This window comes from Luteibacter sp., from assembly GCF_051958795.1.
In the GTDB taxonomy this organism is placed as follows: domain Bacteria; phylum Pseudomonadota; class Gammaproteobacteria; order Xanthomonadales; family Rhodanobacteraceae; genus Luteibacter.
On the sequence record NZ_JBQCFT010000360.1, the window covers coordinates 1 to 48,098 of the forward strand.

A 48,098-nucleotide genomic window follows, 5' to 3' on the forward strand; every position below is an offset into this window, starting at 1 on the left:
TACAGCGAGCGGACCTGCTCCAGCACATGCAGCGGCCGTCCACCGTCCACCATGAAGTTCTCGGAGATCACTTCGACGAAATCGAGCGGCTGGCGCGTCTCCAGCACGTCCTGGTAGTGCGGCACGCGCAGGCCCAGGCCGAAACCGGCGAACGGGGGAAGTGTGGCTGTGCTCATCGTGCTCTCCCGGATGCCCGGCCGCGGTGCGGCCGGGCGATGTCATCAGGCGGCGGGCGCGGTGGTGCTGCCACCCTGGGCCTTGCACTCCTGCACCGAGACGGCCTTGAAGCCCTGGCCCTTGCAGTCGTTCTGGCCCTTGCACTGGTGGTTGCCCGACTTACAGTCCGACGTGCCCTTGCAGGTGTTGATGCCGTAACAGTGGACGGTCTTGCCCGCGGCCTGGTCGGCGGCCTGCGCCGGCGCCACGATGGCGGCGGTCGAGACGGCGAACAGGGCGGCTGCGGCGGCGATGCTGTGCGTGGCGTTTTGCATGGCGTGACTCCAGTAGAGGTGGGATGCCGAAGTGGCAAGAATCAGTTCGGCGCGAAACGTGGATCGGTTACAGCGCGATGCCGATGGATGTCAGCGGATCCGGAGCACGTGATCGAGCGACCAACGGCCGCCGCCACGGGCGATGAGGTAGAGCAGGATCGCGGCCCACGACAGGTGGGTCGGCCACGCGTCGGGGTATACGAAGATCTCGATGATCGTGGTCATGCCGAGGAGCACCGTGGCCGAGAGCCGCGTGCACAGGCCGAGCACGAGCAGCATCGGCACGAAGGTCTCCACGTAAGCGGAGAGATGCGCGGCGATCTCCGGCGGCACCAGCGGTAGCTTGTATTCTGTGCGGAAGAGCTCGTACGTGCCCTCGGTGATCGTCAGGAAGCCCTCGACCTTGGTGCGGCCCGACTGGAAAAAGATGGCCGCGATGGATACGCGGCTCACCAGGGCGAGGAAGCTATGCCCAAGCAACGTCTCCATGCGGGTGGCGACGTGGTTCCAGGCTTCTTTCGGCGAACGCGGCCTGGTTGTGACGGTGGTGGGAAGCGATGACATGAGGGCTCCTTCAGGCGACAACGAGTGCGCCTGCCATGAGTAGTTGTGCGAATACGTGATCGGCACGTGCCGCGGGGTGAAGGGATGCGACATGCTCGATGCACGCGACGAGTGATCCACCCTCGCGGCACGCTTCGAGAAACGTAAGCACAGCGAGGTCTGTCGATTCGAGCTGCACTGTGTGCGCGGGGCGCGTCACCAGGATGGCCTGCGGCTGCCATGCGAGGTCATCGCTGACGGCTTCGCCAGCGCGGCTCGCTTGCCAGATCGACAGCGCGGGTAGCCGTGACTCGAGTGTCCGCGTCGCCGGGTGAGGGCGGACGGCCATGCCAGCGAGCGCATCCGGCGCAAGGGAGCGAACAGTCATGGCGCTCAACGGCTCGCATTCACCCGCGAAATAACTCTCCGTCCACAACCGATCGAGGCGGGCGACGTCAGCGAGGTACGGCAGTTCGCATGCGCTCGGCATATCGTCAAGGAAGCGCGGGAAACACGACCCGTACACCGCAAGCCTGGCATCACGCGCCGGATAGGCGTGGGCGTAAGCCGCCGCCGCGGAACGAAACCACGCCGCGCCGGTCAGGCAGGCCACGGCGGGAAAGTTCGCCTCGAGCGCATCGATCGCGGCCCGCAGCATCGTATGGCGGTGGATCGAAAAGCCTGCGTGCCGGGCAACGCGCACGGCAGGCTCTTCGGCCAGCAGGCCAGCCTGGAACTCGCGCTGGAGCTCGGCGAGGGACGATGCGGGCCGCATGGCGATGCTCAGCCGACCTTGGTCAGCGAGCCATGGCCGTTCGGCGTCTGGATCGCGGTGCAGGTGCCGGCCGGGACGTTCTTCCACGCATTCTTCTGGTAGTCGGCCTTGGCGGTGCCGGCGCAGGTGGTACCCGGGCCCGCGGCGCAATCGTTCTGGCCGGCCTTGGCGACACCCCAGCACTTCTCGACGGCCGGCTTGGCGGCGGCCTTCTGCTCATCGGCATGTGCGGCACCGGCAACAAGGGCGGCGACGGAGAAGGCGAGCGATGCGACGTAACGTGGGGACATGGGTGGCTCCAGGGTTGCCTGGCCAACAGGGCCGGCTTCACAAGGAGGTTCGTGGGCGTTCGGCCGCCGGTTACAGCGTTCGCGGAAAAAACTCGTCGCGTCGTCGTGTAACCGTATCGCTCCCGCCAACGAACTACGCGACATGGATGCCGTGACTTTCCCTTCGCTTGCCTATCCCCGTTCGCGGGGGCGCGCCCGCTGGTCTACACTCCCGGGCGCCCTGGCCCGAGCGGAGCCGAAAGCCCTGGAGAGCATGGCCATCACCGAAGACGTGACGCGCAGGCAGGTGGTCGATGCCCAGGCGGCGGTCGAGCGCGAGCTCAGGCGCCAGTTCGTCCTTGGGCTGGGTGGCGATGCGGGCGAGTACCGCGCCTTCCTCGACGAGCTGGCCTCGCATCTCCGCGCTTATCTGCGCCGCAGACTGCCGCGGGCGCTCGAGGATGTGGAAGACATCCTCCAGGAAACCCTGCTCGCCGTGCACAACGCGCGGCATACGTACCGCGCGGGTGAACCGCTCACCGCATGGGTGCACGCCATCACGCGCTACAAGCTCATGGATTTTTTCCGTTCGCATGCGCGGCGCGAGGCGTTGCACGACCCGATCGGCGACGACGACCTGTTCGTCGCGTCGGATGCGGAGCCCGCGGACGCACGGCGCGACGTGGGACAATTACTGGAGACGCTACCGGACCGACACCGCTTGCCTATCCAGCTGGTCAAATTGCAGGGCCTGTCCATCGCCGAGGCGGCCGCATGCTGCGGCTTGTCCGAGTCTGCCGTGAAGGTCGGCATCCACCGGGGTCTCAAGGCGCTGGCCGCGCGTATCCGGGGTGGCGCATGAAGACCGACGACTTCATCGATTTCCTCGCTCGCGAGCCTTCGCCGCCGCCCGGGCGGCAGATCGCGCGTCGACGCTTCTCGCTCGGGATCCTGGCCGGCATGGGCACGTCGTCGCTGCTGATGGCGGCGCTGCTCGGCTTGCGGCCCGACCTCGCGCAGGTGATCCATGACCCGATGTTCTGGGTGCGCATGGCTTTCCCGATCGCGATCGGTGTCGCGGCGCTGGTGGTGACCGTGCGCCTGTCGCGTCCCGGTGTTCGCGTGGGCGCCGGCGGCTGGGCGAGTGTCGCCTTGCCGGTCATCGTGGCGTGGGCACTGGCGGCCATCGTGCTTGCCGGCGCGCCGGAGGGCCAGCGCGGTGCGCTCATGCTGGGGCATACGTGGAAGGTGTGCTCGACGCTGATTGCGCTGCTTTCGTTGCCTTCGATCGTGGCCGTCTTCTGGGCGGTGCGCGGCATGGCGCCCGTGCGGCTGCGGCTTGCAGGCGCCGCGGCGGGTTTGCTGGCTGGCGCCATGGCGGCGACGAGCTATTGCCTGCACTGCCCGGAGATGGCACCGCCGTTCTGGGCGCTGTGGTACCTGCTCGGCATGGTGGTCGCTGGCGCGCTGGGTGCGCTGGCGGGACCGCGCTGGCTGCGGTGGTAGCGCGCGGCTAGCCCACCAACGCAAGCACCTCGTCCACGAACGCGCGCGGAGACGGGTCAGTCGGCGGGGGCGTGATGCAGCATGCCCCCGCCGGTTAGTGCGGCGAGGTCAGGCGGCGACCGCCTTGGCCGCCAGTGCCGGATGCAGGTGGCGCACCGGGCTCATGCTTTCGAGCAAAGCGCCCAGGTGCAGCACGGTGGACTCGGCCAGCCACGGCGCGACGAGCTGGACACCGATCGGCAGGCCCTCGGCGCTGGTACCGAAGCGCAGCGTGAGGCCAGGCAGACCGGTCACGCTCAGTGGCGCGGTGGCATCCATCACGTGCAGCGACGATACCGTCTGGCCGTTGATGACGAACTCTGTGGCGTCGTGGCCATGGCCGGCCACGGGCGTCACAGGGCAGAGTAGGGCGTCGTAGCGCTGGAAGTACTGGGCGAAGCCATCACGCATCTGTTCGATCTGCTGCTCGGCGATGATGAAATCCTCGATTGACGTGTCCCGCGTGTCGAACACCGCTCGGACGTGCTTGAAAATGAGGTCTTCGTGGCCCGCAGTTGCCTTGCGGAAAGCTGGCTTCGTTTCCATTGCCTGGATCTTCCATAGCACCTCGAGCGCGTTGATCTCCTCTAGCACAGGGATCCGCACGGGCTCCACGGTGATACCGGCTGTTCGCAGCGCGTCGGCCGCGGCGTGCACAGTCTTCGCGACATCATCGGCCACGAGGCCAAAGCCGGGTTCGACCAGCCAGCCGACGCGCAAGGGGCGCCCAAGCATGGCGCCGACGCCGCTATCAACCGCGAGCGGGCTGGTGGAATACCCGTCGGCACCATCCGGACCGGCTAGCAGCGAATAGGCGAGGGCCACGTCGCGCACCGAGCGAGCGATGGGGCCGGCGTGCCAGAAGCGACGCGGTACCCGCGGCCAGATGCCGGTCATGGGGATACGGCCGTGCGTAGCCTTGAAGCCCACGACGCCGGTGAGCGCGGCGGGGCCTCGGACTGAGATGGCGACGTCGGTGGCGAGGCCCAGCGGCGACATGCCCGCGGCGATAGCCGCCGATTCACCGCCACTGGAGCCGCCCGGCGAACGATCGGGGTTCCAGGGGTTCAGGGTGCGGCCAGAGAGCAGGTTTTCACTCTCGATCCAGAACGAGAACTCGGGGAGATTCGTCTTGGCGAGCAGGATGCCGCCAGCCTTCTTCAGGCGAGCGACGCCGGTGGCATCGGTGTCCGGGATGCGGCCCTTGAAGATCGGTGAGCCCAGCTGTGTCAGCACGCCCGCCGTGTCGTACGAATCCTTGGCGGTAAAAGGTACGCCGTGCAGCGGTGCCAGTTCGTGGCCCGCCATGACGACGGCTTCGGCGCGCTTAGCTGCCTTCAGGGCGTCGTCGGAGACCGCGACGATGGCGTTGATGCCAGGGTTGGTCGCCTCGATGCGGTCGAGATGCGCCTGCATCACCTCGACGGGTGATACCTCTTTGGTGCGGATCAGCTCGGCCAGCCTGGTGGCGTCCTGGAAATAGAGTTCGGTAGCCATGAGTCTCTCGTGGGTAGGGTTGGGGTTGCGACAAAAGCGAGGCAGTGCGCACCTACCTAACGTTTGTTAGGTCGGACGATACGCGCCATAATGCACGCCCGTCAACGACTTCTTTGACGGCATTTGCGAGAATGTGGTTCGCCGCACCCACCGGTACCGTTGCAAGCGAGGTAAGGTTTTCGTGGAAACCCCAGCAGGAAAGAACTCCAGGGACACGATCCTTGAGGCCGCCACACGCATGGCCCAGGCGCACGGGTACGGCGGCCTCAACCTGCGAACACTCGCCGACGAGGTCGGCATCAAGGCGGCGAGCCTCTACCATCACTTCCCGAGCAAGGCTGACCTCGCCACCGCGGTCGCCCGCCGCTACTGGGAAGATGCCGCTGCCGGCCTCGAAGCGATCGCAGCGAAGGCAAGCGACCCGGCGGAGCGCCTGCGTAAGTTTCCCGGCACGTTCCGGCTGGCACTCGAGAACGACAACCGCATGTGCATGTGCAGTTACATGACGGCCGAATCGGACGACCTACCTGATATCGTCAAGGTGGAGATCGAGCGCTTCAACGAAGTAAACATTGCCTGGTTGGCGAAGACGCTGGCCGAGACGGGCGTGCCCACCCGCGACGCACGCAAGCGAGCGCATGCCATCTTCGCTGCCGTAGCCGGTGCTCAGCTGATGGCGCGCGGCCGCGGCGATGTGAAGGTGTACGACGCGCTCATCCGCGCCTATCAGGCCTCGGCTCTGCTTCCCTCGTAAGATCCGCGACCGTTTCCCGGCTCCACCAACGCAAGCACCTCGTCCAAGAACGCGCGTAGCCGTGGCAGGTGACGAAGGTCGCGGTGGTAACCAAGCCATACATCGCGGCCTGGCGCTGGCTCACCAAGATCCATTCGTTCAATGCCCGCTGTTGCATCCCCTAAGGGGCACGGCAGCACGGCGATCCCCATGCCCAGCGCGCACGCGCGCGCCTGGGCTTCGCGGCTATTGCTGCGGAAGGCGATCGTTGCATCCGGCAGGCGTTCCCTCAGCCATGCGACGTCAGGCATCCCACCGAATGCCGTATCCATCGTGACCACACGGCCCAGGCTGTCGGTACCGACGGCGCGGTAAGCGGCATACGGCATCGCCATCAATTTCCGCTGTGCGATATCAGGCTCTTCGAACGGCGTGATGCGAAATACGAGGTCAGCTTCGCGCCGCGCAAGGCTGAGTAGCCGCGCATCGGTGATGAGTTCAACGACGACGGCGGGGTGTCGCGCACCCAGTGCGGCAATGGCGCGCGTGAGCACATGCGCTCCGAACCAGTCGGACGATGACACGCGCAACACGCCTTCGAGTTCGCCTGCCTGGCCGCTCGCCGCGCGTGCGATGCCCAGAGCCTCGGCTTCCATGCGCTCCGCGTGGGCCAGTACCGCCGCACCTTCGTCGGTCAGGACGAAGCCATCGCTGGTCCGCTGGAACAAGGCCGTCCCGAGCGCCTCCTCGAGGGCACGGATCCGCCGACCCATCGTAGGCTGGGTCTGGCCGAGGTCACGCGCCGCGGCACCGAGCGTGCCCCCACGGGCTACGGCGAGGAAAATCTTCAGGTCGCTCCATTCCATGGCTGCATCATGCATTTATGCATGGGCGTCGTGCAATTCCGGGTGTTCTCATGCAACAGGGCATGGCCTACCATATTCCCATCGGCGACGCCGTCGCCCCCGGAGCACTGCCATGACCACCGCTTCCACCATGAAAGCCCTGCGCCTCGACACCGCCGGCCAGCCGCTGACCCTGGCCACCGTCGACCGTCCCGTTGCCGGCCCGGGCCAGGTGCTCGTCCGCATCGCGGCGGCCGGGCTCAATCCGCTCGACGCCAAGATCCGTGCCGGGCAGGGCGGTCACGCCCGCCAGCCGGCGCCGGCGGTCCTCGGTATCGACATGGCCGGGCATGTGGAGGCGGTCGGTACGGGCGTCGAGGACTTCATGGTCGGCGATGCGGTCTACGGGATGACCGGCGGCGTGGCCGGGGTGCAGGGCTCGCTCGCCCAGTTCGCCGCGGTCGATGCCCGCCTTCTCGCCCATGCGCCGGCGTCCATGCCGCTGAGCGAAGCCGCGGCGTTGCCTCTCGTGTTCATCACGGCATGGGAAGGCCTGGTGGACCGCGCGAAGGTCCAAGCCGGCCAGTCTGTGCTCGTCATCGCTGGCGCGGGTGGCGTTGGGAGCATGGCGGTGCAGCTCGCCGTTTCCCGTGGCGCCCGCGTCTTCGCGACGGGCAGCGTTGGGCAGAAGACCATCATCGAAGAGCTCGGCGCCACCTGGATCGATCGTGACACCGATATCCAGGCGGCTGTCGATACCCACGCCGGCGGCGAAGGCTTCGACATCGTCTACGACACACTTGGCGGAGCGACCCTCGACGCCGCATTCGTCGCCGCGCGTCGCTACAGCGGCCATGTCGTCAGCAGCCTAGGCTGGGGCACGCATGCCCTCGCGCCGCTATCGTTCCGTGCCGCCACGTACTCCGGTGTCTTCACCCTGATGCCACTCCTGACCGGCAAGGGCCGCGAGCACCACGGCGAGATCATGGCCGAGGCCACGTGGCTTGCCGATGCCGGCAAGCTGCGGCCGGTGCTGTCGACGCAGCGGTTCGTGTTGGCCGACGGGAATGCCGCGCTCGACCTGGTCGAAAGCGGGCGTGCGGGTGGCAAGGTCGTGGTCGAGATTCCCGCGGGCTAAGGCGGCAAATCATCCTGGCCTCCCCGGTTGTTTCGGTCGACGGCTGCCCTCAGGTGAATCAGGTAACCCAACCCATGCCCCCTCAATCGCAGGAGTTCCACGGCAATGAATGATTCCCAGAAGGTTGCACTTGTAACGGGCGCGACCCGCGGCATCGGCTTTGAAACGGTCAAGCAGCTCGCCGAAACCGGCATCCGCACCCTGCTCGCCGGCCGCGATGAAGCGCGAACGAAGGAAGCCGCGAAGAAGCTGAGCGACGCCGGCCTTCCGGTCGATCCGATCGTCCTCGATGTGACCGACCCCGGCTCGATCGTTGCCGCCGTCAAGCATGTCACCGACAAGTACGGCCGCCTCGATATCCTGGTGAACAACGCCGGCATCCTGCTCGATGCGCTGGACAAGAAGCCCTCCGAGCAGTCGCTCCAGGTGTGGCGCGATACCTTCGACACGAACGTGTTCGCCGTCGTTGAAGTGACCAAGGCGTTCCTGCCGCTGATCAAGGCCTCGCCGGCCGGCCGCATCGTCAACGTCTCCAGCCAGCTGGGTTCGTTCGGCCTGCACATCGATCCGAACTCGTCGATCTACGGCTTCAAGATCCCCGCGTACAACGTGTCGAAGAGCGCCGTGAACGGCTGGACCGTGCACCTCGCGTACGAACTGAAGGACACGCCGGTGAAGGTCAACGCCATCCACCCGGGTTACGTGCAGACCGATATGAACGGTGGTCATGGCGAAATCGATGTGCCGACCGGCGCGAAGTCCAGCGTGCAGATGGCGACGCTCGATGCCAATGGCCCGACCGGTAGGTTCACGTACCTCGGCAAGGAACTGCCCTGGTAAGTCATCACGCGCCGGGAACATGATTCCGACGCGCTTTTGAACCGATGCGCGAACGCGGCAAGCTGCGCTCGCGCATCGGCTTTTGATCCCCGCCCACCTCTAACATCGAACGGCAGCGCCATCCCCCTCTCCCCCCAGTGAGGCGCCAAGATGAAAGAGGACGACCCCTCCCGGCCGCGTCGCGATTTCCTGCGACAGAGCCTTGCCGCCGCCGGTGGCATTGGCCTGGCCAGCACCAGCGGCCTTTCCTGGCTCCTTGGCGACACGGCGCATGCGGCGGATGTCCCGCCCGCGACCAGCGTGATCACCCGTGCGCGCCGCGAACTCATCATGTTCCATGGCCAGTCGAACGCCGTGGGCACGGGCGGGCAACCGGCGCTGACGTTGCAGGAGATCTACGCCAACGTGACCTTCAACGGCGGCGTTCGCCCCGGCGTGAAACCCGCCGCCATGGCCAGCCTGGCACCGCTCGTGGAATACAACGGCGGCAGCGGCACCGGTGGCGAGGTCGGCACCAACGCCTGCGCCGATGGCCTCGTCGAATACACGCAGGCGCTCGCGGGCATTCCGTTCGCCGCACAGTTCAGCCGCTACAGCGCCTTCACCAGCGCCGAGGGTGGCCGGCCGATCGGCTACTTCGCCAGCTTCCTGCAGGACACCAACCTCAGTGGCTACCAGGGCTGGAAGAACAGCCAGGTGCGTTTGCAGTCGATGATCGCGCTGATGCGCGCCGAGGCCACCGCCAGTGCGAGCAACTTCAGCTGGCTCGCGACCACCTGGCAGCAGGGCGAAGCGGATTCCACCGGGCTCACCGAAACGCGTGCTTCCTACAAATCCAAGCTCACCGCCCTCGAGCGTGCACACTGGCTGAAGCTATGCCAGGTGCTGATCCCGGAGCAGGCATGGCGCCCGCTCTGGCTCGTGGCGCAGGTGTGCAGCCACAACAGCTATGGCGCCACAAACATCGCCTTCTGTAATCCGTTCATCGCGCTGGCGCAGCGGGATGCCTGCCTCGCCAGCCCGTACATGCGCATGGTGAACCCGCAGTACATGTTCGATTACTTCGACGAATCGGCGCAGGGCCATCCCACCCTGCACCTCAACAACGAGAGCCACCGCTGGCAGGGCCGCTACTTCGCTCGCGCGATCTACCAGCTGATCCAGGATCGACAGGCCGGCCTGCCGATGCGCAACCCCGCACTCGACATGCTCTCCGCGACCGTCATCGGGACACGCACGATCTACGTGCGCTTCAACGTGCCTTCCGGCTTCCTGATGCTCGATACATCGTGGGTGGCGGCGACAAGGAATTACGGCTTCGACATCCGCGACGCGAAGAACGCCCTCGTGCCGGCCAGCCTTACCGACAACAACCTCATCATCGATGTGGCGGTGATCACCGCGGATACCGTGCGGATCACGCTCAAGGTGGGCCTCCCCGCGACGGCGGCGAAGGTCAGCCTTGGCTGGGGCGACCCCGCTGAGCCGCCTTCGATCGCGGGGCGCATCGGCGGCCCACGCAGCAACGTCCGCGACACGGCAGGTGACTTTGACCTGTACACGGCAAGCGACGGCACGCTACGCCCGATGCACAACTACGCCCTCGTGGGGGACGTACCCCTGACGATCGCCTGACTCAGCCCGTCAGTTCGAACTCGTCACAGGCTCGCTCCATGGCCGGCTCGTGCATGCAGTCGCGTGGCTTCTCGTGGGCACGGCCCGGCGGGGCCATGACGCGCGCGCTCGTGATATCCGCGCCGGTCATGAGCGACCTGCCTACCGGGCAACGATCGGCGATCTCCATGAGACGGGTGACCTGTTCGGCGGTCAGGTCGCCTTCCATATAGATCTGCCGGTCGAAATGGTCGCGTCCCGTCGAGGCGTCGCGGCTATGCCCCACCGCGATCTGCACCTTCGTCAAAGGCAACGACTTGCGGCGGGCATACATCTGCATGGTCATCGCCGTGCACGCGCCCAGCGCGCCGCCCAGCAGTTCATACGGAGTCGGCCCCGTGGCCTGCCCACCCAGCTCGACCGGTTCGTCGGCATAGAAGGTGGGGCCCTGCGCGGAGATGGCCACCTGGTACCCGACGGTGCCTGTGGTTTCAACGATGACCGGCTTTGAATCACCCATGGCATGCATTCCCGGACGAGCGTCAGACGCAATTCGCATAGTGTCTTGCGGCCGCGCCGCACGATCAAGCGAACTTAGGAACAAAACGCCACGACTTGAAACGAATGACCCCGGCCATCGGGGCGGCTATAAACCCCCGATGTTCGACCTTGCTTTAGCGTCCAAATAGCAGCAGGCCGGTTCTATTCGGGGTGGTCCCCTCGGCCGACACTCGGCGCGAGCCATTCGCTCGCCCGATCCGGTTGGGGACACCGCCATGCACGTCGTTCGACGCCCTTCTTCCGCGCTCGTCGTGGTCTTGTTGCCACTCGTATTCGCCCTCGCCGCGTGCGGAAAACACGCCGGGGACGCCACGGCCCCGCCGGCCGAAGTCGATGTCGCCCAGGTGGTAAGCAAGCCGGTGACCGAGTGGCAGACCTATTCCGGCCGGCTGCAGGCGATCGAGCGCGTGGATGTGCGCGCACAGGTCCCCGGCACCATCGTCAAGGTGTATTTCAAGGACGGGCAGATGGTGAAGAAGGGCGACCCGCTCTTCCTCATCGACCCGCGCCCCTACGAGGCCGCGGTGAATCGTGCCAACGCCCAGGTCGCAGCGGCAAAGGCACGGGCCGCATTCACCACGGCGGACTACGCGCGGGCGCAGAAGCTGCAGGCGGGCAACGCCATCTCCAAACGCGATTTCGACGATCGCTTCAACGCATCGCTGACTGCGACCGCCGACGTCAAGGCCGCGGAAGCCGCGCTGGTGGAAGCGAAGGTGAACCTCGATTACACCGCGATCAACGCACCGGTCGACGGCAAGGTGTCGCGCGCGGAGCGCACCGTTGGCAATATCGTGGCGGCGGGTTACAGCTCGCCCTCGCTGACCACGCTGGTCTCCATCTCCCCGATCTACGCCGACTTCGATGTCGACGAGCAGACCTACCTGCAGTACCTGAGCCAGGTTGGCCAGCGCGATGTGCCGGTACACCTCGGCCTTGCGACGGATACCGGTACGCCACGCACAGGCAAGGTCGCCTCCGTGGATAACCAGCTCAACAACAATACGGGCACGATCCGCGTCCGCGCGAGCTTCGACAATCCCGATGGGGCAATGGTCCCGGGGCTCTTCGCACGCGTTTCGGTGGGGGCGGGCTCGCCGCACCAGGCCATCCTTATCGACGACCGCGCCATCTCCACGGACCAGGCGAAGAAGTTCGTGCTGGTGGTCGATGAGCAAAGCAAGGCCCAGTACCGCGCGATCACCCTCGGCAACCTGATCGATGGCTTGCGTATCGTTGACGGCGGGCTGAAGCCTGGCGAAAAGATCATCGTCAACGGCTTCCAGCGTGTGCACCCCGGCGACACCATCAAATCGAAGAGCGTGCCCATGACGGGCGAGAACGACGCGATGGCGACGCGCTGACATGAATATCTCCCGCTTCTTCATCGACCGGCCGATCTTCGCGTGGGTCCTCTCCACGCTGATCCTGCTTGCGGGCGTCATCGCCCTCTTCGCGCTGCCGATCTCGGAGTATCCCGAGGTCGTACCGCCGTCCGTGGTCGTCAACGCCTCTTATCCGGGCGCGAATCCCAAGGTGCTGGCCGATACCGTCGCCGCGCCGCTCGAAGAGCAGATCAACGGCGTGGAAGGCATGCTCTACATGCAGTCCCAGGCGAGCGCGGACGGCAACATGGCGCTTACCGTCACCTTCCGCCTCGGCACCGACCCGGACAAGGCCCAGCAGCTCGTGCAGAACCGCGTGGCGCAGGCCCTGCCGCGCCTGCCGCCCGATGTGCAGTTGCTCGGCGTGACGACGATCAAGTCATCGCCGACACTAACGCTCGTCGTCCACCTCATATCGCCTGACAGCCGCTATGACCAGACCTATCTGCGCAACTACGCGCTGATCAACGTCAAGGAGCGCCTGGAGCGGATCAACGGTATCGGCCAGGTCGTGATCAAGGGCTCGGGCGACTACGCGATGCGCGTCTGGCTGGACCCCCAGAAGCTCGCGGAACGCAATCTGACAGCGAGTGACGTGGTCGCGGCGATCCGCGAGCAGAACGTGCAGGTCGCGGCAGGCCTGATCGGTGGATCGCCGATGAACGGGCAGGTGCCCCTGCAGCTCAGCATCAACGCGAAGGGCCGCCTGCAGACCGAAGACGAATTCCGCGACATCGTGCTGAAAGCCGAGGGCAGGGCGCTGATCCACCTGCGCGACGTAGCCCGCGTGGAACTGGGCGCCGCTGAGTTCGGATCGCGCGCACTGCTCGATAACAAGGAAGCGGCGGCGCTGTGGATCTTCCAGCTGCCGGGTGCGAACTCGCTCCAGGTCTCGCACGACGTGCGCGAGGCGATGAAGGAGCTCAAGCCGGACATGCCGCCGGGCGTGGAGTACAGCATCGTGTATGACCCGACGACGTTCGTGCGGGCGAGCATCGAGGCGGTAATCCACACGCTGATCGAGGCGGTGGTCCTCGTCGTCCTCGTGGTCATCCTGTTCCTGCAGACATGGCGCGCGTCGCTTATTCCGCTGCTCGCCGTACCGGTCTCCATCGTCGGCACCTTCTCGTTACTGCTGCTCCTTGGCTATTCCATCAACGTGCTTTCGTTGTTCGGCATGGTGCTCGCGATCGGCATTGTCGTCGACGATGCGATCGTGGTGGTCGAGAATGTCGAGCGAAACATCGAGTCGGGGCTGTCCGCACGCGATGCGACCTACCAGGCGATGCAGGAGGTCAGCGGACCCATCGTCGCCATTGCCCTGACCCTGGTCGCGGTGTTCGTCCCACTGGCCTTCATGTCGGGCCTCACGGGCCAGTTCTACAAGCAGTTCGCGATGACCATTGCGATCTCCACGGTCATCTCGGCCTTCAACTCGCTGACGTTCTCGCCAGCGATGGCCGCGCTGCTGCTGAAAAGCCGGGATGAGCCTAAGGACTGGCTGACGCGCGGCATGGATCGGGTGTTCGGCCGCTTCTTCGCCGCTTTCAACCGGGTGTTCCAGCGCGGCTCGGATCACTACGGCCGCGGTGTCGCCGGGGTGATCCGCCACAAGGGCATCATGATCGTCGTCTACCTGATCCTGCTTGGTGGGGCCGCCTACATGGGGCACGTGGTGCCCGGTGGCTTCGTGCCGGCGCAGGACAAGGAATACATCATCGCGATCGCGCAGCTCCCCAACGGCGCCTCGCTCGATCGCGCGGACGCCATCACCCGCGAGATGGGCCGCATCGGCCTGGCACAGCCTGGTGTCGAGCACGCCGTGCAACACCCTGGTCTCTCGATCAACGGCTTCGTGAATTCATCGAGCGCGGCCATCACCTTCCTCAAGCTCACGCCCGCGGCGGACCGCCACGGCGCGGATGAGTCCGCCGGCGCCATCGCGATGGCACTGAACAAGAAGTACGCCGCGATCAAGGGCGCCTTCATCGCCGTGTTCCCGCCACCACCGGTGCTCGGCCTGGGTACGCTGGGTGGCTTCAAGTTCCAGATCGAGGATCGCGGCGCGCAGGGTTACACGGCGTTGAACGAGGTGACCAAGGCGTTCCTGGCGAAAGCCGCGAAGACCCCGGAACTCGGGCCCGCTTTCAGCAACTACCAGATCGACGTGCCGCAGTTGAAGGTCGACCTCGACCGCGACAACGCCAAGCAGCTCGGCGTCGCGGTGACCGACGTATTCAACACCATGCAGGTGTTCCTGGGCTCGCAGTACGTCAACGACTTCAACCGCTTCGGTCGTGTGTTCCAGGTGCGCGTGCAGGCCGACGCGCCGTTCCGCGCGCATCCCGAGGATATCGGGCAGCTGAAGACGCGCAACACTGCGGGCGAGATGATCCCGCTCTCGTCGCTGGTGAAGGTCTCCACCACGTTCGGCCCCGAGTCGGTCGTGCGCTACAACGGCTACCTCGCGGCGGATATCAACGGTGGCCCGGCGCCAGGCTATTCCTCCGGCGAAGCACAGGCTGCGGTGGAACGCGTCGCCGCGGAAACGCTGCCGCGTGGCTTCAAGCTTGAGTGGACCGACCTGACCTACCAGCAGATCATCGCAGGCAACACGGCGGTGATCGTCTTCCCTGTGAGCATCCTGCTGGTGTTCCTCACGCTCGCAGCGCTGTACGAAAGCCTGACGCTGCCGCTCGCGGTGATCCTTATCGTGCCGATGAGCCTGCTCTGCGCGCTGACTGGTGTGTGGCTGGATAACGGCGACAACAACATCTTCACCCAGGTGGGCCTGATGGTGCTGGTCGGCCTGGCCTCGAAGAACGCGATCCTGATCGTGGAGTTCGCGCGTGAACTGGAAATACAGGGCCGCAGCATCGTCGATGCGGCGATCGAAGCCAGCCGCCTGCGTCTGCGCCCGATCCTGATGACCTCGATCGCCTTCATCATGGGCGTCGTGCCGCTCGTGCTCTCGCATGGCGCGGGTTCGGAGACGCGGCATGCCATGGGTATCGCGGTGTTCTTCGGCATGCTTGGCGTCACCCTGTTCGGCCTGCTGCTGACACCGGTGTTCTACGTGCTCATGCGCCTGCTGGCCGGCGCGCATCGGCTGGAGGACAAGCACGGCCGCAACGGCAGGGTCATCGGCATCGAGGACGCCATTCCGGAGAGGGCAGGCTGATGCGCACCACGGCACGGATCCTCACCACGGCCATGGCCTGCGGGCTGTCCGCCTGTTCGCTGGCGCCGAAGTACCAGGCGCCGGATGTGAAGCCGCCAGCGTCGTACAAGGAGTCCCTGGGCGCCGAGGCACAGGGCACCTGGCAACCGGCGTTGCCTGCCGAGGACGCCGCGCGCGGCGCATGGTGGAAGGTGTTCGGCGAGCCGCAGCTGGATGACCTGGAAGAGCAGGCGGTGGCGTCGAACCCGAGCCTGGCCGCCGCCGCCGCCCGCGTGCAGCAAGCGCGCGGTGCCGAGCGTGCGACGGGTGCGGAGCGCTTCCCGGATATCACCGCGGGCTTCGGCCCGACCCGCCAGCAGAATGCGCCGCAGTCACTGGGCGTGCCGGATACCGGCGTGCGCCCGGATGCGCAGACCGTCTGGCGGGCGCAGGCCAATATCTCCTATGAGCTTGACCTCTTCGGCCGCGTCGCCTCGAACGTGGCTGCCGCGAAGGCGGATAGCCAGGAGGCGCAGGCGCTGTATCGGTCGGTGCAGCTCATGCTGCAGGCCGACGTGGCGCAGACGTACTTCCGGCTACGCGAACTCGATGCCGAACTCGTCGTCTACGACCGTGCGATAGTGCTGCGCCAGGAGACGCTCACCTTCGTGTCCAACCGCCTGGAAGCCGGCGAAGTCACCGACCTCGACAAGGCGCAGGCGGAAGCCGAGCTGGCCTCCGCGCGCTCCGACGCCATGTCGGCCCGCCGTGCGCGCGCCGCCTCAGAGCATGCGCTTGCCGTCTTGCTCGGCAAGGCGCCGGCGGATTTCACCTTCGCGGCGGCGCCCCTGTCGCCGGTCGAACTGAACATCCCCGCCGGCCTGCCTTCCACCCTGCTGGAACGCCGGCCCGATATCGCCGCGGCCGAACGCGCGATGGCCGCCACCAATGCCCGGGTGGGCGTCGCGAAGGCGGCGTACTTCCCGTCGATCATCCTGACCGGTACGGGCGGGTATGAAGCAAAGAGCCTGGGTGACGTCTTCAAGTGGTCCAGCCGCACGTTCCTGCTCGGTCCGCTCGTCGGCACCGTGGCGAGCCTTCCGCTGTTCGATGGCGGGATCCGCAAGGGCAACCTCGAACAGGCGCGGGCGCGCTACGAGGAGAGCGTGGCGCAGTACCGCGGCCAGGTGCTCGTCGGTTTCCGCGAGGTCGAGGACAGCCTTTCCACCCTGCGCATCCTGCGCGAACAGACGGCCGTGCAGGGCGTGGCGGTGAGCGCATCGACGCGTGCCTTCGGCCTGTCGAAAGCGCAATATGAGGACGGATCGGTGGCCTACCTCAACATCCTCGACGCGGAGCGCGTGGTGCTCTCCGCCAGGCTCAACGAGGTACGCCTGCGTGGCGAGCAAGCGGGCGCCACGGTGGACCTGATCCGGGCGCTGGGTGGCGGCTGGGCGCAGGAACCTGCGGCCGGTGCGGCGACGCCCCTGGCCATGGACAACACCAACCCGCCTCCACGCTGATCGAGGGCCCGACCATGCCGGCTTCCACCCTGGGTGCGATGCTTCGCATCACCGAAAACTGCGTCAAGGCCGATTGCCTGAAGGATCTCGAGCGCAACGCCAGTAGCAACGGCCCATGCGGCGAACGCGACCTGCGCCAGGTGCAGGAGTTCTTCGATGCGGCGAAAACCGAGTTCACCAGCCGGATCCTCGCGGGCGCCGAGATCCGCCCCGTGCAGCTCGGGGCGGGCAAGCACAACACGGTCGCGCTGATCCTGCAGACCTTCCGCTGGACCCCCGACTACGACATCCGCAATCCTACGCATCCGTACAACGCGGCCTGGAAGGTCTTCGCGACGTGGTGCGAGGAGAACGACCTGGCGCCGGTGTTGCGCAAGTACCACGACGCGAAGGGCAAGGAACACTGGTACGAGTTGAGCGTCCGCTCGGCGTTGCCGGCCAGCCCGGACGAGTGACCGCCACTGTCCGCGCGGCGTTGTCCGCGGACACGCGGGCCCGTCGCTCGCCGCGCCGACAAACGATGCAGAAACATGGGGATAGCGGGTGAGATGCCCCGTGGCATGGGAGTTGCTCAACGCCGGTTAGCCTCCGTGCGTTCAGGGAAACCCTCCATGCGTAAGAACACCCTCTCGGCCTGCCTGGCCGGTCTGCTGGCCGCCACCGGTTACCTGCCCACCGCGGCCGGGGCCGAGGACCTGATGGACATCTACCGCGAGGCGGTGGCCAACGACCCGGTACTGGCGAGCGCGGACGCGCGCCGCCTGGTCGTCGCCGAGGGCGTGCCGCAGGCGCGTGCCGCGCTGCTGCCGCAGCTTTCCGCGGGCCTGAGCCTCAACCAGTTCCACCCCGCCTATTCGAACAACACCAACAGCGATGGCACGCCGGTCAACGGCGGCGACGGCCACAGCCGCCAGCGCGACCTCACCCTCAACCTCGACCAGACGGTCGTCGACCTGTCGAAGTTCGCCCGCGAGCGCCAGGCGAAGCAGACCGCCGAGGCGCAGAACGCGACGTACGAAGGCGAGTTGCAGGATCTGTACGTCCGTTCGACGCAGGCCTACTTCAACGTGCTCGTCGCCCAGGATCAGCTTGACGTGTTCCACTCGTACGAAGACGCTTACCAGCAGCAGTACGACCAGGCGAAGGTCCTGTTCGACAAGGGCCTCGCGCCCGAAGCGGACCTGACCCAGTCGAAGGCGTACTACCTTCTCATCAAGTCCGAGCGCGTCGATGCGGAAAATGCCTTGAAGGATGCGCGCCGCGCGTTACAGCAGCTCACGGGCAAGGAGCCGGGCACGCTGAAGACGCTGCGCGATGACCTTCCGATGGATCGCCCGTCACCGGACGATGCCAACGTGTGGGCGGCGCAGGCGATGGAACAGAACCCCTCGGTCGTCGCTGCGACGCATCTCGTGAAAGCCGACGAGCATTCGATCACCGCCGCGCGCAGCGGCCACCTGCCGACCATCAACTTCGCCATGGGCTACGACAAGCTCGGCTCGTGGTCGAACGTGAATCGCGGTGGCGCAGGCTACGGCCCGGGCAGCACCACCATCGGCGTCGTGCTCGCCGTGCCGCTGTTCAGCGGCGGCCTGACCCAGTCCCAGGTACGCCAGGCCATCCACCAGCGCGACGAAGACCAGAGCGATCTGGAAGGCTCGCGCCGCCAGGCCGCACGTGACGCGTACAACTACTACAACCTCGTGGTCGCCGGCATCGGCCAGGTGAACGACGCACGCACCGCCGTCGAATCGGCGAAGAAGTCACTGGCTTCGCTCAAGGCCGGCTACGACATCGGCACCCAGAGCCTGACCAACGTGGTGGTGGCGATCCAGATCCTCGCCGAGATCCGCACCCAGTACACCTCGCTCCGCCACCAGTTCATCCTCAACAAGCTGCTGCTGAAGCGCTCGGTGGGTTCGGCAGAGTTGAAGGACGTTGAAGAGATCAACCGCCTGCTGCAATAACCCATCCCCCAACGCACGCCGCCGCCCCGTAGGAGCCCACCTTGTGGGCGACGCCGTTCGCGACACTGCTCGGAAACTCACCCCGCCAACGCAACCACCTGCCGCGCAACATACCCCGCCAGAAAAATCCCCATCAACACCACCAGCCACGACAGCGCCCGCTGCGGCCCCGTGCCGGTGTAACCATGGCTATCCACATCATCGATCTGCTTGCGGTTGCGGTGGTAACGCAACGTGCAGAGCAGCGTGAGCCACGCGCCAAGCAGGATCAGGCCGAGCCCGAGCAGCTCCGTGGCGCGCGTATTCAGATGCACCCCGGGGTGGCTTAGCGGCGCGGAGGGCAGGGCGAACGAAAGGAACAGGTTGAAGCGTTCCAGCAGGAAGCCGAAGGCCATGATGGCGATGGCCGTGCGCACCCAGGCGAGGTAGGTGCGCTCGTTGGCGGCGTGGTCTGTGAAGTGCGGTATCACCCGTGTCTCCCGTGCATGGCAGTGGCTCGACCCCGGCTTGTATAGCCTAGCTAGCGGCCCCCAGGCTAGGAAACCCATGCGCTACCCAGCGTGATGGGCCCGCCAGGCGGGGCAAATGGCCGCACCCGGCGAGTACGCCGCAAAAACTGCGCAGGCGCAAAACCGTGCACGGCCCCCGGGCCTAGCCTTTGCGCCCATGACTGGTCAAACCTTCACCACAAAATGGGCAAGACGCCTCGCTGCGGCGGCCGTCGCCTTCCTACTCAGCGGCTGCGACATGGTGGTGATGAACCCGGCAGGGGACATCGCACGCCAGCAGCGTGATCTCATCCTTGTTGCCACCGGCCTGATGCTGCTTGTCATCGTGCCGGTGATGGCCATGACCGTGGTGTTCGCCCTGCGTTATCGCAAGGGAAGGAACCCGCAGGCCTACGACCCCTCGTTCACCCACTCCACGCGCATCGAACTCGTCGTGTGGAGCATCCCGCTGCTCATCATCGGCGTGCTCGGTGCCATCACCTGGGTGACTACCCACACGCTCGACCCGTTCCGCCCGCTCGAACGCATTTCCAAGGACCGGCCTATCCCGGCCGGCACAAGGCCGCTCGAGATCGACGTGGTCGCGATGGACTGGAAGTGGCTGTTCATCTACCCGGAGCAAGGCATCGCGACGGTGAACGAGCTGGCGCTGCCGGTGGATGTGCCGGTCACTTTCAAGATCACCTCCACCAGCCAGATGAATACGTTCTACGCGCCGACGCTGGCCGGCATGGTCTACGCGATGCCGGGCATGCAATCGATGCTGCACGCCGTGCTCAACGAACCCGGCGATACCTGGGGCTACTCGGGCAACTACACCGGCGCCGGTTACACCGACATGCGCTTCCAGCTGCATGGCATGGACCAGGCAGGCTTCGAACGCTGGGTAGCGCAGGTGAAGGCATCACCGGAAACCCTGTCGGCCGAACGCTATGTCGCGCTCGACCAGCCGAGCGAGAAGGTCCCCGTCATGCATTTCGGCAACGTGCCCGCGGAGATCTTCCCGCGCGCCGTGAACCAGTGCGTCGCCCCGGGCACGTCCTGCAAGAACGACGTCATGCGCATCGATGCCGCGAAAGACGGCGCGAGCCACGCCGGCATGACGATGGCCGACCACTAAACCCATGCTCATCTCTGGATAGACCATGCTATTCGCAAGCTCTCCCACCGGGCTGCTCGGGCGGTTATCGCTCGACGCCCTCCCGCTCCACGAGCCCATCCTGGTCGGTACCTTCATCGCGGTGGCCGTGCTTGGCCGTGCCGCCGTGGGTGCGTTGACCTACCTGAAGCGCTGGGGCTGGTTGTGGCGCGAGTGGCTCACCAGCGTCGACCACAAGAAGATCGGCATCATGTACATCGTGCTCGGCATCATCATGCTGCTGCGCGGGTTCTCCGATGCGTTGATGATGCGCGCCCAGCAGGCGATGGCGTTTGGGGAGAACCAGGGTTATCTGGCCTCGCACCACTACGACCAGATCTTCACCGCCCACGGCACGATCATGATCTTCTTCGTGGCGATCCCACTGGTCGTCGGTATCGTGAACTTCGTCATGCCGCTGCAGATCGGTGCGCGCGACGTCGCCTTCCCGTACCTCAACAACCTCAGCTTCTGGCTGACCGCGGCTGGCGCCGTGCTGGTGATGATCTCGCTGTTCGTTGGTGAGTTCGCGCGCACCGGCTGGCTTTCGTACGCGCCGCTGGCGGAACTGCAATACAGCCCCGATTCCGGCGTGGACTACTACCTGTGGTCGCTGGAGATAGCGGGTGTCGGCACGACGCTGTCGGCGATCAACATGGTCGCCACCATCATCAAGATGCGGGCGCCCGGCATGACGTTGATGAAGATGCCGGTGTTCACCTGGACGGCGCTGTGCAGCAACATCTTGGCCATCGCGATCTTCCCCGCGCTCACCGCGGCGTTCTTCCTGCTGATCCTCGACCGCTACGCGGGCACGCACTTCTTCACCAACGACCTGGGCGGCAGCCCGATGATGTACTGGAACATGGTGTGGATCTGGGGCCATCCCGAGGTTTACGTCCTGGTGCTGCCCGCGTTCGGCATCTACTCGGAGATCACCTCCACGTTCACCGGCAAGCGGCTATTCGGCTATGCCTCGATGGTGTACGCCACGGTGGTGATCACCCTGCTCTCGTACCTGGTGTGGCTGCACCACTTCTTCACCATGGGCTCGGGTGCGTCGGTGAACTCGTTCTTCGGCATCGCCACCATGGTGATCGCCATCCCCACCGGTGCGAAGGTCTTCAACTGGCTGTTCACCATGTTCCGCGGAGAGATCCGCTTCGAACTGCCGATGATGTGGGTCGTCGCCTTCATGCTGACCTTCGTGGTCGGCGGCATGACCGGCGTGCTGCTTGCCGTACCGGCGGCGGACTTCGTCCTGCACAACTCCCTGTTCCTCGTCGCGCACTTCCACAACACGATCATCGGTGGCGTCGTCTTTGGCTTGTTCGCCGGGATGGTCTACTGGTTCCCGAAGGCCTTCGGCTTCAAGCTCGACGAGTTCTGGGGCAAGGTCGCGTTCTGGGGTTGGGTCGTCGGTTACTGGGTGGCGTGGACTCCCATCTACATCGTCGGCCTGATGGGCGTGCCGCGGCGTATCAACCATCTCGATGACGTCAGCCTGCGGCCGTACTTCGTGGTCGCGGCCATTGGCGCCGTGATCATCCTCATCGGCATCCTCGGCTTCGTGATGAGCATCGTGATGGGTATCGTGAAGCGCAAGGCGCTTCGCGACGTGACGGGTGATCCGTGGCATGGGCGCACGCTCGAGTGGAGCACGTCATCGCCGCCGCCTGCGTACAACTTCGCGCTCACGCCCACGGTGTACGAGCTGGATGCCTGGCAGGACATGAAGGAGCAGGGGTACGCGCGGCCGACGGAAGGGTTCCAGCCGATCCACATGCCACGCAGCACCGGCGTGGGCGTGATCGTCGCCGGGCTATGCACGGTGCTTGGCTTCGCCATGGTCTGGTACATCTGGTGGCTGGCTGCGCTGAGCTTCGTCGGCATCCTCGTCGTCTCGATCGTCCACACCTTCAACTACGACCGCGACCAGGTCATTCCCGCATCCGAGGTCACGCTGACGGAATGCGAGCGGACGCGTGTACTGGCAGGGGGCGTGGCATGAACAGCACGGTGACGACGCAAGCCGGGCCGCGCGTATGGCACGCGGCGGAGACGCACGAACACAGTGGCAATGCCACGATGATCGGCTTCTGGATCTACCTGATGAGCGATGCGCTCATCTTCGCCTCGCTATTCGCCGTGTACGGTGTGCTCAGCCGGAACTATGCCGGCGGCCCGGGGCCGAAGCAGTTGTTCGACCTGTCTCTGGTGGCGGTGAATACCGGCTTGCTGCTGGCGTCGTCGGTCACCTTCGGTGTCGCCATGCTGGCCATGGCGGCGGGCCGTACGGGCCGGACCATGCTCTGGCTGGCGATCACCGGCGTGCTCGGTGCCGCGTTCCTTGGTGTCGAGCTGCATGAATTCGCCGGCCTGGTCGCCGAAGGCGCGGGACCGCACCGTAGTGCCTTCCTGTCGAGCTTCTTCACGCTGGTCGGAACGCACGGCGCGCACGTGGCCTTCGGCCTGGTGTGGCTCATCGTCCTGCTGGTGCAGATCGGCAAGCGCGGTCTCGGTGACGACAACCGCCGGCGAATCATGTGCCTGTCGATGTTCTGGCACTTCCTCGACATCGTGTGGATCGGCGTCTTTACCTTCGTCTACCTGCTGGGAGTCATCCGGTGACCACTTCCGTCGCATCGCACGCCGCGCACGGCCACGGCAGCGCGCGCAGCCTGGTCATGGGCACCGCGCTCTCCGTCCTGCTGACGGCCGTTCCGTTCTGGCTCGTGATGGGCGGGGTGCTCGCGAGCGCCAACGCGACCATCGCCGCCATCATCATTTCGGCGTTGGTACAGATCGTCGTCCACGTCACGTGCTTCCTGCACGTGGACGCGAAGAGCGAGGATGGCTGGACGCTTTTGTCCTTCCTGTTCACCGCGATCATCGTGGTCATCACGATCGTCGGCTCGGTGTGGGTCATGTATCACATGGATGCGAACATGATGCCGCGTTGAGCGGGTGGCGGCCGGTTAATCCGCAACGACGCAGTGCTCTCCGGTATCACCGGTGGAATCCGCCGTGGAGCCTGTCGTGCGGCTGCCCGCCCGCCGCTCCCTCCGCAGCACCTGTGGCGCAATGCCATAACCGCGCACAAACACTTCGCGGAGATGCTTCCTATCCCGGAAGCCGGTTTCCCGCGCGATGATCTCCAGCGGGTAGCGCCCCCGCTCGATCATGTTGCGGGCTTCTTCGAGCCTCAATTGCTCGATCGCCTTCTTGGGTGAACGTCCCGTTTCCATCTGAAAGACCCGGCTGAACTGCCGCGGGCTTAAGTGGACCGTGCGCGCCAGGTCGTCTACGGTCAACGCCTGAGCGAGGTTCCGTCTGGCATAGTCGAGCGCTGCCTGGATGCGATCCGATTTCGCGCCGAGACGCAGCATTTCCGAGTGCTGGGATTGTCCGCCCGAGCGCCTGTAGTTCATGACCAGTACGTGGGCCACCGAGCTGGCCACCTCGTGCCCCAAGTCCTTCTCAACCATGGCCAGCGCAAGATCCATGGCCGCCGTCAGGCCGGCCGAGGTCCAGATCGAACCGTCGACGATGAAGATACGGTCGTCTTCTACCTGTGCTCCCGGACATCGTGTGCGCAAGTGGTTGGCGAACGCCCAGTGGGTCGTTACACGGCGCCCCTCGAGCAGGCCCGCATCCCCAAGGGCGAACGCTCCGGTGCATAGCCCGGCCACGCGCCGGCCGGTGCGGGCGGCATGCGTGATGAACTCGACTTCCTCAGCACGGTGCTTCACATCAAGGGGCGCAACGACGCCGCAGATCATCCAGGTGTCAGCGAGGGCCGCCTCGTTGGCGACTTCTGTAAAAACGGTCGTTCCCAGCGACGAACGGACCTTTCCTCCGGTAAGGGAGTAGTCGATCACCTCGTACGCCTTTTCCCGGGTAACGATGTTGGCAATCTCAAAGACCGATTGCGTGCCCATGGCCATGACCTGGAAGTCTTCCGGCAAAAAGTACCCGACTCTGTGCATCTGTGTTGCCTAGGAATGTCCGAAAAAAGGGCGGTCTGTGTCATTGGCGAAAGGCAATGACCGGTGCAGCATTCGCATCAACGCGCAGGGAATTGCCATGGCCGAGGGCCCGATGCCTACCACCTTGCATACCGCAGTTGTTACCGGGGCGGCTTCGGTTCTTGGCCTGGCCTGTGCGGAGTACTTAGCCTCGCAAGGCTACGACCTAATCCTAATCGATGCGGACCGCCGCCGCTTGAACGGGCTGGCCGACGCGCTGACAACGAGAAACCGCAAGTCGATCGAGGTTGTCCAGGCCGACACCCGCTGCCCGATCGCGCAGGCAGCCATCGTTCGCAAAATTCAGGAAGACGAGAGCGTCTCCTTGCTTGTCAGCCTGTTCGCGACCGATGGCGAGGAGCTTCACGACACGTCATTGGCCTCCATGGCTGCCGGGGTCGTTCGCCATCGTGGGCGGGGCAGCCGGCTGATCCGGGCATCGATCGTTTTGTTTTGAATCCAGTTCCCGAACCGAGGACCGCACCATGAAGGCCATCGTCTACGACAAGGCCGGGCTTCCGGCGACCGACCCGGCATGCCTGTACGAAACAGAATTGCCCACTCCGGTTCCAGGCGAGCAGGACCTCCTGGTTCGTATTGCCGCTATCGCGGTAAACCCGGTAGACGTCAAACTGCGTGCCGCCGTCCAGCCAGCCGGACCACGCATCCTCGGTTGGGATGGCGTGGGGACGGTGGAGGCCGTGGGCGCCACGGTTTCGGGCGTCAAGAAGGGCGACAGAGTCTGGTTCGCCGGCGACATCACGCGCCAGGGGACCTACGCTGAGTACACCGTGGTGGACCACCGCATCGCGTCGCTTGCGCCGACATCGATCTCCGAGGCGGAAGCAGCCGCACTGCCGCTCACGGCGATCACCGCGTGGGAGCTCCTGTTCGACCGGCTGCGCATCGCGCGGGGTGGCGGCGAGGGCGAGCGCCTGCTCGTCATCGGTGCTGGCGGCGGCGTTGGCTCCATCCTCGTCCAGCTCGCGGCGCAACTTACTCAACTCACCGTCATCGGTACCGCGTCGCGTCCGGAAACCAAACGCTGGCTCAACGAACTTGGCGCTCAAGCTGTCATTGACCACTCCAAGCCCCTTCAACCTCAGCTAGCCGAACTGGGTTACCCGGTGGTCGATCATGTGATCAGCCTGACGCATACCGACCAGTACTACGCCCAGATCATCGAGATTCTCAAGCCTGAGGGACAGCTGGCCCTGATTGACGACCCGGCGACCCTGGATGCGATGCCATTGAAGCGCAAGTCGATCTCGCTGCACTGGGAGTTCATGTTCACTCGATCGATGTATCGCACCGCCGACATGAGCAAGCAGCGTGACCTGCTGGCCGAAGTCGCCTCGCTGATCGACGCAGGCGCGTTGAAGACGACCCTTGGCGAAGACCTGGGCCGAATTTCAGCGGAGAACCTTCGTAAGGCCCACGAGCTGCTTGAAAGCCACCGGGCCGTTGGCAAGCTGGTGCTTTCGGGATTCTGATGGATGGTGACGTACGGTCGCGGCTCGCGCGGGGCTTTCGCATTGAACGTGCCGTAGGACGGTCACGTGTCCTGGAGTCGGACGAATTAGCATCCGCGGTAAGGTACGTCGGTAACGCAGGAGCGCTCATCGAGGTACCGTTTACGTTGAGGCAGGGCGATTCGGCGAATCCGTTCACATTGCTCTATGCGGCCCGCGGCGGTGCCCGGCCTGCCCTGGGCTATCAAGTCCGCGGCATCGCCGATGATGGTGCGGTTACGCGTCCCCCAACCTCACATACGGTCATCTCGACGCTGTGCTCCATCCTGTCGCGAATGACCGCGTTCGACACGCTTCCATCCGAAGCATTCGCCGAGGTGGCGCTGGCTTTACGAGCGGCACACGTACCGCAGTCATTTGCCGACCTGCGGGAAAGGCGTGGTCTTTCGCATGCGCAGAACGCAACCGCCCTTCGTATGCTCGGCGAACAGCTTCTAGGCGGCTTTTCCCTGAGCGGGATCGCCGAGGCATGCGGCATGTCCGAGCGCGATTTGTCGCGAGCTTTCCGCCACACGCACGGTATGACAGTGCACAGGTGGCGAAAGTGGCAGCGGATCGAGCTCGCCAAACGCATCCTCGTCGACACGAACAACTCGATAGGCGCGGTTGGTCTGGCCTGCGGCTTCCCAGGACACGAGCAGTTCATTCGCGCGTTCGCAAGCTTCGAAGGTAAGCCACCGCTCGCATGGCGTCGCAGCGCGCCGGAGTCTGAGGGCAACAATCACGCGGGTTTGCAAAACCCTGCTGTGAAACATGCGTGGTAGTCAGCCATTTGTAGAAATCGCGTACCGGTGTCCGGAATGGTGGTCGTCTTTGTCCTTTGCCAACGCGGGACGCGTCGGCACCATGCGTCGCTGATGCCTTGACGCACAGGACGAACGATCCATGAACGAACTCCTTAGATTTGCCATTGATGCGGCCGGCGGCATCGACCGCTTCCGAAACTTCACGACGCTGCAAGCGGACCTTCATCATTCCGGCATGCTCTGGAGTCTGAAACAGCGCGAAGGCGTGCTGACGGACAGCCAGGTCACCGTGCAGCTTCACGAGCAGCAGGTGACACACGGACCGTTCGCGCCGAGTCCGAACCATTCGGTCTACACGCCGTCCCTCGTAGAAATTCGTACGCCGGATGGGACGATCGTTGAATCACTTGAGGATCCGCGTGCATCCTTTGAAGGATTCGAGATGGAGACGCCGTGGTCGAATCCGCAGCTAGCCTATTTCGCCGGCTACACGATGTGGACGTACCTCACGTCACCCTTCCTGTTGGCGCGCGAAGGTGTCGAGGTCGAGGAGATCCAGCCGTGGATCGTAGACGGTCTGCCTTGGCGTCGCCTGCGCGTGGTGTTTCCTGCCGACGTTGCGACCCACAGCGCGGTTCAGACCTTCTACTTCGATACCGATGGCCTCCTGCGTCGACACGACTATGAGGTCGATATCCAGGGGCGGAATGCTGCCGCGCGCTATCTCAGCGACTACGTGGAAGTGCAAGGCATCAAGATGCCGACGCGCTTACGCATTTATCCACGGACCCCGGAGAACATCGCGCTCCCTGAGCCGCTCATCGTTGGCGTCGACCTGTCCAACTTCCGGTTCAGCTGAGGTAGTGCGCATGAAAACGTACAAGGCTGCCGTTGCAACAGCGCCAGGCGTCCTGGAAATCCAGGAGCGCCCGGTTCCACTTCCCGGTGTCGGCCAGTACCACGACACTGATCTTCGGCGGTCGTCAAATTCAGGGGACCCTGGCCGGCACGGTCGTGGATACCTGGTGACAAAGGCGTACGTGCCAGGAACGCAGACGGTGCGCGTTACGTCTCCGTCCTTATCTGCTTAATCCTTGGAGCGACACATCATGAGTCAGAAGCTTGCGGCGAGTGCCGAGAATCTGTTTGTTGACGCCGGTGGTATTCGGTACGCGTACCGTCGATTCGGCAAGGTCGGGCGTACGCCACTACTGTGCTTGCAGCACTTCACCGGCACGCTTGATAACTGGGATCCCGCCATCGTCGATGCCCATGCGCAAGATCGTGAGGTCATCCTCTTTGAGAATGCCGGTGTTGGCCTCTCGACCGGCGACGTGGCTCCAACCATCGCTGGGATGGCGGAGCACGTGCTTCACTTTCTGAATGCCCTCAACCTGACGAAGGTGCACATCCTTGGCTATTCCCTGGGCGGATTCCTGGCCCAGGAGATCGCGATCGCACGCCCGGATCTGGTGGATCGCCTCATCCTTTCCGGCAGCGCACCGGAAGGCGGTGCCGGTGCGGGCATGGACCGTCCGGAACTCATCGCGATCTACACTGACGGCGCGATTTCTCCGCCGGAGAAGCTCAGGCGACTGTTCTTCCCAGCGACGCCAGTTGGCGCGGATGCCGCCGACGCTTTCCTCGACCGCCTTGCTTCCCGCACGGCTGCGCCGGATCTGCCGCCGGGCCCTGCGGTCGCGACGACGCAGCTGCAAGCCATGATTGACTGGGCGAACTGGACGGGTGACGTCGCTGCGAAGCTTGCCCGAATTCCGCACCGCACGTTGGTGACCAACGGCAGCAACGACACGATGATCCCAACCGCCAACAGCTTCACCCTAGCGGCTCACTTACCAGACGCAACGCTCATCATTTATCCGAACGCGGGGCACGGCGCGCTGTTCCAGCACCATCTCGACTATGTCGCTCATACGCGTAGGTTCCTTACCGAGACCTGACGCACGTAAGAAAGTCGCGATACGTTCGTAATCCACTGATCGTCGAACCTGATGCAGCGTTGATCTGGCGACAGCTCAGCCGTCCAGCAACCCAGCAGCCACGGCCGCAGCAACATCCTCAGGCGTATCAAGATCACGCTCCAGCGCATCGCGGCGCACGGCGGCCGGATGGCTACCAGCCCAGAGGCGGCGGAAGCCGGCATCGCCCTGCAGCGTGCCGGCGAGGGCCATGGTCTGCGGGCGGAGGAGGGCTGGTGCGCCGAGCGCATCACCGTACGCGGACACCACGTCGCAACTGCCGTCGAAGGCGACGAACAGCTTGTCGAGGTGTTCGGGCGTCAGGCAGGGCTGGTCCACCAGGGTGACCAGGACCGGGTAGGGGCGGCCGGCCAGGGCAGCGGCGGCCCGGCACAGCGACGAGCCCATGCCTTCTTCCCAGGTGGGATTGAAAAGGATGGCGGTGCCAGTGACCAGCGGGGCCAGCTGCTCGGCGTGGGCGCCCAGGACGACGAGCATCCGGGTGGGGCAGGTGGCCTTGGCCAGCCGGACCGCGCGCTGGAGCAGGGTCTCCCCATTGATGGTCAGCAGCTGCTTGGGCCGGCCCAGCCGGCTGCTTCCCCCGGCGGCGAGTACCACCGCGTCATGTTCCCCAAGTGCGCGCATTTCAAACCCGGAAAAATCGTCGAACCTGACGGTAACGCTAGCACGGAGGCGTTGCAGGCGCTGGTCCGGATGGGCGTCCACCGGCCCTGGGCCCAGAAAACGCGACATGGCCTTCACACCCGGCGTTGATCATCGACTAGGCTGTCGCGAAACGCGGGAACCTGGCATGACGCAAACCGAGGAGCAGCGCCTCGAGCGGCTGCGCAACCTGGCTGTGTTGGACACCGGCGCCGAAGACTTCTTCGACGCCCTGGTGCGTGCTGCGGCCGAGGTGACCGGTATGCCGATTTCGCTTATCAGCCTTATCGATCGCGACCGGCAATGGTTCAAGGCGAACGTGGGCCTGCCGGGGGTAGCCGAGACCCCGCGTGAGTACGCCTTCTGCGATTACGTCGTAAGTTCGGGCGCCGCTGTCGAGGTCCCCGATGCCCGGATGGATCCGCGCTTCGAGCGCAATCCCCTCGTCACCGGTGCCCCGGACATCAGGGCGTACACGGGCGTGCCGCTGACGCTCTCCGACGGCACCCGCCTCGGCTCGCTCTGCGTCATCGACCGCGAACCGCACATGCTCCGCCCCGACCAGGTGAACGTGCTGCGCCACCTTGCCGCCGCCGCCTCGAAGGCGCTGGAGCAGCGCGCGGACCTGATCCACCAGCGCGAGGTGGCACGCGCGGAGGCGCGACGGGCACAGAAGCTCGAGCGCGAGCTCGACGAGAAGCAGCAGTTCCTGCAGCGCACGGGCCGTGTCGCTGGCGTGGGTGGCTGGGAATACGACCTGAAGTCGGGAACCTTGTTGTGGTCCGACCATACCTGCCGCATCCACGACCTGCCCGAGGGCTTCGAACCGACGCTCGACGAGGCGCTCGCGTTTTTCTCCCCTGAGACGCAGGCCGAGCTCGCCGAAGCCATGGATCGTGCGACGCGCATGGATATCCCGTGGGACATGACGTTGCCGATGACGACCGCCACCGGCCGGCACATCTGGATACGTGCCGTGGGCGGCCTGGAGCGCGAGGACGGTGATGCGGTACGCCTGGCTGGCGCGGTGCAGGATGTCACCGAGCGGAAGATGGCGACGCAGGCGATGGAAGCCAGCGAACGCCGCTATCGCAAGCTGTTCCAGTACTCGCTGGGCCTGATCTGCACGCACGACCTGCAGGGCGAGATCCTCTCGGTGAATCCTTCCGCGGCTGCGTCGCTGGGCTATGTCATCGGCGACATGCTAGGCGTGAACCTCAAGGCTTTCATGCTACCGGAGCGTCAGGCGCAGCTGGATCGCTACCTGCACCGGATCCAGACGGAGCGTATCGCCATGGGGATCCTCGAGCTGGTCGCCTCGGATGGCACGCTGCGTTACTGGCGCTACCAGAACGTGCTGGACGATGACGCGGAAGAACCCTATGTGCTGGGACACGCGCAGGACGTCACCGAACAGCGGCGCTACGAGAGCACGCTGGTGGAATGGTCGACGCGCGATCCGTTGACGCACGCGATGAACCGGCGTTACCTCGCGCAGCTGGAAACGCGTGCGGCAAGCCGCGGTGCTTGGGGCTGCATCGTCGTGGACCTCGACCATTTCAAGACGATCAACGACACCTACGGCCACGCGCGTGGCGATGAAATCCTGGTCGGCGTGGCCCAGCAGCTGCGCGATTGCAGCGGGCCCGACGATGTCGTGGTCCGCATGGGTGGCGACGAGTTTCTCCTCGTCATCGATAACGCGGACGACGTTGCGCGGGTCCTTGAAACGCTGCGCGAAGCGCTGCGCACGAGCGAGTGGTCGCTGAGCCTGGGCGCCGCCGTGTCGTCGCAGGGCGACTCGGTCGACGACGTGATCGCGCGGGCGGACGACGAGCTTTACGCGCACCGCGCGGTGGCGCGACACGCTAAGCGCTAACTGGCGCGGTGCTCATCGGCAGATCGCGGCGACGGCCTTGCGGGCGAGCGCGTGCAGTTCGTCGCGCGGCCTGCCCGCCCGGGCGCGGATCGCGATCGTATGCATCGTGGCCGAGGCGAGCAGGGCCAACGCTTCCGGATCCGCATCCGCACCGAGCTCACCTTCCGCGCGCGCCAGTTCGATCCGCTCCCGGAAGCGTTCGTCCAGGCCGGTGAAGCCCTCACTGACGATCTGGCGAACGACCGGATCCTCCAGCGCTTCGGTGACCGCCGTGCCGACCACGAAGCAGCCGCGCGGCTGGCCTTCGCCCGAAAAGTAGATGCCCAGCGCGGCGTCGTACGCCTGCATCAGCGTTTCAGCCAGCGGCCGGCCCGGCGCGAGGACCTCGCCCATCAGGGCGAACTTCCGGTCCCAGTAATCGCTGAGCGCCTTCACGTAGATGTCGTGCTTGTCACCAAACGCCGCCTTGAGGCTCGGGCGGTTCATGCCCGTGGCGGCGGAGAGGTCGTCGAGGGATGTACCCGCATAGCCCGCCCGCCAGAACGCGTCCGCGGCGTGGCGCAGAGCGGTTTCCGGTTCGTAGGCACGCGGCCTGCCGCGCGGGCGCTTCGCGGCATCGGATGATTTTGTTCGATCCTGCATAAAAACCCTTGAAGGTCGTCTTGCCCGTACATATTATGCGGATCAGAACAAAATTCAACCGCGCGATGAGCCCCGTGAGGGACGCGCGGCATCCTTATAGCAAACAGGTAGTTACGATGAACGTGCACGTCGAGGAAGGCCCTGCCACCCGCCATGGTTTCGTCCGCTGGGGCCTGATGATCGGCCTCCCCACGCTGCTGGCGCTGGGGGGGCTCGCCTACAAGCTGACTCGGTCGGGCCAGATCGAAACGGACGACGCGTTCGTCCGCGCCGCCAAGGTCGCGATCAACGCCCGCGTCCCCGGCCAGGTGCTCGAGGTGGCGGTCGTGGATAACCAGCCTGTGCACAAGGGTGACGTGCTGGTTCGCATCGATCCGGCGCCGTACCGCATCGCGGTCGATGCCGCCGAGGCGAAGCTCGCGAGCACGCGCCTGCAGATCGAAGGCCTGAAGGCGACCTACCGCCACCAGCTGGCCGAACTGCAGTCGGCGAAGGACTCGGCGGACTTCAACCAGCGCGAGTACGAACGCAAGAAGGCGCTGCTCGCTTCCGACTATGCCTCCCGCGCGACCTATGAACGCGCTGAGACCGACCTCAAGGTGAGCCGGCAGCACATCGCCTCGGAACAGGAAGATGTCGCCAACACCATCGCCGCCCTGGCAGGCGACCCCGCTATCCCCTTGGAGCGCCACCCCAGTGTGCGCGAGGCGCAGGCGCAGCTGGATCGCGCGCGCCTCGATCTGTCCTACACCACGGTGGTCGCGCCGGATGACGGCACCGTCGCGCGCGTCGATGACGTGCAGGCCGGCGACTTCGTCAGCGCGGGCGCGCCGGTATTCGCGCTGATCTCAAGCCGCGACGTGTGGATCGAGGCGAACTTCCGCGAGACCAGCCTGACGAACATGCGCCCCGGCCAGCGTGCGACGCTGCGCGTCGATGCCTATCCGGGTCATGTGTTCAACGCGCACATCGCGAGCATGAGCCCGGGTACCGGTTCGGAGTTCTCGGTGCTGCCGCCGGAGAACGCTACCGGCAACTGGGTGAAGGTGGTCCAGCGGCTGCCCGTGCGCCTGGAACTCGATCACGCCGACCCGCAACGGCCGTTGTATTCCGGCATTAGCGTGCTGGTGCAGGTCGATACGGCGCAGGCGGCCAAGGCCCCGACGCGCGTGGCGAGGGCACCGTAATGCCTCCCGCCACACCGGCGCCGCACTCGCCCGCCGAACACCGCATGCTGATCCTTGCCGGCTTGCTCGCCACGTACATGGCGGCGGTGAACATCTCGATCCCGAACGCGGCACTGCTTCGCCTGCAGGGCGGGCTGTCGATGACCGACGACCAGGTCGGCTGGGTGTTCACCTCGTACATCGCGGCAAGCGCCGTGGTGATGCCGCTCACACACTGGCTTGCGTCGCGCTTCGGCCGGAAAGCCGTCTACCTCGCATCGCTGGTGCTTTTCACGCTGGGGCTCGCGCTGGATGTGCTTGCGACCACGCCGCTGCAATTCGTCGGCGCGCGCATCGTGCAGGGTGCGGCGAGCGGCACGCTCGCGCCGTTGTCGATGTCGATCCTGCTGTCCGAGCTGCCACCGCTGCGCCACGGCCGCATCGGGCTCACATGGGCGGTGACCGGCACCCTCGGCATCCTGAGCGGTCCCTCGATCGGCGGCTTCCTCAGCGAGTGGCTGGGCTGGCACGCCATCTTCGTCGTGAGCTTCCCGCTCGTGGCCTTTATCACCCTGGTGGTCGCGCTGTTCCTGCGTGAGCGGCGGGTGCCGCGTGCATCGTTCGACTTCTTCGGCTGGGCTGCGTTGTCGATCAGCCTCACCGCGCTGCAGATGCTGCTCGATCGTGGCCAGCGGCTGGAATGGTTCGCGTCGACGGAAATCCGCGTCGAGGCGGCCGCTGCTGTGCTGGGTGCGTGGGTCTACCTGGTACACATCTTCACCCGCAAGGTTCACTACCTTGATCGCGCGCTGTTCAACGACCGCAACTTCGCGATCGGTGCAGTCCTCTACTTCGTCTTCGGCTTCGTACTTCTGCCGACGCTGGCGCTGACATCGCCCATGCTCGAGGAGCTGCTGCGCTATCCGGGCGATGCCGCCGGCTTGCTGACCGTGCCGCGCGGCATCGGCATGATGGCGTGCCTGCTGGCCACGTGGCGTATCCCGTCGAAGCTGGATAACCGCGTCATCATGCTCGCCGGTGTCGCGCTGGTCTCGATCGGCAACGCGCGAATGGTCGGCTATTCGCCGTTGATGGATGGCTGGGCCGTGGGCATGGCCGGACTGTTGCAAGGCGCGGGGCTCGGCATGCTCATGCCGGCGATCACCCGCGCGACGTTCAGCACGCTCGCGCCGGCGCTGCGTGCGCAGGGCACGGTGTTGTTCAACCTGTTCCGACTGTATGGCAGCACGCTCGGCGTCGCCGTGGTCCAGCTCTACTTCTTCATGAACACGCAGGCCGTGCACGGTGCACTCGCGGAACACCTGCGCCCGTACGGCGCATTCGCCCACGTCACGGCGCAAACCCGTGGCCCCGCACTCGCCGCGCTGAACGAAGGCGTGACCGGCCAGGCCGCGATGATCGCCGTGATCAGCCAGTTCAAGCTCCTGTTCGTGGCGATGCTCATCGCCAGCCCCCTCATCTTCTTCCTCCGCCGGCCACGCGCTGGCCACTGACCCCCGGTAACCCCATGAATACCGTACGACTGAACCATGCAAGGCGCACCGCGCTCGCGGCGGTGCTTGGCGGCGCGACGCTGGCGTTCCTCACCGGATGCATGGTCGGGCCGGATTACCAGCGCCCCGCCGACACAACGTCGACCCACTACGACGTGGCCGCGGAGCAGCAACTCGACCACGCACGCGGTGACGGTGCGCCCCGTGTCGGCTTCGATGCGACGATTAACGCCGACTGGTGGACGCTGTTCCATTCATCGCGGCTGGACGCCGTGGTGAAGCAGGCGATCGATGGCAACCTTGACCTCGAAGCCGCGGACGCGACGATCCGGCAGGCCGACGAAGCCATTGCCGCGGCCGGTGGCGCACTGCAGCCGCAGGTCGATTTCGCCGCGAAGGGCGGCCGCCAGCGCACCGGGTTCGGTGCGGGGCGCGACACCGCCAACGTGTACTCGATCGGCCCCACCGTGAGCTTCGACTTCGACCTGTTCGGCGGTACGCGCCGCAAGATCGAAGAGACCACCGCCGTGGCCGACGTGCAGCGCCACCGTTTCGATGCGGCCTACCTGACGGTGACCGGTGACGTGGTGAGCCAGGCGATCCAGCTGGCCTCCGCACGCGCGCAGATCGCCGCGGTAGAAGACCTGCTCGCCACCGACCGGCATAACCTCGACCTTGTCCTGGGTGCGCAGCGCGCGGGCAGCGCGACCAGGGCGGATGTCGCTTTGGCGCGCAGCCAGCTGGCCCAGGATGAGACCCTGCTGCCGCCGCTGGCACAGCGGCGTGATACCGCGCGCCACGCGCTCTCCGTGCTGGTCGGCAAGGGGCCGGCGGACTGGGCGCCGCCGGAGTTCGAGATGGCGGATTTCACCCTCCCGGCCGAGCTGCCGTTGAGCGTGCCGTCGGAACTCGCCAGGCAGCGGCCGGACATCCTCGCCGCTGAGGCGCAACTGCACGCGGCGAGTGCTGCGATTGGTGTAGCGACGGCGGACATGTATCCGCATCTCCAGCTCTCGGGCGCACTGACGCAGGCAAGCGCCGGTGCGGGCGTAGGCACCCTGTGGGGCATCGTCGGCGCATTGGCCGGCCCCGTGTTCGATGGCGGTACGCGCAAGGCGAACCGCCGCGGCGCGGAGGATGCGTATGACGCCGCGCTCGCCGGTTATCGGCAGACCCTGGTCGCGTCGCTCGGACAGGTCGCTGACGTGCTGCAGGGCATCGGCCACGATGCGGAGGAATATGCCGCGCAAGGTCGCGCGCTGGAAGCCGCGGAAGACAGCCTGCACCTGAGCCAGGAAGGCTTCCGCGCCGGCGATGCCAGCGTGCTGGCCGTGCTCGAGGCGCAACGCGCACGGCAGCACGCCGTCATTGGCCAGATCCAGGCACGCACCGCGCAGTACCTCGATGCCGTTCAACTCACGCTCGCCCTGGGCGGGCGATCGAAAGACTCCTTCCTCAGGAAAGCGCGCTGAGTTCGAACAGGCCGCCGGAGCCGGGGTACGCATCCAGCGTGGCTTCGGTCAGTCGGGCACGCGAGGTCGACACATAGGCGTGCCCGAGCCGGTCGAAGGCAAGGCTGCCCACGTGCGGCGCGGGCAGCATGATCGAGCGTTCCACGGCACCGTTGGCGGCGAGCTGCACGATGCAGCTGCCGCCCCACATCGCGACCCACACGCTGCCGTCGGGCGCGATCGCCATGCCATCGGGCTTGCCGGGCGCGGTGAGGAAATCGGTGACGACGGTTGGCTCGTCCAGCCCGGCGGCATCGCCGCGGCGCGGATAAGCGAGCAAGGTGCGGCTCAAGGTATCGACCACCAGCAAGATCGCGCCACCGGCGACGAAGGCCATGCCGTTGGCGACGCCCAGCCCGCCTGCGACCTCGCTCACTTCGGCATCGAACGCCGCCGCGTAGTAAAGCGCACCGCGCCCATGCAGCAGGCCCCGGTGCATCGAACCGGTCCAGAGGCCGCCCTGCGCATCGACCGTCATGTCGTTGAAGCGGCAGCCCGCGGCGAGCGGCGCCGGAGGGCCTGCGGTCAGCGCGCCCGTTCTCACATCGATGGCGAAGAAGCGGTCCTCGCCGGCAGCGACCCATGTGCCATCCGGGCGTTTGCCCAGCGACCACACCGGCGCGGCCAGCGGCATCTCATGGAGCCGCGCCTCCGCGGTGCACCAGCGCAACAGCCGGCGGCCAGGCGGATCGAGCCAAAGGACGTCGTCGCCATCCATGCGGACGGATTCGCCGACGAGGGCCTTCGCATCGGCGACGAGGCGGACCTCCGCGCTCATGCGAGCTGGCGCCGCGCGGCGTGGATACCGGCGAAGCCATGGGCGGTCGCATCGGCGGCGTCCACGACCTGCGTGCTGAAGCCAAGATGGGCCAGCCCGGCCGCATACAGCGCGCATACCGCCGCGGCACCGACCAGGGTCACGGATGACTCCAGTGGATAGAGCGCGCGCGCATCCGCTAGCTCCGAGCCGATCAGCAGGCCACGCAGGTAGGACGCGGCATGATCGCGGGCGAGGTCGCCACGGATCACCCGCGCGCGTACCCCGAACAGTGCCGTGCCCAGCCCCGGCTCGCGTTTGCTGCCGGCTTCGATCCCCTGGAAGAACGCCTCGCCGATCGCCGCCGGTGCGGCGACCACGGAGGCCAGCATGCCGGCCGCGGTAAGCCGGTCGAAGATCTCGCCGGACATCGCGGTCATGAACTCGATGACCTTGCCGCCTTCGATACGTACCCACTTACCGTGCGTGCCGGGCAGGGCGACGATGCCGTCGGTGGGCAGGCGGCCGGCGCGCAGCAGGCCGAACAGCTCGGTTTCCTCGCCGCGCATGATGTCCGGTGCGCCATCGCTCGCCCTGCGGCAGGCGAGGCCCGGCACGATAAGCATGTCCCGGCCGGCGATGCGCGTGGGGTGCAGCATCGCCGCGAGGCCTTCCAGCCCGATGGGGCACCCGGCATAACCCGCATCGTCCCAGCCCACGTTGGAGCCGACCATGCCGCAGGCGTAAAGGGTCTCCGCGTGGGGCCAGCGCGCCGACAGGCCTGCGATCTGCGCCACCATGCCCGCGCGATCGAGCGAGGCGATGCCCGCGGGTTCGGCGAACGCGTCGCGTACCGTGCCGTCTTCGTCGAGGAGGAAGGAGCGGAAGTTCGAACTGCCCCAGTTGATCGCAATGAACTCGTGCGCCATGAAAGTCCCTTAGCGGCGCGTCACCGACGCGCCGCCATCGATTGGATAAATGCCACCGGTGATCCACGCGCTGGCGTCGCTGGCGAGGAACCAGGCGAGTTCGGCTACGTCGTCCGCCGTGCCGAGCCGCCCGAGCGGATGACGTTCCACATTGCGTTCGCGCGCCGCGGCGGGATCCGTATCGCGTGCGAACGACGCCTGCAGCATCGGCGTATCGATGGAAGCCGGTGCGATCGCGTTGACCCGTACCTGCCACGGCGCGAACTCGAGCGCTGCCGTGCGCACCACCGATTCCAAAGCAGCCTTGCTCGCCGCGTACGCGGCCAGCGTGGGCGTGGCGAACCGCGCGTTGATCGACGTGGTCAGCACGACGGAGCCGCCGCCGGCATCGCGCATCGCGGGAACCAGGTAGCGCATGAGCCGCACGGCGGAGATCACATTGGTGTCGTAGGTGTCGCGAAACAGCGCGTCATCGGATTCGAGGATCGAGCCGGGCGGGCTGATGCCCGCGCAGTGGACCAGCACGGTCGCCGGGCCGTGGGCCGAGGCGGCGGCTTCCAGCGCACTACGCACGGCCGCGTCGTCGCGGAGGTCGACCTGCAGCGATAACGCGACATCCGCTGACGCCACCCTGTCGAGGCCGGCGACGACCACGCCTTCATCGCGCAGCCGCCGTGCCACGGCCGCGCCAATGCCGCTCGCGCTGCCCGTGACGATCGCCGCCCGCCCTGCCGATACCTTGCCGATCACGCCGTGGTTCTCCCTTGCTTCGCGGTGCCTGGCATCAGAAGCGCCAGGTCACCGTCGCCATGTAGTTGCGACCGTATATCACATTGGTTCGCAGGCCTTCCTCATAGCCATCGAAGGTGCGCTGGCGGCTGTTGAGCAGGTTGGTGGCTTCCACCTGCAGCGAAAGTGCCGGGGTGAAGTTGTAGCTGACCGACGCCGCGAGGTCCTTGTAGGTATCGTTGTAGATACCGGTCGCCGCCGTGGAGAGGCCGACGAGGTAGCGGTTGCGCCAGTTGTACGCGACGCGCGAACTGAACGGTCCCTTCTCGTAATAGACGATGAGGTTGTAGTTGTTCTTCGACAGGCCCGGGAACGTGAGCGAACTGCCGTTGATGTCCTAGATCGGCGTGCTCGAGTCGATGTACGTGTACGTCGCCACCATGCCGAAGCCATCGAGCGGATCGGGCAGGAAGGTGAACGGGACCTGGGCCAGCAGCTCCGCGCCCTGCACCTTGGCGGAATCGCCGTTGACCTTGCGGTTGATGAAGTAGTTCACGCCGCCGATGGTCTCGGCGCTCTGCTGCTGCACGATGAAGGTGGAGACATCCTTGTAGAACAGGCCGGCCGAGACCATGCCGGTAGCGTTGTAATAGTACTCGAGCGAGAGGTCGTACTGGTCGGCCTTGAACGGCTTGAGGCCCGGGGCGCCGCCGCTGCCCGTACCCGGCGTCACCTGCACGCCATTCACGAACGTAGCGCTGTTGTTGAGCGACACGCCGTTGTTCAGGTCTTCGGTATTGGGGAACGCCACCACGCGGGCCGCGCCGCCGCGGACCAGCAGCTGGTCGGTGATCTCCCACTTGGCGATGAACGAGGGCAGCCACTCGCGGGTGGTGCTGCGGTAGTCGGTCGGGCTGGCTGCGCCGGCGGCCGTGATCAGGTTGCCCTTCGAATCCAGCTCGCGCTGCACATAACGGACGCCGAAGTTACCGGACACCGGCATGGAGCCCGCGTTGAAGCTCCAGTCCGCCTTGGTATAGGCCTCGGTGAACTTCTCATCGATGCTGAAGGTGCCGGCGTAAGCGAGCGCGTTGTTGCGGCCATCCAGGCACTGTGGGTTCTGGCTGATCGCGGGGATCGTGGTGAACGCATCGCAGCCGGTGAACACCGAGCGGTAGCTGCCGAGGAAGCTGCGCGGCAGGCCGTCGAACTCGCCCTTCATGAAGTTGTTGTTGCTGTACACGCGCAGGTAGTCGGCCAGCGTCGTGGCCGGCACGCCACCGGTCGGGCGGATATCGGCGCGCAGCGGATCCTGGTCGCTCTTGATCTTGGTGGCGCGGGCGCCGAAGGAGAGCGACTGCCAGTGGTCCGAATCGAAGTTCCAGGTCCAGTCCGTGCGCACCGCCGGTGCATCGGTCTTCGCGCGGTAGTCGTTGTCGAACAGGATGGACATGGCCATCTGGTTCGGGTCGGTAAGGGTCACGCCGCCGACGTTGAAGCTGCCGAAGTTGCCTGAGCGCAGGTCGTAATCGATGACCGAGGTGATCCCCGATCGCGGCTGCAGGCGCATGTAGTTCTGGTGGTACTCCGCCTTGGAGCGGTCATAGGAAATCTCGGCCGAGCCATCCAGGTGGTCACCGGCGTGGAAACTGCCACGCAGCGCGGTCGACCAGACATCCGCATCGATGTCGGCGATTTCCGTGTTGGCCTGGATCGGCGTGGTGGCGCGGCCGGCAAGCAGGATGTTGTGGTTGGAGTAGGTGGCGTTGCTCAGGCCCGAGCTCGGGTTGAACGCCAGCCAGTAGCGGTCGCGGTCGGCGGTCTGCTTGGAATAGAAGGTGTCGCCGACGATCTCGACGCCCGGCGTCGGCCGCCACTGCAGGATCGCGCTGACGCCCTTCTTCGTGCGGTCATCGTCGATGTTCTGCGCGCGCATGTCGGTGCTACCGAAGTGCTTCACGCCCGCGCTGTCGGTGAACTGCGAGTAGCCCGAGAAGGTATCGAGGCCTTGCTGCACCACGGTCGCATGGCTGTACGTCGCCGCCACCATGGCGCCGAAGCGCTCATCCTTCGTGCGGCCGGAGAGCAGGGCGAAGCCATCGCCACCGCCCTTGCGCGCAAGCTTGCTGTACGTGCCCGAGACGCTGACGACGTTCTGGTCGCCATCGGCGTTCAGCGGCATGCGTGTTTCGATGTTGACGATGCCGCCCAATGCGCCGGACACCTGGTCGGCGCTGGCGAGCTTGGTGACCGAAAGGCGCGAGATCACCTGGGAGGGGACGAGCGTGAGCAGGCCATACGTCGATGTGTTGAGCTGGTCCAGGCCATTGCCGCCGCGGCCGGTGGCATCGAAGATCTCGCGGCCGTTGTACAGGTAGACGTTCTGGCTGAGGCCGCGCACGAGGATGTTGCTGCCCTCGCCCATGCCGCGTTCCAGCTGCACGCCGGCGACACGGCCAAGTGATTCGGCGACGTTGGAGTCCGGCAGCTTGCCGATGTCGTCGGCGACGATCGCATCGACGATCTGCGAGGAATCACGCTTGAGGTCGCGCGACTTTTCCAGGCTCTGGCGAATGCCGGAGACGGTGACGCCCTCGAGGTTGACCGGGTCCTGGCTTTGCGGCGCGTTCGTATCCTGCGTCGGTGCCGCGGGCGGCGTGGCCGGCGGCGTAGCGGTTTGTGCAACGGCCGGCACGGAGGCGAGAAGCGCCTGTGCGATCAAGGCCGACAGGAGTGTGCGCCGAGCAAGAACCATGTTTTTTTCCTCCCCCGAGGTAGTGAGCCTGCGGGAAAGCGGCCGCCCTCGCGGACCGAATTCCTCTCCCCATGGCTCGCACGAATCGCTTTGGTGAATCGCCCTTTGCCAGCGGTTTTTTGCTTGGCATGGTGTAACTATTATAGCAATATACCGGGGCACGCAAGAGCGACTGCACAAGTATTCGCTGCTGCAAAGCAGCATCAAAAAACGCTTTCGACCGAGGAAAACCACGCATGACGCAGTTGGCTGGTGTCTTTCCCATTCTTCCCACGATCTTCCATCCTGGCGGCACGATCGACATGGCCGGCACGCGCAGCGTGCTCGACTACATCATTAATGCGGGTGCCGCGGGCATCGTGTTTCCTGGCCTCGCCAGCGAGTACGACATGCTCAGTGTCGATGAGCGTCTTGAAGTCACGATGTCGCTGGGTGAATGGATCGGCGGCCGTGTTCCCTTCATTGTCGGTGCGAGCCATCCCGAAGCTTCGGTGGCAGCGCAGCTCGCCGCCGCCGGTGCGGAAGCGGGTGCCGTGGCGGCGATGATCCTTACGCCGCACAAACACGCGGCCGATCCCGCCGCGATGGCCGCGTGGTTCAACGATGTGCACGACGCTTCGGGCGTCTCGGTCATGCTGCAGAACGCGCCGGCGCCGATGGGCGTGGGGTTGGGCGTGGCCCAGGTCGCGTCGCTCGTCGGAAAGGTGCCGGGCATCCGCTTCGTCAAGGAAGAAACGCAGCCGTCGGGTCATCGCATCACTGCGCTCACCGAAGAGATGGCGGGCCGCATCGATGCGGTGTTCGGCGGTGCCGGCGCGCGCTATGTGATCGACGAACTGCAACGCGGCGCCGTGGGGACCATGCCCGCCTGCGAGGTGACCGAGGTGCATGTGGAGATGCTGGCACGCCACGCGCGCGGCGACCTGCAGGGCGCGCGTGTTCTGTTCGATCGCACGCTGCCGCTCCTGAGCATGCAGGCCGTCTTCCGTTGGCGCCTGACCAAGGCCGTGCTGTTGCGCCGTGGCGTCATCGCCTCCGACCACGTGCGTGCCGCGGGGCCGAAGCTGGACGCATGGGACCAGCGTGAACTGGACGCGCTGCTCGCCCGTATCGCGGACCTGCTGCCGCTGGACCGCCTGCCGGGCAATCAGGCGAGAATGGCCCCATGAGCAGCCCCGTCAGCAAGGTCGAAACCTATATCGTCACCGTGCCGCGCGAAACGCCGTACCTGGGCCCGCTGGGACCGGGCGAGCGCATCAACTCGCGCGGCTACGTGGTGCGCAAGGGCAACGGCACCATCTATCCCTCGGTCGATCGTTCCATTGCCGTGCGCGTCACCTGCGAGGATGGCAGCGAGGGCTGGGGCGAAACCTATGGTATCTGCGCGCCACGCGCGACCACCGAGATCATCAACGACCTGCTCGTACCGGAGCTCATCGGCCGCGATCCCGAGGATGTCGAGGCAATCTGGGATGACCTCTACGGGCTGATGCGCGTGCGCGGCTGCACGTCGGGCTTCCACGTCGATGCGATCACCGCGCTCGACATCGCGTTGTGGGACCTGCGCTCGCGTGCGCACGGCGTGCCGCTGTGGCAGATGCTCGGCGAGCGCCAACGCGAGCGCATTCCCGGTTATCTTTCGGGCCTGCCCGCCGGCAACCTCAAGGAGCGCGTGGCGATGGCCCGCCGCTTCCAGCAGGAAGGGCATTACGCGTTCAAGATCCATACGGCGGTAAGTACCGAGGGCATCGTCGAGGAGGTCGCCGCGCTGCGCGAAGCACTAGGCGACGACGCATTGATCATGGTCGACCTGCACTGGAAGTTCGATCCGCAGGGCGCGCTGGCGCTGGTCGAGCAGCTTGCGCCGTACAAGCCCTGGTTCGCGGAAGCCCCGATCAAGCCCGAGGACGTCGACGGCCTGGCGTGGCTCGCCGAGCGCTCGCCGGTGCCCATCGCCGCTGGCGAGGAGTGGTACACCGAGCATGACGCGCGCCTGCGCCTGTCGCGCAGGAGCATCGGTTTCATCCAGCCCGAGATGGGCCATGCCGGTATCACCCAGTACCGACGCATCACGCGCCTCGCCGATGCCGCCGGCGTGACCATGGCACCGCACGCTACCGTGGGCACGGGGCTGTTCCTGGCCGCGAGCCTGCACATGTCCAGCACCGTGCCACGCTTCTGGCGGCACGAGTGGCAGCACTCGGTATTCGCGCGCTCGCTGCAGTTGCTGGAGACCGACATGGCTTACGTGGATGGCCACTACGTGCTGCCCACCGGCCCCGGCCTGGGCGCCCGTCCTGGTCCCCGTTTCTGGGATTACGCCGAGCTGGCGACCTGAGAAGGCGGCGCCGCCATCACGGTGGCGGACGACCGCGGCGCCATCTTCACGCCGAGCCAGGCGACGCCGAACGCGATGGGGTGCAGCGTCGCCATCAGCACGAAGCTGCGATCGAAGTAGCCGGTTGAGACCAGACCGGCCACGACCTGCGCCGAGAGCATGCCGCCCAGCGCGCTGCCCGCGCCGATCAGGCCGGACACCGTCGCGACGTAGCGCGACGGATACAGATCGACCACCAGCGTGCTGATGTTGATCTGGAAGATGAGGTGGGCGAAGGCTACGGCCGAGCCGATGGTGAAGAGCAGACCGAGCGCAGGATGGAAGGCGGCAAACAGGCCGACAGGGGCGAGGATCGCCGCGCCCGCCATCGCCACGAGGCGCGCACGCGTCGGCGCCATCCCGCGCTTCACCAGCGCGCTGGAGATGGCACCACCGCCCACGCTGCCGACATCCGCCGCGAGATACACGACCCAGGCCAGCGAAGCGACGGCGGCTAGCGACATGCCGCGCACGTCGTTGAGGTACTTGGGGAACCAGAACAGGTAGAAGTACCAGACCGGATCGGCGATGGCGCGGGCCAGCACCAGCGTCCACAGCGTGCGATCGCGCAGCACGCGGCTCCAGCGGGTCACTTCGGATTCGGCTTCGGCCAGCTTTGCCGGGTGCGGCTCGCGTGGGTGGAACCAGAGCCACGCGGCCATCCACACGAGGCCGGCCGCGCCCGTGACCATGAACGCGGCGCGCCACCCGTACACGAGTGCGACACCACCAATCAGCGGCGGGGCCAGCGTCGCCCCGACCATCGCGCCGGCAGTGTAGATGCCGTACGCCATGCCCTTCTCGCCGGGGCTGAAGTGCTCGGAGACCACCTTGGTGCCGACGGTGTAATTGCCCGGCTCGCCGAGGCCGAGTGCGAAGCGGGCCGCACCCAGCTCGAACGCGCTGCGCGCCATGCCGGTCAGCAGGTTGGCCACCGACCACCACGCGACGAACAAGGCCAGCGCCACGCGCGAGCCGAGCCAGTCGGTAATGCGGCCGGCCAGCAGGTAGGCGATGGTGTATGCGAAGAGGAAGGCCTGCACGACATGCGCATAGGCGGAGTCGGTGATGCCGAGATCCTTCTGGATCGTCGTGGCGAGGATCGATAGCGCCTGGCGATCCAGGTAATTGATCACCGTGGAGACGAACAGGAAGGCAAGCAACGCCCAGCGCAACCGGTCGGGCCTCGCTTTCCCTTCGTCTTCCACCATGCCCCTATCCCCTTTCGACTGGTCGGCCGACCGTATTACTAAAATAGCAACACGTCAACGCCGCTTTCGTCAGGCGATTTCCAACGCCGCCGCCCGCAACGCCTCGACCAGTTCTGCCGTGGCGTTCTCGGGAATCCAACCCGACATCGCCAATCCCGCGACCACCGGCTCGCCAGTCGTGACGGCGACGATGTGGTGATCGCGCTCATCCGCGACGTGCACGCGCGCATAGCCTTGCGTGCGCGGCGCCTCCAGCGCGGCCAGCAGGCTCTCGATGCCCTGCGGGAACATCGGGATCTCCTTTCCCGCATAAAGCTCGCGGACTTCCTCGTCGGGCAACTGGGCCAGCAGCATGATGCCGATGCCGCTGGTCGTGGCCGGCAGCACGCCGATGCGGCCAAGGCCACGCGCGGCCTCGATGCCCGGCGGCGCGTGGAACAGGTAGCTCACGCTGTCGTTCCACAACACGCCCATGGCCACCGTGTGGCCGAAGCGGCGGAGCCGTTCCAGTTCGGGCAGCGCCCGGCGGATCAGGCCCGATGCGAACAGGCTCTGCGCGGCCAGCACGTGCATGCCGGCGCCCGGGGCGTACTTGCGATCGGAGGTCTGGCGGACGATGCCCATGTAGGCCAGCGTCTTCAGCAGGCGGTTCACCCGCGTCGTGTTCGCGCCGAGCTGCCTGGCCAGCTCCCGGCAGCCGACCGGCTCCGGCGCGGAGGCCAGGGCCTGCAGGGTGAGGATGCCGTCGATCAGGCTCTGGTTAGGCTGGGCATTGGGCTTGGCGCGCATGGCGCACAGAGTAGCCGTACCGCGGAGCCGTGGCGATCCTCGCCCGCGGTGGAATAAGTTTGGCAAAGCATGAAGGCGCTGTACGCGACTAAGGTACGTGGCGACGCGCCTCTCGCAATGACCCGCATCCGCCTACCGAGGACCCGCCCATGGCCGTGTTGCTCGCCGTGAACGTCGGTTTACCGCAGGACATTCCCTGGCAGGGGAAGATCGTCCATACCGGGGTATGGAAGCGCCCCGTGGGAGGGCGCGTGATGGCGCGCCGGCTCAACCTCGATGGCGACGGGCAGGGCGATCTCGGCGGGCATGGCGGTGAACACCGCGCGGTCATGGTTTACCAGGCCGCGTCGTATCGCTACTGGGAAGCCTTCCTCGAGCGGAGCACGCTCGAGTATGGGAGCTTCGGTGAGAACCTCACGGTCGATGGCCTTCCCGATGACGAGGTCTGCATCGGCGATCGCTACCGGATCGGTGATGCCTTGTTCGAGATCACCCAGCCGCGGGTGACCTGCTACCGCGTGGGCATGCGCATGGAGGAGCCGCGCATGGCGAACTTGCTCGTCTCGCATCGGCGGCCCGGCTTTTACTTCCGAGTGATCGAAGAAGGCCTGGTCGGCGCGGGCGATGCCATCACGCGGGAAGTGCAGGGCAGTGGCATGACGGTCGCCGAGATCGATGCGCTGCTCTACCTGCCGGGCAAGACGCCAGCGAAGCTCAAGCGCGCCACGCAGATCCGGGCACTGAGCCGGGGCTGGCGCCAGTCGTTCGAGGACCTGCTCGCGGCGGGCCCCGGCGCCAGTGGCAACGCCGGCCTGAGCGGGCCCGCGCCCGAGCCGGCGGCGTGGAGTGGCTTCCGTGAGATCCGCGTGGCTTCCATCAACCAGGAAAGCTCGCTGGTGCGCTCGTTCGTACTGGAAGCGACCGACGGCGCGCTGCTGCCGCGCGCACGCGCCGGGCAGTTCATTGTCCTCCGCTTGCAGCCACCGGCACCGCGTGCGGCGATTATCCGGAGTTACTCGCTTTCCGACACGGCCACTCCCGGGCGCTACCGCATCTCGGTAAAGCGCGGCACCGGCGAAGGCAGCCAGTACCTGCACGACGCTATCAAGGAAGGCGACCGCTTCGGCATCAGCGCGGCGCGCGGCACGTTCTGCCTCGTCGACGACGCACGGCCGGTCGTGCTGTGGGGCGCAGGCATCGGCATCACGCCGCTGCTGGCCATGTTGCGCGAGCTGGCTGCGGCGGCGCCGCGGCCGGTGTTCTGGATTTATGGCGCGCGCGACGGGATGGATAACCCGTTCGCCGATGAGGTGGCGGGGTTGCTTGGCGCGATGCCTTCCGCGAAGCACCTGCTGGGGTTCAGCCGGCCGAATGCGCATGACCGGGAGCAGGCGAGCTTCAACGTCGAGGGACACATTGGCATTGATGATCTTGTTGCGCTTGGCGTGCCGGCCGATGCACGCATCTATCTTTGCGGGCCTACCCGCTTCCTCCAGGACATGCGTGGGAAACTGCTCGCCGCAGGCCACACCGACGTGGCCTCCGAACTGTTCGGCGGCCAGGAGGCATTCGAGCCGGGCATTGTCGGCGCGCAACGGAAGGCGCCGCATGCACCTGAGGGTGAAGAGAGCGTGGGACCCACGGTGTCCTTCGTACGAAGCGGTCTCACCGTGCACTGGGGCACGAAGTACATGAGCCTGCTGGAACTTGCCGAAGCGTGCGACGTGCCGGTGCGCTGGTCATGCCGCTCTGGCGTTTGCCATAGCTGCGAGACCGCCCTAATCGGCGGCAGCATTGATTACACCAGCGAGCCGCCTGATCCACCAGCCGATGGGCGGATACTGATCTGCTGTAGCCAGCCGCGTGGCGACATGCAGGTTGACCTCTAGGGCAAGCGGTTCATTCGCTGGCGCGAATGCATGTTTTGAGCGGCTGACGCCGCCTCGCTCTTGTGTGGTTGAGGAAGCTGCGGGTGGGCAGGCCCTTGGGGCCGCCAGGCGCGGACCTGCGGACCGGGCCGTAGCTACTCTCCTGCGAAAATTGATACGCCACGCGGCCCTCCGCTCATGTCGGCCCCAAGGGCCTGCCCACCCGCGCCGCCAGCCCAGAGGTTCACGATGGGAGAGCGAGCTACGTGCAGCGGCTCGCTCGTAGGAGCGCGCCCTGCGCGCGACGCCGTTCGCCTCATCGCGACAGGGCCTGTGGCGGTGGGGCGAAAGATGTCGCGCGCAGGGCGCGCTCCTACAGGGCGTCGCGCTTCGTCTTGCCGGCTTGTGCGGCACGAAACGGAATGTGTCGACTCGGGGGCGGGGGGGGGGGGGGGGGGGGCGCGCGCGGGGGGGGGGGGGCGCGCCGACG

The 48,098-nt window shown here is 66.0% G+C and carries 45 protein-coding genes; 27 read left to right on the forward strand and 18 right to left on the reverse strand.

Going from position 1 to position 48,098, the window contains the following annotated elements:
• From ACTHLF_RS19035 to ACTHLF_RS19055, 5 genes are all read right to left on the reverse strand, one after another.
• Nucleotides 1-176, reverse strand: a 176-nt coding sequence (locus ACTHLF_RS19035) for a multinuclear nonheme iron-dependent oxidase (protein WP_440329532.1), incomplete at its 3' end; no start/stop codon positions are given.
• 45 nt (nucleotides 177-221) lie between these two features.
• Nucleotides 222-491 (reverse strand): BufA2 family periplasmic bufferin-type metallophore, encoded by a 270-nt coding sequence (gene bufA2, locus ACTHLF_RS19040; RefSeq protein ID WP_440329457.1) that lies wholly within the window; start codon nucleotides 489-491, stop codon nucleotides 222-224.
• A gap of 90 nt (nucleotides 492-581) precedes the next feature.
• Entirely contained in the window at nucleotides 582-1,055 is a 474-nt protein-coding gene (locus ACTHLF_RS19045; RefSeq protein ID WP_440329459.1) for a DoxX family protein, read from the reverse strand.
• A 10-nt stretch (nucleotides 1,056-1,065) separates the two neighbouring features.
• Entirely contained in the window at nucleotides 1,066-1,809 is a 744-nt protein-coding gene (locus ACTHLF_RS19050) for an HvfC/BufC family peptide modification chaperone (RefSeq protein ID WP_440329461.1), read from the reverse strand.
• Between the two features lie 8 nt (nucleotides 1,810-1,817).
• Nucleotides 1,818-2,099: a BufA1 family periplasmic bufferin-type metallophore gene (locus ACTHLF_RS19055; protein ID WP_440329463.1), complete on the reverse strand. Its 282-nt coding sequence runs from the start codon at nucleotides 2,097-2,099 to the stop codon at nucleotides 1,818-1,820.
• Between the two features lie 253 nt (nucleotides 2,100-2,352).
• On the opposite strand from ACTHLF_RS19055, the gene ACTHLF_RS19060 reads away from it, so the two are divergent.
• Both ACTHLF_RS19060 and ACTHLF_RS19065 read left to right on the forward strand, forming a co-directional pair.
• Nucleotides 2,353-2,940: a sigma-70 family RNA polymerase sigma factor gene (locus ACTHLF_RS19060; protein ID WP_440329464.1), complete on the forward strand. Its 588-nt coding sequence runs from the start codon at nucleotides 2,353-2,355 to the stop codon at nucleotides 2,938-2,940.
• A complete protein-coding gene (locus ACTHLF_RS19065; protein WP_440329466.1) occupies nucleotides 2,937-3,584 on the forward strand; it encodes an NrsF family protein in 648 nt (215 codons plus the stop codon). Before ACTHLF_RS19060 ends, ACTHLF_RS19065 begins: the two co-directional genes overlap by 4 nt.
• Before the next feature lie 108 nt (nucleotides 3,585-3,692).
• On the opposite strand, the gene ACTHLF_RS19070 is transcribed toward ACTHLF_RS19065, so the two are convergent.
• Nucleotides 3,693-5,120, reverse strand: a complete 1,428-nt coding sequence (locus tag ACTHLF_RS19070) for an amidase (protein ID WP_440329468.1) — start codon at nucleotides 5,118-5,120, stop codon at nucleotides 3,693-3,695.
• Between the two features lie 181 nt (nucleotides 5,121-5,301).
• On the opposite strand from ACTHLF_RS19070, the gene ACTHLF_RS19075 reads away from it, so the two are divergent.
• On the forward strand, nucleotides 5,302-5,874 hold the full coding sequence (locus ACTHLF_RS19075; RefSeq protein WP_440329470.1) for a TetR/AcrR family transcriptional regulator: 573 nt from the start codon (nucleotides 5,302-5,304) through the stop codon (nucleotides 5,872-5,874).
• Here the strand turns inward: ACTHLF_RS19075 and ACTHLF_RS19080 are convergent.
• Entirely contained in the window at nucleotides 5,847-6,719 is an 873-nt protein-coding gene (locus tag ACTHLF_RS19080) for a LysR family transcriptional regulator (protein WP_440329472.1), read from the reverse strand. The genes ACTHLF_RS19075 and ACTHLF_RS19080 overlap by 28 nt on opposite strands.
• Nucleotides 6,720-6,831: 112 nt before the next feature.
• Here ACTHLF_RS19080 and ACTHLF_RS19085 point away from each other — a divergent pair, with 112 nt between their 5' ends.
• From ACTHLF_RS19085 to ACTHLF_RS19095, 3 genes are all read left to right on the forward strand, one after another.
• Nucleotides 6,832-7,836, forward strand: a complete 1,005-nt coding sequence (locus ACTHLF_RS19085; protein WP_440329474.1) for a zinc-dependent alcohol dehydrogenase family protein — start codon at nucleotides 6,832-6,834, stop codon at nucleotides 7,834-7,836.
• Nucleotides 7,837-7,941: 105 nt separating this feature from the next.
• The gene (locus ACTHLF_RS19090) at nucleotides 7,942-8,676 is read left to right on the forward strand and encodes an SDR family oxidoreductase (RefSeq protein WP_440329475.1); all 735 of its coding nucleotides are present in this window, start codon (nucleotides 7,942-7,944) and stop codon (nucleotides 8,674-8,676) included.
• A gap of 150 nt (nucleotides 8,677-8,826) precedes the next feature.
• Nucleotides 8,827-10,311 (forward strand): hypothetical protein, encoded by a 1,485-nt coding sequence (locus ACTHLF_RS19095; RefSeq protein WP_440329477.1) that lies wholly within the window; start codon nucleotides 8,827-8,829, stop codon nucleotides 10,309-10,311.
• Between the two features lies 1 nt (nucleotide 10,312).
• Here the strand turns inward: ACTHLF_RS19095 and ACTHLF_RS19100 are convergent, their stop codons facing one another.
• The gene (locus tag ACTHLF_RS19100) at nucleotides 10,313-10,810 is read right to left on the reverse strand and encodes an OsmC family protein (protein WP_440329478.1); all 498 of its coding nucleotides are present in this window, start codon (nucleotides 10,808-10,810) and stop codon (nucleotides 10,313-10,315) included.
• 256 nt (nucleotides 10,811-11,066) lie between these two features.
• On the opposite strand from ACTHLF_RS19100, the gene ACTHLF_RS19105 reads away from it, so the two are divergent.
• From ACTHLF_RS19105 to ACTHLF_RS19125, 5 genes are all read left to right on the forward strand, one after another.
• Complete coding sequence (locus tag ACTHLF_RS19105) at nucleotides 11,067-12,215, forward strand: efflux RND transporter periplasmic adaptor subunit (protein WP_440329480.1); 1,149 nt, start codon at nucleotides 11,067-11,069, stop codon at nucleotides 12,213-12,215.
• A 1-nt stretch (nucleotide 12,216) separates the two neighbouring features.
• Nucleotides 12,217-15,417 (forward strand): efflux RND transporter permease subunit, encoded by a 3,201-nt coding sequence (locus tag ACTHLF_RS19110; RefSeq protein WP_440329481.1) that lies wholly within the window; start codon nucleotides 12,217-12,219, stop codon nucleotides 15,415-15,417.
• Entirely contained in the window at nucleotides 15,417-16,919 is a 1,503-nt protein-coding gene (locus ACTHLF_RS19115; RefSeq protein ID WP_440329483.1) for an efflux transporter outer membrane subunit, read from the forward strand. The genes ACTHLF_RS19110 and ACTHLF_RS19115 overlap by 1 nt, the downstream gene beginning before the upstream one ends.
• Nucleotides 16,920-16,933: 14 nt before the next feature.
• Nucleotides 16,934-17,374, forward strand: coding sequence for a hypothetical protein (locus ACTHLF_RS19120; protein ID WP_440329484.1), 441 nt, complete (start codon nucleotides 16,934-16,936; stop codon nucleotides 17,372-17,374).
• 156 nt (nucleotides 17,375-17,530) lie between these two features.
• Nucleotides 17,531-18,886, forward strand: a complete 1,356-nt coding sequence (locus ACTHLF_RS19125) for a TolC family outer membrane protein (protein WP_440329486.1) — start codon at nucleotides 17,531-17,533, stop codon at nucleotides 18,884-18,886.
• A gap of 77 nt (nucleotides 18,887-18,963) precedes the next feature.
• Here the strand turns inward: ACTHLF_RS19125 and ACTHLF_RS19130 are convergent, their stop codons facing one another.
• On the reverse strand, nucleotides 18,964-19,356 hold the full coding sequence (locus ACTHLF_RS19130) for a YidH family protein (RefSeq protein WP_440329488.1): 393 nt from the start codon (nucleotides 19,354-19,356) through the stop codon (nucleotides 18,964-18,966).
• A 196-nt stretch (nucleotides 19,357-19,552) separates the two neighbouring features.
• Here ACTHLF_RS19130 and cyoA point away from each other — a divergent pair, with 196 nt between their 5' ends.
• From cyoA to cyoD, 4 genes are read left to right on the forward strand one after another with little or no spacing between them, the layout of a single operon-like run.
• On the forward strand, nucleotides 19,553-20,515 hold the full coding sequence (gene cyoA / locus ACTHLF_RS19135; protein WP_440329489.1) for a ubiquinol oxidase subunit II: 963 nt from the start codon (nucleotides 19,553-19,555) through the stop codon (nucleotides 20,513-20,515).
• A gap of 25 nt (nucleotides 20,516-20,540) precedes the next feature.
• A complete protein-coding gene (gene cyoB, locus ACTHLF_RS19140; RefSeq protein WP_440329490.1) occupies nucleotides 20,541-22,544 on the forward strand; it encodes a cytochrome o ubiquinol oxidase subunit I in 2,004 nt (667 codons plus the stop codon).
• On the forward strand, nucleotides 22,541-23,164 hold the full coding sequence (gene cyoC / locus ACTHLF_RS19145) for a cytochrome o ubiquinol oxidase subunit III (RefSeq protein ID WP_440329492.1): 624 nt from the start codon (nucleotides 22,541-22,543) through the stop codon (nucleotides 23,162-23,164). Before cyoB ends, cyoC begins: the two co-directional genes overlap by 4 nt.
• On the forward strand, nucleotides 23,161-23,496 hold the full coding sequence (gene cyoD / locus ACTHLF_RS19150; RefSeq protein WP_440329493.1) for a cytochrome o ubiquinol oxidase subunit IV: 336 nt from the start codon (nucleotides 23,161-23,163) through the stop codon (nucleotides 23,494-23,496). The genes cyoC and cyoD overlap by 4 nt, the downstream gene beginning before the upstream one ends.
• A 15-nt stretch (nucleotides 23,497-23,511) precedes the next feature.
• Here cyoD and ACTHLF_RS19155 read toward each other — a convergent pair whose 3' ends face one another.
• Nucleotides 23,512-24,480: a GlxA family transcriptional regulator gene (locus tag ACTHLF_RS19155; RefSeq protein WP_440329495.1), complete on the reverse strand. Its 969-nt coding sequence runs from the start codon at nucleotides 24,478-24,480 to the stop codon at nucleotides 23,512-23,514.
• 139 nt (nucleotides 24,481-24,619) lie between these two features.
• On the opposite strand from ACTHLF_RS19155, the gene ACTHLF_RS19160 reads away from it, so the two are divergent.
• From ACTHLF_RS19160 to ACTHLF_RS19180, 5 genes are all read left to right on the forward strand, one after another.
• Complete coding sequence (locus tag ACTHLF_RS19160; RefSeq protein ID WP_440329496.1) at nucleotides 24,620-25,018, forward strand: SDR family NAD(P)-dependent oxidoreductase; 399 nt, start codon at nucleotides 24,620-24,622, stop codon at nucleotides 25,016-25,018.
• 28 nt (nucleotides 25,019-25,046) lie between these two features.
• Nucleotides 25,047-26,054 (forward strand): zinc-binding alcohol dehydrogenase family protein, encoded by a 1,008-nt coding sequence (locus tag ACTHLF_RS19165; RefSeq protein WP_440329498.1) that lies wholly within the window; start codon nucleotides 25,047-25,049, stop codon nucleotides 26,052-26,054.
• A 146-nt stretch (nucleotides 26,055-26,200) separates the two neighbouring features.
• Nucleotides 26,201-26,857, forward strand: coding sequence for a helix-turn-helix domain-containing protein (locus ACTHLF_RS19170; RefSeq protein WP_440329499.1), 657 nt, complete (start codon nucleotides 26,201-26,203; stop codon nucleotides 26,855-26,857).
• Between the two features lie 121 nt (nucleotides 26,858-26,978).
• On the forward strand, nucleotides 26,979-27,698 hold the full coding sequence (locus ACTHLF_RS19175; RefSeq protein WP_440329501.1) for a hypothetical protein: 720 nt from the start codon (nucleotides 26,979-26,981) through the stop codon (nucleotides 27,696-27,698).
• Between the two features lie 250 nt (nucleotides 27,699-27,948).
• The gene (locus ACTHLF_RS19180) at nucleotides 27,949-28,800 is read left to right on the forward strand and encodes an alpha/beta fold hydrolase (protein WP_440329503.1); all 852 of its coding nucleotides are present in this window, start codon (nucleotides 27,949-27,951) and stop codon (nucleotides 28,798-28,800) included.
• A gap of 75 nt (nucleotides 28,801-28,875) precedes the next feature.
• Here the strand turns inward: ACTHLF_RS19180 and ACTHLF_RS19185 are convergent, their stop codons facing one another.
• The gene (locus ACTHLF_RS19185; protein WP_440329505.1) at nucleotides 28,876-29,571 is read right to left on the reverse strand and encodes a nucleotidyltransferase family protein; all 696 of its coding nucleotides are present in this window, start codon (nucleotides 29,569-29,571) and stop codon (nucleotides 28,876-28,878) included.
• 58 nt (nucleotides 29,572-29,629) lie between these two features.
• Here ACTHLF_RS19185 and ACTHLF_RS19190 point away from each other — a divergent pair, with 58 nt between their 5' ends.
• Entirely contained in the window at nucleotides 29,630-31,360 is a 1,731-nt protein-coding gene (locus ACTHLF_RS19190) for a diguanylate cyclase domain-containing protein (protein ID WP_440329507.1), read from the forward strand.
• Nucleotides 31,361-31,372: 12 nt separating this feature from the next.
• Here the strand turns inward: ACTHLF_RS19190 and ACTHLF_RS19195 are convergent, their stop codons facing one another.
• Nucleotides 31,373-32,002, reverse strand: a complete 630-nt coding sequence (locus tag ACTHLF_RS19195) for a TetR/AcrR family transcriptional regulator (protein WP_440329508.1) — start codon at nucleotides 32,000-32,002, stop codon at nucleotides 31,373-31,375.
• Between the two features lie 116 nt (nucleotides 32,003-32,118).
• On the opposite strand from ACTHLF_RS19195, the gene ACTHLF_RS19200 reads away from it, so the two are divergent.
• From ACTHLF_RS19200 to ACTHLF_RS19210, 3 genes are read left to right on the forward strand one after another with little or no spacing between them, the layout of a single operon-like run.
• Nucleotides 32,119-33,189 carry an HlyD family efflux transporter periplasmic adaptor subunit gene (locus ACTHLF_RS19200; protein ID WP_440329510.1) on the forward strand — a complete coding sequence of 357 codons (1,071 nt, stop codon included), beginning with the start codon at nucleotides 32,119-32,121 and terminating at the stop codon, nucleotides 33,187-33,189.
• Entirely contained in the window at nucleotides 33,189-34,682 is a 1,494-nt protein-coding gene (locus ACTHLF_RS19205; protein ID WP_440329512.1) for a DHA2 family efflux MFS transporter permease subunit, read from the forward strand. The genes ACTHLF_RS19200 and ACTHLF_RS19205 overlap by 1 nt, the downstream gene beginning before the upstream one ends.
• Nucleotides 34,683-34,696: 14 nt before the next feature.
• A complete protein-coding gene (locus ACTHLF_RS19210) occupies nucleotides 34,697-36,154 on the forward strand; it encodes an efflux transporter outer membrane subunit (protein WP_440329514.1) in 1,458 nt (485 codons plus the stop codon).
• Here ACTHLF_RS19210 and ACTHLF_RS19215 read toward each other — a convergent pair.
• The 4 genes from ACTHLF_RS19215 to ACTHLF_RS19230 form a co-directional block, all read right to left on the reverse strand.
• Nucleotides 36,138-36,971, reverse strand: a complete 834-nt coding sequence (locus tag ACTHLF_RS19215) for an SMP-30/gluconolactonase/LRE family protein (RefSeq protein WP_440329516.1) — start codon at nucleotides 36,969-36,971, stop codon at nucleotides 36,138-36,140. The two genes, ACTHLF_RS19210 and ACTHLF_RS19215, sit on opposite strands and share 17 nt — an antisense overlap.
• Entirely contained in the window at nucleotides 36,968-37,879 is a 912-nt protein-coding gene (locus tag ACTHLF_RS19220; protein WP_440329518.1) for a 2-dehydro-3-deoxygalactonokinase, read from the reverse strand. The genes ACTHLF_RS19215 and ACTHLF_RS19220 overlap by 4 nt, the downstream gene beginning before the upstream one ends.
• A 9-nt stretch (nucleotides 37,880-37,888) precedes the next feature.
• The gene (locus tag ACTHLF_RS19225) at nucleotides 37,889-38,629 is read right to left on the reverse strand and encodes an SDR family NAD(P)-dependent oxidoreductase (RefSeq protein ID WP_440329520.1); all 741 of its coding nucleotides are present in this window, start codon (nucleotides 38,627-38,629) and stop codon (nucleotides 37,889-37,891) included.
• 376 nt (nucleotides 38,630-39,005) lie between these two features.
• Nucleotides 39,006-41,363 carry a TonB-dependent receptor gene (locus tag ACTHLF_RS19230; protein ID WP_440329522.1) on the reverse strand — a complete coding sequence of 786 codons (2,358 nt, stop codon included), beginning with the start codon at nucleotides 41,361-41,363 and terminating at the stop codon, nucleotides 39,006-39,008.
• 236 nt (nucleotides 41,364-41,599) lie between these two features.
• On the opposite strand from ACTHLF_RS19230, the gene ACTHLF_RS19235 reads away from it, so the two are divergent.
• Both ACTHLF_RS19235 and ACTHLF_RS19240 read left to right on the forward strand, forming a co-directional pair.
• Complete coding sequence (locus ACTHLF_RS19235; RefSeq protein ID WP_440329524.1) at nucleotides 41,600-42,532, forward strand: dihydrodipicolinate synthase family protein; 933 nt, start codon at nucleotides 41,600-41,602, stop codon at nucleotides 42,530-42,532.
• Nucleotides 42,529-43,701 (forward strand): mandelate racemase/muconate lactonizing enzyme family protein, encoded by a 1,173-nt coding sequence (locus ACTHLF_RS19240; RefSeq protein ID WP_440329526.1) that lies wholly within the window; start codon nucleotides 42,529-42,531, stop codon nucleotides 43,699-43,701. Before ACTHLF_RS19235 ends, ACTHLF_RS19240 begins: the two co-directional genes overlap by 4 nt.
• Here ACTHLF_RS19240 and ACTHLF_RS19245 read toward each other — a convergent pair.
• Nucleotides 43,680-44,951, reverse strand: coding sequence for an MFS transporter (locus ACTHLF_RS19245; protein WP_440329527.1), 1,272 nt, complete (start codon nucleotides 44,949-44,951; stop codon nucleotides 43,680-43,682). The genes ACTHLF_RS19240 and ACTHLF_RS19245 overlap by 22 nt on opposite strands.
• Before the next feature lie 69 nt (nucleotides 44,952-45,020).
• On the reverse strand, nucleotides 45,021-45,740 hold the full coding sequence (locus ACTHLF_RS19250) for an IclR family transcriptional regulator (RefSeq protein WP_440329528.1): 720 nt from the start codon (nucleotides 45,738-45,740) through the stop codon (nucleotides 45,021-45,023).
• Between the two features lie 149 nt (nucleotides 45,741-45,889).
• Here ACTHLF_RS19250 and ACTHLF_RS19255 point away from each other — a divergent pair, with 149 nt between their 5' ends.
• Nucleotides 45,890-47,629, forward strand: coding sequence for an MOSC domain-containing protein (locus tag ACTHLF_RS19255; protein WP_440329530.1), 1,740 nt, complete (start codon nucleotides 45,890-45,892; stop codon nucleotides 47,627-47,629).
• The last annotated feature ends 469 nt before the right edge of the window (nucleotides 47,630-48,098 follow it).

Coding starts and splice junctions, on each gene's coding strand:
- ACTHLF_RS19245 (WP_440329527.1), bottom strand. CDS start 44,951: ATGGTGGAAGACGAAGGGAAAGCGAGGCCCGACCGGTTGCGCTGGGCG.
- ACTHLF_RS19235 (WP_440329524.1), top strand. CDS start 41,600: ATGACGCAGTTGGCTGGTGTCTTTCCCATTCTTCCCACGATCTTCCAT.
- ACTHLF_RS19255 (WP_440329530.1), top strand. CDS start 45,890: ATGGCCGTGTTGCTCGCCGTGAACGTCGGTTTACCGCAGGACATTCCC.
- ACTHLF_RS19175 (WP_440329501.1), top strand. CDS start 26,979: ATGAACGAACTCCTTAGATTTGCCATTGATGCGGCCGGCGGCATCGAC.
- ACTHLF_RS19230 (WP_440329522.1), bottom strand. CDS start 41,363: ATGGTTCTTGCTCGGCGCACACTCCTGTCGGCCTTGATCGCACAGGCG.
- cyoA (WP_440329489.1), top strand. CDS start 19,553: ATGACTGGTCAAACCTTCACCACAAAATGGGCAAGACGCCTCGCTGCG.
- ACTHLF_RS19180 (WP_440329503.1), top strand. CDS start 27,949: ATGAGTCAGAAGCTTGCGGCGAGTGCCGAGAATCTGTTTGTTGACGCC.
- ACTHLF_RS19100 (WP_440329478.1), bottom strand. CDS start 10,810: ATGGGTGATTCAAAGCCGGTCATCGTTGAAACCACAGGCACCGTCGGG.
- ACTHLF_RS19055 (WP_440329463.1), bottom strand. CDS start 2,099: ATGTCCCCACGTTACGTCGCATCGCTCGCCTTCTCCGTCGCCGCCCTT.
- ACTHLF_RS19250 (WP_440329528.1), bottom strand. CDS start 45,740: ATGCGCGCCAAGCCCAATGCCCAGCCTAACCAGAGCCTGATCGACGGC.
- ACTHLF_RS19185 (WP_440329505.1), bottom strand. CDS start 29,571: ATGTCGCGTTTTCTGGGCCCAGGGCCGGTGGACGCCCATCCGGACCAG.
- ACTHLF_RS19220 (WP_440329518.1), bottom strand. CDS start 37,879: ATGGCGCACGAGTTCATTGCGATCAACTGGGGCAGTTCGAACTTCCGC.
- ACTHLF_RS19125 (WP_440329486.1), top strand. CDS start 17,531: ATGCGTAAGAACACCCTCTCGGCCTGCCTGGCCGGTCTGCTGGCCGCC.
- ACTHLF_RS19065 (WP_440329466.1), top strand. CDS start 2,937: ATGAAGACCGACGACTTCATCGATTTCCTCGCTCGCGAGCCTTCGCCG.
- ACTHLF_RS19110 (WP_440329481.1), top strand. CDS start 12,217: ATGAATATCTCCCGCTTCTTCATCGACCGGCCGATCTTCGCGTGGGTC.
- ACTHLF_RS19105 (WP_440329480.1), top strand. CDS start 11,067: ATGCACGTCGTTCGACGCCCTTCTTCCGCGCTCGTCGTGGTCTTGTTG.
- ACTHLF_RS19045 (WP_440329459.1), bottom strand. CDS start 1,055: ATGTCATCGCTTCCCACCACCGTCACAACCAGGCCGCGTTCGCCGAAA.
- ACTHLF_RS19210 (WP_440329514.1), top strand. CDS start 34,697: ATGAATACCGTACGACTGAACCATGCAAGGCGCACCGCGCTCGCGGCG.
- ACTHLF_RS19190 (WP_440329507.1), top strand. CDS start 29,630: ATGACGCAAACCGAGGAGCAGCGCCTCGAGCGGCTGCGCAACCTGGCT.
- ACTHLF_RS19195 (WP_440329508.1), bottom strand. CDS start 32,002: ATGCAGGATCGAACAAAATCATCCGATGCCGCGAAGCGCCCGCGCGGC.
- ACTHLF_RS19200 (WP_440329510.1), top strand. CDS start 32,119: ATGAACGTGCACGTCGAGGAAGGCCCTGCCACCCGCCATGGTTTCGTC.
- ACTHLF_RS19120 (WP_440329484.1), top strand. CDS start 16,934: ATGCCGGCTTCCACCCTGGGTGCGATGCTTCGCATCACCGAAAACTGC.
- ACTHLF_RS19215 (WP_440329516.1), bottom strand. CDS start 36,971: ATGAGCGCGGAGGTCCGCCTCGTCGCCGATGCGAAGGCCCTCGTCGGC.
- ACTHLF_RS19160 (WP_440329496.1), top strand. CDS start 24,620: ATGGCCGAGGGCCCGATGCCTACCACCTTGCATACCGCAGTTGTTACC.
- ACTHLF_RS19165 (WP_440329498.1), top strand. CDS start 25,047: ATGAAGGCCATCGTCTACGACAAGGCCGGGCTTCCGGCGACCGACCCG.
- bufA2 (WP_440329457.1), bottom strand. CDS start 491: ATGCAAAACGCCACGCACAGCATCGCCGCCGCAGCCGCCCTGTTCGCC.
- ACTHLF_RS19115 (WP_440329483.1), top strand. CDS start 15,417: ATGCGCACCACGGCACGGATCCTCACCACGGCCATGGCCTGCGGGCTG.
- cyoC (WP_440329492.1), top strand. CDS start 22,541: ATGAACAGCACGGTGACGACGCAAGCCGGGCCGCGCGTATGGCACGCG.
- ACTHLF_RS19095 (WP_440329477.1), top strand. CDS start 8,827: ATGAAAGAGGACGACCCCTCCCGGCCGCGTCGCGATTTCCTGCGACAG.
- ACTHLF_RS19085 (WP_440329474.1), top strand. CDS start 6,832: ATGACCACCGCTTCCACCATGAAAGCCCTGCGCCTCGACACCGCCGGC.
- ACTHLF_RS19205 (WP_440329512.1), top strand. CDS start 33,189: ATGCCTCCCGCCACACCGGCGCCGCACTCGCCCGCCGAACACCGCATG.
- ACTHLF_RS19090 (WP_440329475.1), top strand. CDS start 7,942: ATGAATGATTCCCAGAAGGTTGCACTTGTAACGGGCGCGACCCGCGGC.
- ACTHLF_RS19155 (WP_440329495.1), bottom strand. CDS start 24,480: ATGGCCATGGGCACGCAATCGGTCTTTGAGATTGCCAACATCGTTACC.
- ACTHLF_RS19240 (WP_440329526.1), top strand. CDS start 42,529: ATGAGCAGCCCCGTCAGCAAGGTCGAAACCTATATCGTCACCGTGCCG.
- ACTHLF_RS19070 (WP_440329468.1), bottom strand. CDS start 5,120: ATGGCTACCGAACTCTATTTCCAGGACGCCACCAGGCTGGCCGAGCTG.
- ACTHLF_RS19050 (WP_440329461.1), bottom strand. CDS start 1,809: ATGCGGCCCGCATCGTCCCTCGCCGAGCTCCAGCGCGAGTTCCAGGCT.
- ACTHLF_RS19080 (WP_440329472.1), bottom strand. CDS start 6,719: ATGGAATGGAGCGACCTGAAGATTTTCCTCGCCGTAGCCCGTGGGGGC.
- ACTHLF_RS19060 (WP_440329464.1), top strand. CDS start 2,353: ATGGCCATCACCGAAGACGTGACGCGCAGGCAGGTGGTCGATGCCCAG.
- cyoB (WP_440329490.1), top strand. CDS start 20,541: ATGCTATTCGCAAGCTCTCCCACCGGGCTGCTCGGGCGGTTATCGCTC.